This window comes from Alcanivorax sp. IL2, from assembly GCF_047495475.1.
Classification (GTDB): domain Bacteria; phylum Pseudomonadota; class Gammaproteobacteria; order Pseudomonadales; family Alcanivoracaceae; genus Alcanivorax.
Genome location: NZ_CP179932.1, coordinates 3,470,001 through 3,525,992, shown reverse-complemented (window position 1 = coordinate 3,525,992; position 55,992 = coordinate 3,470,001). Strand labels below are relative to the sequence as shown.

Genomic DNA, 55,992 nt, shown 5'->3' with positions numbered 1-55,992 from the left:
CTTGTCGATAAAGCGGGCCTGGCGGGCCGCGCTGGCTCGATGAAAGGCCTGGCCCCGTACCAGTCGGTGGCGGTTGTCCAGCCATAGCAAGCCGGCTTTCAGGCTGCGTTGCAGGGCCGGATGGCCGGCCAGGTGCGCATCCATCCTGCCGAGCAGGGCATCGGTATCCGCTGCCGGTAGTGTTTCCCCGGAGGGAAAAAGTGCGCGGCACAGGGCGATGGCGGTGCGGTGTTGGCGAAGTGTGAGTTGTCCCATGGCTTCAGTGTAGTCAGCACGAGAATGCCTGCTTGTCTTCACTGACAGCGACTGATTGTGGCTGCGGGCAAAAACCTTGATGTCGATCAAGGCGGGGAAGGGGGTAAGGAGAGAGGATAGCAGCGGGATATGATCCCGCTGCGTATGCTTCCGGTTGTCTCCGGAAACGTTTTGGCCCCGGTCTCCGGGGCCTTTCTTTATGCCTCTTCAGATTGATGGCTGCCCCGTCGGCAAGCAACGGGGCAGCGACTTGCCGATTATTGCTCGGTCTCCTCTGCAGGTGGATCTTCTTCCGGTTCACAGTCGGTACCCACGACCACCGCATGGGCGGCCACATAAAGCGGGTCGGCTTCCACCGGGATGGTGAAGTTCAGCATGCTGGTGGGTTCCAGTGGCTCCTGGGTGTTGCCGAACAGCCCCGGTGCATTGGTGGGCAGTTCTTCTGCCCCTGCATAGACATGGGCCTCCAGCAGGCCGAAGCCTTCGAAGGTTTCATAGGTCAGATGCAGGAAGCTGCCGTCGTAGGTGTAACTGACGGTGCCCACATGGGTGCCCTTGCTGAGGTCATGCTGGCCTGCGCCGGCGTACAGATCCACGCTGCTGTCGTCACCGGGCAGCACGGTGATCTGCCAACCCCAGTTGCCGAAGCCCAGTTCCTCGAAGGTCTTGTCGCCAACGCCATAGGCGGTTTCAGCACCCGGGCATACCGGCGGGGGCGGATCGTCATCCTCGCAGTCGATCAGGTACTCACTCCAGGTGGCCCAGTTGCCGCGTTCGATAATGCGATCGCCATCTGCCCAGGCGGTTTCCTCCTGCGTGGTGTCGCCGTCGGTCTTGCTGACAGCGGCATGGGCCGCCAGTGCAACCAGATCACCGCATTCGGCTGTCAGGTCATCCAGGGGGATCTTGAACTGGAAACTGTCGGTGTCCAGGTCCTCGGCGGTGTAGGGGAACTGCCCGGGAATCGGGTTGCCGTTATTGGTCTGCGGCATGTCATCCAGGGATTCTCCGACAAACAGGTGGACCTCGTTGAGGAGCCAGCCGCCAGTGGTTTCATAGGTGATGTAGAGAAAGTGGGCGTCGGTTTCCAGGCAGACGGTGCCCACATCGATCGTTTGCCCGGCGAACAGGGTGCGACAGGGTTCGCTGGGGTCAATCTTGCTGGCTGCCGATCGTGCTTCGGCGGAGAGGCCGCTGCTGGAGCTGCCGCCACCGCCACAACTTGCCAGTAGTGCTGAGAAGAGAAATAGCCAAAGGGCTGTAAACAGGGATTTAGGGTAGGTAACCATGACCAGACTCCTTGCTGGGTCGCGGTTACTGGCTCAACTGCGTGACTGGGTCAGTAAACCGTTGGGATAGACATAGGGGATAAACAACCTTTTTGTGAGATGCATCACAAAATGTAGCACCGTGAAAGAAGCGTGAGAGTCCGGCGGGTGGGTGAATTTTTCCCTCAGTTTTTTCAGTGAGTGGGATGGCTATTTTGTATGGCTTTTTCATTAGGGAAAAAAGCGTACATTTTGGCAGTGAACAAGTGGGTATAGCGCGGCTGTGCAGTGCACAGAGAAAAGCGGTCACCGACAGATGCCGGTGACCGGAAGGGGGCTTACCAGTGGATGCCTTTGAAGAGACGCGAAAAGGCTGCCTGTTCGCGGCGGATCTTCTTCGGTGAGCTTTCCTTGTCGCCCAGGGCCGCGGAGGAATCCGAGAATAACTTGTAGCCGGTATTCATGATGGTCTCGGTGACCTTGGGAGTCAGGAAGTGCATCACCTGACCCATCACGCCAAGGTTGGTGGCGATGCGCTTGGGCTGGCGCACGATGGCATCGCAGATCATGTCTGCTGCCTGGGCCGGGCTGATGGTGGGCACATGATTATAGATCTTGGTGGGCGCGATCATCGGGGTGCGCACCAGCGGCATGTTGATGGTGGTAAAGCGAATGCCCTCATGGGCCAGTTCGCTGGAGGCGCAGCGGGTGAACGCATCCAGGGCGGCTTTCGACGCCACATAGGCGGAGAAGCGCGGCGCATTGGTGAGTACGCCGATGCTGGAAATGTTGATCACGTGGCCGCCACCACGCTCAATCATGCCTGGCATCAGCTGCATGATCAGTCTCAGTGCACCGAAGTAATTGAGTTGCATGGTGCGTTCGTAATCGTGGAAGCGTTCAAAGGAATGCACTACGGAGCGACGGATGGAGCGGCCGGCATTATTGACCAGCACATCCACATGACCGTGGTCGGCGATCACCTGCTGAATCAGATCATCCACGCTGCTCAGGTCTGACACGTCGCAGCTGTAGGCCTGGGCGGTGCCGCCCAGCTGGTCGATTTCGTGCAAGGTCTCTTCCAGTTTTTCTGCTGTGCGGGCAATCACCAGCACGGTAGCGCCGGCGCGGGCCAGTTTCAGTGCGGTGGCCTTGCCGATGCCGGAGGTGGCGCCGGTAACCATCACTACCTTGCCGTCCACGCGCTCGGGCAGAGTGGGCAGAGGCTGCAATTCATCCTTGCGATCGCCGCGATCCGGGTCCAGATGATTCTCCCAGAAATCCCACAGTTGCTGGATATAGCCTTCCAGGTCCGGTACCTGGATGTTGCTGTCGGCCAGAGCCTCCCGGGCTCGGCGATTGTCGTATTCGGTGGGGAAGGTAAGAAACTGCAGTGCCGACGGGGGAATATCCAGATTTTCCAGCACCGTGTTGACCACCAGCTTCGGGGTCATGGCACTGACGCCTTTCTTGACGAAGCCGGGGACCACATTGAACAGGCTGTTATCCAGTTTCACCGGCCAGCGCGGGGCTTGAGCGGCACCGGCAATAATGTCCATCAGCTCGCCCAGGTTGTAGCTACGATCGGCGGTGAGATGGAAACACTGGCCATCGTGGTCCGGCTGGTGGGCAATGTGGTCCAGGGAGTCAGCGACAAAGTCTACCGGCACCACGTTGAAGTGGCCGCCTTCCACACCGATCAACGGCATCCAGTTGGGAAGCACATCCTTGAGCTTCTGGATCAGTTTGAACATGTAGTAGGGGCCGTCGACCTTGTCCATTTCGCCGGTCTCGGAATGGCCGACCACCATGGAGGGCCGGTAGATGCGCCACGGCAATTTGCTCTCCTGACGCACCAGTGCCTCGGACTCGTGCTTGGTGAGCAGGTAAGGGTCGTTAAGGCCCGTTGCTTCTTCGAACATGTCCTCGGTAAAGGTGCCGTTATAAAGCCCTGCGGCGGCAATGGAGGAGACATGGTGGAAACAGCCGGCCTGCAGTTTTTCCGCCAACTTCAGGGTTTGCCGGGTTCCTTCGATGTTGGTGTAGCGCTGGGTGTTTTCGTCAGCGGTCAGGTCATAGATGGCGGCCAGATGAAAGAAGTGATCCACCTGACCGGTCAGGTCATCCTGATCCCGCTTGCTGACACCCAGCAGTTTTTCGTTGATATCGCCCTGGATGGCCACCAGACGATCGGCATCCACACCCAGGCGACGGCGCAGAGCGTCCAGCTTGTATTCCGAGCCGGAGCGAACCAGGGCAAATACCCGGCTGTCCTCGCGCTTGAGCAGGCGACCAACCAGAAAACGACCAATAAAGCCGGTGGCACCGGTGACGAAGTAGTTCATTGCTTTCCCCTTTTGCTTCCCTGCTGCCCGCTGTAAGCGGGCAGTCTGTGTTGTAGCGCTAGTTGATGATGCGCCGTGAGATCGGTAAGAGCCAAATTTCTTGCCTTACAACTGTAAGGCGAATTCTCTTTCAGCTAACACTTGTTTGTCAAAGATTATTATGTAATCAGTATGTAGTTGCGCGATGAGCGGTATTCATGGGAATATTTAACTAACACTCGTTAGTGACAATGTTATGGCTGAAACCACACGACAGCGCCAGAAACGACAAACCCGGGAGCGCATTCTGGAAGCGGCCCGTACCCTGATGGCCGGCGGCCGGGGTCTGGATAGTCTGGGCCTGCGGGAAGTGGCCCGGGAGTCCGGCCTGGCCGCTACCTCGCTCTACAATCATTTTCCGGACATGGATGCTCTGGGGTTGGCACTGATCGACTCCTGCTGTTTCCGGCTGCGCTCGGCCATGGAATACGAACGGCGCAGCATGATCGAAATCGGCCCGGCCCGGGCGGTGAAAGAGCTGGTAGGGCGCTTTGTGCGCTACCTGAACGACTATGAAAACGACTTCCGTCTGTTGGTGCAGCAGCGGCTGGGCAGCCATGACCGTTACCGGATGCGTATCCAGCGTGAACTGCAGCTACTGGTGGACGAGCTGGCCGAAGACGTGCGCCAGGCGGTGGCGTCCCAGGGGCGAGAACCGGTGCCGGCGGAGCAGGAAGCGGAAGCCGCCATTGCGATCATGTTCGGCGCTGGCATTTCCATGCTCGATAACACGGTAACCGCGCGCAGGGTGCTGGCGGACCATGCCTGCCTGCAGCTGGAAATGATGGCCCTGGGGGGGAGAATGATGGCTCAGGGCACGCGTCTTTAACTGCCTTCACCGGCCCTTTGAGGCGTGTAAAAAACAGGCAAATGTGACGTGATTCGTGGGTTTTTGACAAAAAATGCATAAAACTACTGACTCACATTCGCTTGATTGCCACAGGAGGTGGCGATGTCATTTGATCCCAGGGATCCCTACGACGCGGCAGCCCTGTATGACATGTGGCTCAATTGCAGCCGCTGTCCTGCCACCTTTGATTTCGAGCCCGGTGGTGACATCAATCTGGATTACTACCACCGCATCGGGCAGCAGGCGCGCCGGGACAAATGGGCGGTACTGCCTGCGCGTAGCAAAGGGGATGAGCTGGTGTTCAATGTGCTCTGCCCGGCCTGTGCGCGGCGTCTTGGCGTGGCTGGCTGCGATGGCCGCATGGAGCTTGCGGCCCCGGTGATTGACCAGATCTGTCAGGCCATGCGTGAGGCTTCCGGCGAAGCGGCCTGAGCGTTTCTGTCATCGTCGCCCTTTTCGTGTCTGGTTAGACTGGCGGGTAATTCAGAGGAGTTACCCATGAACGCCGATTCCCTATCCCTTTATCACGCTATGACTGAGCGCCGTTCCGTGCGCGGTTTTCTCGACAAGCCAGTCTCGCAATCAGAGCTTGAAGCGATTTTTTCGCTGGCCCAGCACGCCCCTTCCAACTGCAATATCCAGCCCTGGCAGGTATGGGTGGCCAGTGGCGAAACCCGTAACGCTTTGCGCGAGCGTTTGGTGGACAAGGTCAGCCGGGGCGTCCCCTTTGCGCCGGACTATGAAAGCCTGCCTCGCTTCCAGGGGATCTACCGGGATCGCCAAGTGGACTGTGCCATGGCGCTCTACGGCAACATGGGTATCGCCCGGGAAGACCGGGAGGGCCGCCGTCGCGCGGAGCTGCGCAACTTCGAACTGTTTGATGCCCCCCATGTGGCGTTTATCGGCATGGAGCGGGATTTCGGCGTTACCGTGGCACTGGACGTGGGCATGTACGTGCAATCCCTGCTGCTGGCCATGACCGCTCATGGGGTGGGTGCCTGTGCCCAGGGCAGCATGCGCTACTATCCGGATGATGTGCGTGAGCTGCTGGGCATTCCGGACAGCACCGCCATCGTGCTGGGCATCAGTTTCGGCTACGAAAACGCCGAGGTGGCGGCCAACCGCACCCGGGTGGGGCGAGTGCCGCTGGGCGACTCGGTACGCTTCTGCGGCGGGGCCTGAGCGGACAGCAGGAGCGGGGTTGTGGTACAATGATCGTTTTCCCAGCGCAATGGACCCCCATGATCATCGTCAAAGGCTCTTTCCCCGTGAAACAAGACCAGCAACCAGAGGCGCTGGAGCTGGTGCAGGCGTTGGCGAAATCCTCCCGGGGCGAACACGGCTGTCTGGCTTACGAGGTATACCTGCAGGCGGATGAGCCGCGGGTGATCGTGGTCTGGCAGCAGTGGAGCGATCTGGATGCGCTGGAAATCCATTTTGGTTCCGAGCATGTGGATGCCTTTCTGGATGCGATCCCGGACATGATCGATGGCGATGTAACGTCCGCGCGCTTTGATGTAAGCAGCCTGGACGGTGAGCCTATTGTTGAAGAGGTGGCCGAGATCGCTCCGTTGGTGCTGGCGGACAATATTACCCTGCACTGAGCGTCGCGCCCCAGGTAACCTGCCGCATGCTTCATGCGTGCAGATGTCATTCCCGCCCCGCGCTTCCTGCGCTACCCTCTGGGTTCTGTTGCAGGAGCCTCCATGAAAACCCGTATTGATTCCGTCGAAGAGATTACTCGCAGTTTTGCCGGGCAGGGCTATATCTGTAGTGAACAGATTGCCCTGGCGATCTATCTTGCTGCGCAGTTGCACAAGCCGGTGCTGGTGGAGGGCCCGCCCGGGGTAGGCAAAACTGAACTGGCCAAAGCGGCGGCGGCGTTTCTTGAGGCGCCACTGATCCGCTTGCAGTGCTACGAAGGGCTGGATGAAAGCCGGGCCTTGTACGAGTGGAAGTATGGCAAGCAGCTGCTCTATACCCAATTGTTGCGTGACAAACTGGGGGGCATGCTTGCTGATACGGACAGTCTGGAAGCCAGCATGGAGCGGCTGGGGGATCTGGGCGAAGCCTTCTACAGCGATACCTTTCTGGAGCCGCGCCCCCTGTTGCATGCCCTGCGTAGTGACGAGCCGGCGGTGCTGCTCATTGATGAAATCGACAAGGCTGACCAGGAGTTCGAAGCCTTCCTGCTGGAGCTACTGTCCGACTTCCAGATTTCCATCCCCGAACTGGGGACCGTGAAAGCCAAGCACCAGCCGCTGGTGCTGCTCACCAGTAACGACCAGCGGGAGCTGTCCGATGCGCTCAAGCGTCGTTGCCTGCATCTCTATATCCCCTACCCGGCGGCGGAGCTGGAAGCGCAGATCGTCGCCACCCGGGTGCCGGATCTGGATGCGCGCCTGCGGGAACAGCTGGTGGCGTTTATCCAGCATCTGCGCGAACAGGACATGAAAAAACTGCCGGCCATTTCTGAAACCCTGGACTGGGCCCGGGCGCTGGTGCTGTTGCACGCGGACAGTCTGGAGCATGCCCAGGTGGCCGATACCCTCAATCTGGTGCTGAAGACCGAGCAGGATGTGACGTTGGCCCGGGAATTGTTGCCCGCCTGGCTGCGCAAGCTCGGTAAGCGCTAGGATTCAGGAACCGCTGATGCCAACTCGTCGCTTATCCGAATTTGTCCAGGCCCTGCGTGGGGCCGGGTTGCGGATTTCTCCGGATGAAGCCAGCCAGGCCATGGATGCGGCGGCCCTGGTGGGCTATGCCCGGCGGCAACGCTTTCATGATGCGCTGGCCGTTACCCTGGTCAAACAGCAACAGGACAGGCCCGCCTTTGAAGAAACCTTTGCCCGTTTCTTCGCGGCCGAGGATTCCGGTGTCGATCCGTCCGGGGACATGGAGCCGGCGATGCCGGCTCCCGCCGCCGATCCGGCTTCTGCGCAGACCCCTGAGGAACAGCAGGCAGAAGCCCTGCTCGCCAGTACGCCGGAGCAGCTGCAGCAACGTATGGCGCAAGCCGCTGCCGAGATGGACTTCACGCAGATGGAAGTGATTACCCAGCAAGGGCTCTATTCTCGCCGTTTGCTGATGAACATGGGAATGGGGGCAGTGGATGACCGGGTGTTGCAGCTGGATCAGGGCAACCCGAGTCAGCAGGCACGGGCGGAGCAGTTGCGGCAGTGGCGAGCCCGGGTCCGTGAGCAGGCGGCTGGTCAGGTGCGGCGCCAGTTTCTGTTGCACGGTGTCGGCAAGGGCCGAGCCCTGCGTGAGCAGACCCTGCGGGCGGTGCCATTTCGTGATCTGCGCGAGTTTCGTGACGTGCAGGCGCTGGTGCGCAAGATGGCTCGGCGACTGGCTAGCCTGCATCAGCGACGCATGAAAACCAGCCGGCGGGGAATGCTGGATGCCCGTCGTACCATGGTGGCGAGTATCCGCCATGACGGCGTGCCAGCCAAACTGTTCTGGCGCCGTCGACCGCCCCGCAAGACGCGGGTGATGGTGATCTGTGATGTGTCCAGTTCGGTCAGCGATGCCGCCCGCTTTCTGCTGCAGTTTCTCTACGCCATGAACGACGTGTTGCCACGGGTGCGCAGCTTTGCCTTTGCGTCAAGCTTTGACGAAATTACCGATGATTTTTCCCGTTATTCCCCCGAGGTGGCGGTGGGGCAGGTGCTGGATCGTCTGTCGGGTAGTGGCACTGATTATGCGGAGATGTTCCGGGCCTTTCAGGCGCGTTGCGAAAGGGAGCTGGATGCTCACACCACGGTGATCATTCTCGGTGATGCGCGTAACAATTACCTGCCCGATGGTGCCGAAACGCTGCAGGCCATCCGCCGCCGGGTCAAACAGGTCTGGTGGCTGAACCCGGAATCCCGGGGGCGCTGGAACAGCGGTGATGCGGTGATGGATCGCTACTTGCCTCACTGCCGCCTGGCCCGCCAGTGTGCCACCCTCAATGACCTGGAGCGGGTGGTGGATAGTTTGCTGGGGGCGTTGGATTAAGACGCCGCGGACCAGTCCGCGCAAATCGCTTGTCCCGCACTTAACGCAGAGGACGCCAGGCGTTATCGCGAACCCTTGCCCGGGTCGCGCAGTACCTGCTTCAGCGTCGCTAACAGGCGTGCCTTGTTGATGGGCTTGGCCAGGTGAGCCACCATGCCGGCATCGTGGCAGGCGTGGATCTTGTCCGGCACGGCGTGGGCGGTCAGGGCCACAATCGGAATCCAGGGCAGACGGCCTTCCTGTTGCAGCTTGATAATCGAGCGTGAGGTTTCGAAACCATCCATGTCCGGCATTTCGCAGTCCATCAGAATCAGGTCAAACGACTGCTGGGTGGACATCAGCACGGCAATGGCCTCCATGCCACTTTCCGCTACTTCCGTTTCATAGCCCAGTTTCTGGCATAGCCCTTCGGCGACCATCAGGTTGATATGGTTGTCATCCACGATCAGCAGTCGGCCGCCGGAGAGGCTGGGCAAGTCGCTGTCCTCGCTTTGTGGCAGGTAGCCAGTATCGTTATGGGTGCCGGGTAGCGGCAGGCGGAACCAGAACCGTGAGCCTTCATTCTGCCGGCTGAAGACCCCGATTTCGCCGCCCATGATTTCCACCAGTTGTCGGCAAATGGCCAGCCCCAGCCCGGTGCCACCGTAGCGTCGGCTGGTGGAGCTGTCGCCTTGATGGAAATGATCAAACAGATGCTTGAGTTGCTCCGGGGCAATGCCGATACCGGAATCGGAGACTTCAAAGTAGACATAGTCCGGGTTGTTTTCATCCCGTTCAGCCATGACCGTGATAACACCGTTACTGGTGAATTTCACCGCATTGCCGATCAGGTTGACCAGAATCTGTCGCAGCCGCACCGGATCGCCCAGGCAGCGCTCACCCAGGTTGCGGTCAAGCTCGGTTTGCAGGGTATTGGAATGCACATGGGCCTTATGCTGAAACAGGGCCAGTGATTCGCTGACAAGATCTTCCAGGCTGAAGCTGGTCTGCTCAATGGGCATCTTGCCCGCTTCGATGCGCGAGTAATCGAGGATGTCGTTGATCAGGTTGAGCAGGCTGTTACCGGATTGCTCGATCACATTCAGATTGTGCTGCTGGTCGTCGTCCAGCGGCGTGCCCTTGAGCATATCCACGGTGCCGATGATGCCGTTCAGCGGGGTGCGAATCTCATGGCTCATTACCGCCAGGAATTCGCTGCGCGCACTCAATGCGCTGTTCAGTTCCCGGGTGCGTTCATCCACGCGTTGTTCCAGCACCTCATTGGCTTCGCGCTGAATGCGGGCATTCTCGCTCTTCAATACCGTCATCCTGTGAGCCAGCGCGAAGGACAGCAGCACCGCTTCGGTGAAGGTGCCCAGCTGCATGGCATTTTCCAGTAGCCAGCCCCCTTCCATCAGCTGAAAGGTTTTCAGTACGTAAAGCACCGTGGCGGTGGCGACGGCGGTAAAGGCGAGCAGGAAATAACGTGCCGGGCTATAGCCCTTGAAGATCAGCCACAGGGACAGGGCGATGGCCACAAAAGGCCAGGGCATGACCACGGCGGTGGTGGCTTGAATGGAAAAATGAAAGTTCAGGAACGTCAGCGGCGTGGCGACCAGTAGAGCCATGGCGCTGAACAGCAACAGGCGGTGAATGCGCGGCGCCCGTTTCTTCAGCTCCAGAAACTGGCTGGCGAACAGCATGGAAAACGCCAGTGTCATCAGATTCAGCACCGGCAGGGAGTAATGGTTCCACAGGGTGGCGTCGGGCCATAGCCATTGGTAGCTCAGCCCTTCCCGGGTAAACAGGTTAAGGCCGAAGGTGCCGAGGTAAAGCACATAAAGCAGATAACTGGGATCGCGGATGGACAGGAAGATCAGCAGATTGAACAGGCACATGGCGACGATGGCGCCAAAATAGAGGCCGTAGAAAAGCGAAAACCGGTTGTCATGGGCGTTGAAGGCTGCCGGTGTCATCAGCGTGGCGGGCAGCTCGATCACGTTATTGCCCTGGGCGCGAAACAGCAGGTAATGCTCACTGTTCGTGGCCAGTGTCAGCGGTGTCACCAGGTGGTAGTGGGACAGTTCTCGGCTATGGAAGGGCACCCGGTCACCCATGCGGGTGTGCTTGATTTGGTTGCCGTCCTTGTCAAAGACGTAGATGTCCAGGTAATCCAGATGGGGGCGCCCCACACGCAAAAACCAGTAGGGCAACGCGCTGTTGTTTTCCACGGAGATGAGGAACCACTGAAACCCGTCGCGAAACCCCAGGGAAGGATATGGCGTGTCCAGTTGCTGCCCCTGGCCTGCGAGCAGGGCCTGTAATGCCAGGGTCGGGCTGAGGGCGTGATTTTGATCTGTCAGCCACTGCATGCCGGCCGCAGCGTCGTAGCTATCGCGGTCATCCGACAGAGTAAGAGCGTGGCTGTGCAAAGATAGAAAAAATGCGCAAATAAACGCGGCCAGTCGCCCTGCGAAGACGGTTCCCTTTGTCATTCCCGATCCTGTTATCGCTGTTATCTGGATGCGGCATGCTTTCGACACATTTTACAGAGTTTACCGGATTACCCGGAACTGTGCGTCGGACAGCGTCTCGAAACTTGTGATTAAACGGAAAAGGAGAGTTGTATGAAAGTGATGATGCGTAATGTTCTGGTGGCGTCCTGCTCCCTGATCGCTGCCTCGGGTGCTTTTGCGGCTGGCCCATACGTTGGTGGTAACTACAGCCAGATTCAGTATGACAACGAGGAAATAGACAGCGATACCCTGAAAATTGATGCGGCCACGATTCGTGCCGGTTTCGAGTTTACCGATTTCCTGGCACTCGAGGCGCGGGGTGGCATGGGTTTCGACAAGGATTCGCGAGGCATTGTCGATTTCGAGATGGATCACCTTTACGGCGGCTACGTGAAACTGGGTGCGCCGGTGGGTGAAACCCTGCGCCCCTATGTGATCGGTGGCTACAGCAAGGTCAAGGGTGAAGTCTCCGCCAGCGGTTCGGTGGCGGGGGTCAATTATGCCTTCAGTGACACAGAGACTTTCGAGGATGAATCCTGGGGTGCCGGGCTTGATTTCAACCTGACCGATACCCTGGGTGCCAATCTGGAATACATGCGTTATGTGGATACCGATGAGGAAGAAATTTCCGGGGTCAGCGTCGGGTTGCGTTCCGCATTCTGATCCAGATTGAAACGCCGTACTAAACAGACGTCAAATGACGACTAATGTACTTGTGGGAAGCGATGCTTGCATCGCGAAACAGGCTTCTCAGTCTCTTCGCCAGGCATCGCTTACCTAACAATGAAGAAGGCTCTCGACACGAAAAGCTGTGGTTGCGCTGATAGACGTCCGACATCAGACGTCAGGCGTTATCTCCAGTGCCCTTTCCAGGTTAGGTCGGAACGCGGTATTGACGCCCAGTTTCATCATCGTCCAGTAGTGGCCGCTGACCACTCGCTCAATCAGCAGGCTGCGTGAGGACGGCTGGAATTTCAGCATCTGATCCAGGGGCGTGCGTTTTACCTGGCGGAGGATGTCGGTGTGCAGTTCCGAGCGGCCAAAATCGTAGGGCTTGTCATCGAAGGCTCGTAGCAGCAAGGCAATCCAGGTGGCATAGAACTGGCCGTTGACCTGGGTATCTTTTTTGCGAGCGCCCAGTTGCAGCAGCAGGGTATCCAGATGTTCCCATTGCTGGTTCAGCGCGCTACGGACGATGTTCCGCAGCAAGTCTGCATCCTGGGGAGGCAACCGTTTTACCGCACCGAAATCGTAAATCACGATGGTGCCATCCGGGCGAAAGGCAAAGTTGCCCGGGTGCGGATCACAGTGGACTGCCCGTAACTGGAAAATCTGCTGGCCCAGGGCGTCGAAAAGGCGCTCGCCAAGCAGGTTGCGGGTAGCCTGATCAAAGCCGTGATCGTCATCTACCTGGTCCAGCGCAATGCCGGTTTCCTGGCTTAGGGTCAGTACCTTTTCGCTGGATAACTCATCGAACACCTGCGGGATGACCAGCCAGGGCTGGTCATGATGGAAATCCCGGAAGTGTTTCAGATTGCCCGCTTCCTGTCGGTAGTCCAGCTCTTCATGGAGCTGGTTGCGGATTTCCCGGAACACCGCATCGAGGGCGGCCTCGTCAACCTTGAGCAGGCTGCCCAGGCGCAGGATGCGACGCAGGTGTTTCATGTCGGAATCAATGGATTCCTTCACTGCCGGGTACTGAACCTTGACGACCACGTTGTCGCCATCATGGGTCGTGGCGCGGTGTACCTGGCCGATGGAGGCGGCGGCAAACGGCGTTTCCTCAAAATCGGCAAACAGCTGATCCAGGGTGCCGCCAAGCTCCCGCTCCAGTTGGCGGCGAATCACATGGAAGGGCATGGGCGCCGAGGCGTTCTGCAATACCTTGAGCTGATCGCTGATTTCCTTGGGCAGAATGTCCTGCATCTGCGAGGCGATCTGCCCCACCTTCATCACCGCGCCTTTCATCTCCCCGAGGGTGGCAGCCACCTCCCGACCGATATGCTGAAGCAGTTTTTCCCGGTCTGCGGCCTTGGCAATGTCGGACTGGAACAGCCCTTTGACCTGATGGCCGGCGACGCGGGTGGCAATGGAGGTGGTCATGCCGGTCAGCCGGAACAGGCGGCCGGTGGCAGTGGTGGGGCGCTTGCGACGACGGTCGTCAGCCATGGAGTCCTCGGGTAACGCTGTGGGATAGTCATTCTCGGCACGTTGTGACCGAGTCAGCAGGTGCTATCAGACTCTAGCGCTTGTCCGGCAGGGTGTACATGGTGGGATGAAGCCATAAAGAGGAGGGTGAGGGGTGGTTTTTCGCTAAATAGCAGGCAAAAGAAAGGGGCCCAAATCAGGCCCCAAAGGAGAGTACAACAGAATCAGGGAAACAGAATCAGCTACGTTTTTCCCCGGCAGAAACCAGTTCGTTGAACAGTTTCTCGCCTTCTTCACGTGCGGAGGCTACGGCGCCCAGGCCGGCCAGCACGAATTCGTTGGTTTCTTCAGCTTTCTCGCCGCGCTCTTTTTTGCCGGCTTCTACCAGTTTCTCGTACAGGGCCTGACGCTTTTCCGGAGCGGTGTCCAGCAGCTGACGGGCAGCCAGCAGGGCGCCACGGCTGGCCAGCAGGGCCTTGGGCTTGCCTTCGGCGTCTTCACCAAAAGCTTCGGTGCCGGCTTCAACATACTTGTTCAGCAGCTCTTCAGAGCCTTCTTCAGCCTTCTCGTAAGCACCCAGGCCGGCCAGATACAGTTTGTTGCCCAGTTCTTTGGCACGGTTTACCAGAGTTTCGCTTTGTTCGCGCAGATCTTTCAGCTCGCCCATGATCAATGATTCCTTTACGTTGTCCGGTGTAAAAAAGAATTTGTTGCAGCGGCTACGTGCGCTGCGTGGGATAAAGAGTAAGGATTCAGGGAGAAGAGAGGGCGGCTAACTGTCCAACAATTGGACATCTACTCAGAGGGAAGGAACCTTCAGGATGTGATATCCATCAAAGTCAGTACGCCAAACTCCGCATGGTCGTGCTTTATTCTCATGCGTACACTGGCTAAAAAGACTGTACCGGCAAGAGAGAACATAATGATAGAAAAATTCATCGCCAAAGTGCCCTCGCGGATCTGGGCCGATGGTCGACCGGCTCGTGCCCGCCAGTGGGAAGCGGAATTCAACGTGGCCTCCTGGGTCCGTATTGCCGGGGCCGCAGGCAAGGTGCAGTTGGTAGTGCGTTACATGGACAGCAAGGCCGACCGGGCGGTGCTGGTGGATACTGCTGACGTTGGGGGCGAGGGTAGTGCCCTGTTGTCCGGGAGTATTCGCCTGAAGCTGACCGCGGATGTGGAGCAGGTGCAGATCTCCCTGCGGCTCAGCGAGCCGGCCATGACCCATGTGGTGGAAGAGCTGTTCATGCAGCGTCGTGGCGCCGCACTGAAATCGTCCGATAAGCTGATTTCCAACTACTGATCAGACAGGAAGATGGATAAGTTGGCTGCTCCGGGCCGATGGCCGTGGCGGCCTTGTGCTGTGTTGGCTGTAGCCAAAAAATAAACGCGTCAGCCCTGCCGGCTGACGCGCTGCGGAAAATCCAGCCTGCCCTCCAGGTCGTCCTGTTCCGTGGACGCCGTGCCGTCACGGTTCACCAGGGACTCCGGCAAGCTCTGAAAATCCAGACCGGTGAGCCGGTTCAGGTTTTCCAGTGCCGTTGTCGGGCGCAGTTTTCGTAATCTCAGAATCTTGCTCATGGCATGTTCTCTCTCGCTTGGAGTTAGCAAAGCGAGAACCGTGCCAGCATTGTGAAAATATTTTTATTGTTTTTGCTCAAAGGGTTACGGAGGAAATGTGAAAAAAGTCACGGTGAAATGGGCGGAACCCGGCAGCAAGTGACAATTTTGGTAACCCTCCTTTCCTGTCAATCCAGAAAGAAATCCGGCAATAGCTTGTCATCGTCCAGATCCGGGTCCACCCGATAGCCGCTGAGATCGCTGATGCCGGCATCGCGTAGTACCTCCTCATCAATAAAGAAGTGCCCGCTAGCGTCGGCTACCGGTCTGGTGAGGATGGCCCAGGCCGCATCGGCCATGATCGATGGCTGGCGAGCAGCCTTGACGGTGGGCGCGCCGCCCAGCTGGTTCTGTACTGCAGCGGTATTGATGACGGTTTTCGGCCACAGGGCATTTACCGCTACCTTGCCGGCGTATTCGTCGGCCATCCCCAGTACACACAGGCTCATGCCGTACTTGGCCATGGTGTAGGCCACGTGGCGGCCAAACCAGTGGGGTGCCATGTTCAGTGGCGGGGCCAGGTTGAGGATGTGCGGGTTGGCGGCTTTCTTCAGATGGGGCAGGCACAGCTTGCTGGCCATGAAGGTGCCGCGACTGTTGATCTGATGCATCAGGTCGTAGGACTTCATGGTGGTGGCTTCGGTGCCGGTCAGGGAGATGGCACTGGCATTGTTGACCAGAATGTCGATGCCGCCAAAGGTGTCTACGGCCTGGTCCACGGCGGCCTGCAGCTGTTCCTCGTAGCGAATATCCCCCACGCAGGGCAAGGCTGTGCCACCCGCCTCGCGGATTTCCTCGGCCGCGGTATAGATGGTGCCCGGTAGTTTGGGGTGGGGCTCTGTGGTTTTCGCAAACAGGACGACGTTGGCGCCGTCACGGGCCGCGCGCAAGGCAATCGCCTTGCCGATGCCACGGCTGGCGCCGGTGATAAACAGGGTTTTGCCTTTGAGGTTGGCGGTGGACATGGTGCTCTCCCGGGGTTGGCGCCATCAAGTGAACGAGAGTTACTTGTCAGCGGCAGGGCGTAACGTTATGGTTGCTTCTTTCGGTCATTTGGGGCCATAGACGGCATCAGCAGGAAACAGCCATGACAATACTAAAAATGGACCCTGCGGAGTACTCGGTCTCCGCCGAATACCTGGCCCTTTTTCTGGATGTGATGTCCAGACGGGGCATTGCCAATGAGGTATTGCTGTCCGACACCGCCATTGAGCCCGGTTGCTGGCGCGATCCAAAGGCGCGGGTAACCGCCCAGGATTTTGAAAGGGTCGTGATGCGCGGTATCCAGCTTAGCGGTGAACCCTGGCTGGGCTGGGAGTTAGGCGCCGCCATGACGATCTCCTCCCACGGGTTTCTTGGTTATGCCGCCATGAGCAGTGCCACCCTCGGCGAGGCCATGGAGCTGGCGGTGAAATACTTCCGTACCCGCAGCACCCTGGTACAGCTGGATATTTTCACCGATGGCGACATGGCGGTGATGCAGATCGATGAGTTGCTGGCGCTGGGTGGGTTGGCGCCGGTAATGATGGAAAGCCTGTTCGCCAGTTTTCACTTCATGGGCCAGAAGTTGTTGCCGGACATGGAGATTATTGGCGAGCTGCGTTTTACTTACCCGGAACCGGAGTACTTTGCGCGCATGCGCCCGGTGATGCCGGTGCCGGTATATTTCGATTGTGCCTACAATCAAATGCGCTTTCCGGTGGAACGTCTGGACTATGAGCTGCAGTTTGCCGACCCGCGCCTGGCGCGCATGGCTGCGGACCAGTGTGAGCAGGAGATGGCCTCCATCAAGGCGCCGCCAGCCCTGCTTGGCCAGGTACGGCGGATCATTCTGGGCGGTGGTGGGCGTTTTCCCGGGGTGGAAGAGGTGGCCAGTGAGCTACATATGTCTTCACGGACCCTAAAGCGCAAGCTGCAGCAATTGGGTACCAGTTATCAGGAGGTGCTGGATGGTTTGCGCAAGGGCTTGGCGGTGGAGTACCTGACCCAGACAGATAAGACCGTGGACGAGATCGCCATGAGTCTGGGCTATTCTGATGCCTCCAATTTTGCCCGGGCGTTTCGGCGCTGGACCCTGCGCAGCCCTTCAGATTATCGATAAGAGACGCTGCATGTTTCACGCAGGGAGTTGCGTGAAGCGTGTTGCGCGTTGTTGTCCATCAAGGAGACATCATGGCCACACTGCATCCCCGTCTTGCTGCTGATACCCGTGACCTGGGGGAAACCGACTTGTGCTGGCTGCGCTGGATGAATGACCGGCGCTTTGCCTGGCTGATCGTGGTGCCCAAGCGTGATGGTCTGCGCGAATGGCATCATTTGCCCAGTACGGAGCAGCAGTTGCTACTGCAACAGGTCAATGGCCTGGCGGCGGAGCTGGAGCGGGTGACCGGGGCGGACAAGATCAATATCGGCGCCCTGGGCAATATGGTGCCGCAACTGCATATTCATATCATCGCCCGCTTTGAGGGAGATCCCTGCTGGCCCGGTCCGGTCTGGGGACAGGGCCAGCCTGAACCCTGGGCAGAAGGGGAGGCGCCGCAGTGGCTGCAGGGGCTGATCATCGCGGAGGTGGGCTAGCTTATGGCGGGACTGGTACCGGTGACCGTGCAATGCCCCCATTGCTGGGAGCCCATCGAGGTGCTGATTGATACGTCGGTGGCGGAGCAGGAATACGTGGAAGACTGTCAGGTGTGCTGCCAGCCGTTGCTGTTTACGGTGGCGGTACCGTTCGACAGTGAAGAGCCGCAAGTAGATGTGCGGCCGGAGAATGAATAGCCCGCCCCTGTGAGGTTGACCCGGCGTTGCCGTAGGAGCGTCGCTGGCGGCGCGATAGCCAGGAGCATGTTGCCCTGAGCTGTTTCGAAGCCGCTGTAGGAGCTCCTCTCGAGGGGCGAGCCACGCGTCAGCGTGGAAATTCCCCGCGGGCGATCAGGAGTATCAGGGCTTTACAGGTTCCATTGCTGGCCTGCCTCGCTATGCTCAGTTCGCCCCTCGAGAGGAGCTCCTACAGCAGCGTTGTAGAAAGTGTTTTGCGGCGCTGGTTATCGCGTTGTCCGCGACGCTCAGTGGAGTAGTGGGTATCAGGCGTCCTTGCGATCAATATGCCCCAGCTCCCGCTCCGGGCAGACCACATCCCGCACCCGTCGCTTCAACTCGGTAATGTCCGGAAAACCGCCATCTGCCTCGCGTTCCCAGATCGGCTGGCCATTAGCTTCGATGCGGAATGCTCCGCCTGTGCCCGGTTGCAGGGCCACTTCATCCAGTTCGTCGCTGAAGGTGGTCAGCAATTCCTGCGCGTACCAGGCGCTGCGCAGCAGCCAGTTGCACTGGCTGCAGTAGTGAATGGCGACGCGGTTGCCTGGCATCAGGGCGTGTCGTTACCCGCCAGGAAGGCCAGCATTTCCGGATCCTTGAGCAGGCGGTTGATGGCGCCGCTGAGGATGTCGTTGACCATCTGTTGGTTGCGGTTGGCCGAGGGGGGCAGAGGCAGGTCATGAACTACGCTGCTTTTGTAGGTGCCGGTGTGAAGCACGTCGCCGCGGCTGGCTTCGGCCAGCAGGGTGAGAGTCAGGGTCACTTCATTGACCACTGAGCCTTCTTCGGGCACATAGTCCAGCTGTTCCAGGCGAACCTCCAGGCGAGTGGCATCTTCGCCGGGGTTGAAGGCATTGAAGCCCTGGGTTTGCAGCCCTTTGCGAATGGCATCTTCGATAGCGCTTTTTACATCATTGGCGGGGCGCACCAGGGCGGTGTTTTTATACACGCCTCCGCGGGTGCCGAAAGCTTCCTGGTCACGGGAATCCACCGCCAGAACCTGCACGGGCTGATTCTGGCCAACATTGGTGGCCTCCACATCGGCAACCGGTTTGACGTCAATCATCTGCGGGCTGAGGGCGCAGCCGGCAAAGGTGGCACTCAGGGCAAGAACTAGCACAGCGCGTAACATAGGGGCTCCTTGGTGACAGGTTGAGCCAACACGCGGCGCATCAATATTTCGTGCAGCGTGTTGCCTGTTGCGGTTTTCAATAGGTCCGCTTGAGAGATTCTTCCGCCAGGGTGAACAGGGTCTCCTTGTAAGGGGAGGCCGGCACCGCGGCGATGGCGTCCAGGGCCAGGCGCGTATGCTCGGCGGCCTTGTCCACCGTATATTGCAGACCACCGCTGGCCTGAACGGTTTCAATAATATGCTGCAGATGGTCCAGGCCGCCGTTGCGAATGGCATCCTTGATCAGTTTGGCCTGCTCCGCACTGCCGTTGGCGATGGTGTAGATCAGCGGCAGGGTGGGTTTGCCTTCGGCCAAGTCGTCGCCCACATTCTTGCCCAGCTCGCTGGCTTCGCCCTGGTAGTCCAGCACATCGTCGATCAGCTGAAAGGCAATGCCCAGATGGCGGCCGTAGGCGGCGAAGGCATCCACGAAGTCAGTGTTTTCGTCGGCCCCCAGAACGGCGCCGGTTTCCGCCGCCGATTCAAACATCTTGGCGGTCTTGTGGTGGATCACCCGCATGTAGTTGTCTTCGCTGGTGTTGGGGTCGCGCACATTGATCAGCTGTAGCACCTCACCCTCGGAGATGGTGTTGGTGCTCTGGGAGAAAATATCCAACAACCGCGAGTGCCTGAGGCCCACCATTAGCTGCAGGGCGCGGGAAATCAGGAAATCGCCCACCAGGACGCTGGCGGCATTGCCCCATACCGCATTGACCGTGGGCCGTCCGCGGCGCAGGTTGGACTCATCCACCACATCATCGTGGAGCAGAGTCGCGGTATGCAGGAACTCGATAATGGCGGCCACATCCACATGGCGCTCGCCATGATAGCCCGAGGCGCGGGCACACAGGATGGACACCAGCGGACGCAGGCGTTTGCCACCGGACTGGACGATATAATCCCCCACCTCGCGGATCAGCGGGACATTGGAATCCAGGTGGTGGTTGATAAACTGGTTCACCGCCGCGAAGTCATCTTCGACGACAGCATAAATGGCCTTGAAATCCATGCACTTGTGTCCAGACAGAAGGTGGGCGCAACAGCGGGCAATGCTAGCAGTGGCTGGCGGCTAGTCAAGGAAAGCCCATTCCCTGTGAAGGCCGCGGCAGCGGGCAGAATCAGGGCTTGTTCAGGGGCGGTGTTTCACGTACACTTCGCGACCCAATTTCATCCTCTGCCTGGCCTGCAAGTGACGATGCTTCTGAACTGGAGTCGTCCGCCTGAGTGGAGTCGTGCTGGAGCACATGCATGTACGCAGTAATCAAAACCGGTGGCAAGCAGTATCGCGTTGAAGAAGGCGATGTTGTGCGCATCGAGAAAATTGAAGTGGCCACCGGCGAATCCGTGGATTTCGACCAGGTGCTGCTGGTTGCCAACGGCGATGACGTGAAAGTCGGCCAGCCGATGCTGGATGGCGCCAAGGTAACCGCTGAAGTGCTGGAGCAGGGCCGTCACAAGAAGATCAAGATTGTGAAGTTCCGTCGCCGCAAGCACTCCCGCAAGACTCAAGGTCATCGCCAGTGGTACACGGCGGTGAAAATCACCGGGATCCAGGGCTGATCCTTAGACATTTGAAGAGAGGATTGAGACATGGCACATAAGAAAGCCGGTGGTAGTACTAAGAACGGACGCGATTCGGAAAGTAAACGCCTTGGCGTGAAACGCTATGGCGGTCAAGTGGTTAGCGCTGGTGAAATCATCGTTCGCCAGCGTGGCACCAAATTCCACGCTGGTGGTAACACCGGCATGGGCAAAGACCACACCATCTTTGCCAAGGAAGCTGGTCGCGTTAAGTTCGAAACCAAGGGTCCGCTGAGCCGCAAGTTTGTGGTGATCGAGCCCGTGGCCTGATCCGAAAGGGTCAGAAAAAGCCCCGCGAGGCTCCTGCCCGCGGGGCTTTTTTGTGTCAGGCTGCCTGCAGGCGGCGTGGGCAAAAGCGCGCGAACAGATCCAGGACATTGTGGTGAGTGGCCCGTGTGCTGCCCTACAATGGCATCCATCCAGTAATAGAGTGTCCCCCAATGCAATTTGTCGATGAAGCCACCATTGAAGTTCACGCCGGTAAGGGCGGTGATGGCTGTCTGAGTTTCCGGCGCGAAAAATACGTGGAATTCGGCGGCCCGGATGGTGGCGACGGCGGTGCCGGCGGCAGTGTGCTGGTGAAGGCGGACACCAATCTGAATACCTTGGTGGATTACCGTTACGACCGCAATTTCAAAGCCCGTAACGGCGAGGGCGGCAAGGGCCGGCAGATGACCGGCAAATCCGCCGACGACGTCGTGTTGCTGGTGCCGGTGGGTACCACCATCGTCGATGTGGATACCGATGAGGTGCTGGCGGATCTGACCGATCCGGAAAAACCGGTGATGATTGCTCTGGGTGGTCGCGGCGGTCTGGGTAACATCCATTTCAAGAGCAGTACCAATCAGGCGCCGCGCAAGATCACCAAGGGCAAGCCGGGTGAATCCCGTCGCCTGCGCCTGGAATTGAAAGTGCTGGCGGATGTGGGGCTGCTCGGCATGCCCAATGCCGGCAAGAGCACCCTGATCCGGGCCATTTCTGCCGCCAAACCCAAGGTGGCGGATTATCCGTTTACCACCCTGGTGCCCAATCTTGGCGTGGTGAAGGCGGATCGCCATCGCAGTTTTGTGGTCGCTGATATTCCCGGCCTGATCGAAGGGGCCGCAGAAGGGGCGGGTTTGGGGATTCGTTTCCTCAAGCATCTGGCGCGCACCCGCTTGCTGCTGCACGTGGTGGATCTGGCGCCCATGGATGGCAGTAGCCCGGCAGATCACATTGATGCCATTGCCGACGAGCTGGACCGTTTTTCTCCTGCTCTGGCCGAACAGGAGCGCTGGCTGGTATTCAATAAAATTGATCTGCTGGCGGATGATGAAGCGCAGGCGCAGGCAGATGCCATCGTTGAGGAGCTGGGCTGGCAGGGGCCGGTGTTCCGCATTTCTGCAGCTGCGGGGGTAGGCTGCGAAGACCTGGTCTACGCCCTGATGAACGCCATTGAGGATCGTCGCCGGCTGGAGCAGGAAGACCCGGATTATGCCGCTGCTCAGCAGGATCTGCGCGCCCGCCTGGAAGAAGAGGCCCGGGAGAAGGTGCAGGAGCTCAAGGCGGATGCGCGTCGAGCTCGCCAGAATGATAGCGACGATGACGATGACGATGATGATGACCACGATGTGGAAGTGGTTTACGAACCCTGATCAGGTGTGATTAAGGAGCGGGTGTGGCGGATCGCCAGCGTTGGGTAATCAAGATAGGCAGTGCCCTGCTGACCAATGACGGCAAGGGGCTGGATTGTGCGTTGATGCAGTCCTGGGTGGACCGCATGGTGGCGCTGCGTGAGCAGGGCATCGAAGTGGTGATTGTATCCTCCGGTGCCGTTGCAGAAGGGATGACCCGGCTGGGCTGGGCCTCCCGTCCGGATTCCGTGCACGAGCTGCAGGCCGCGGCTGCGGTGGGCCAGATGGGGTTGGTGCAAGCCTGGGAGTCGCGCTTCCAGAAACACAATCTGCACACCGCCCAGGTGCTGCTTACCCATGATGACTTGTCTGACCGCAAGCGCTATCTCAATGCCCGCTCCACGTTGCTGACCCTGTTGGGCTTTTCGGTGGTGCCGGTGGTGAACGAGAACGACACCGTGGTCACCGATGAAATTCGCTTTGGCGACAACGATACTCTGGCGGCGCTGGTGGCGAATCTGATCGAGGCGGACCGGCTGGTGATCCTTACCGATCAGGATGGTCTCTTCGATGCCGACCCTCGCAGCAACCCCGGTGCCAAATTGATCCGCGAAGCGCGGGCGTCGGACCCGGATATTGCCCGCGTCGCTGGCGGTGGCGGATTATTGGGGCGTGGCGGCATGGCCACTAAGGTGCGTGCCGCCAAGCTGGCTGCCCGCTCCGGGGCGTCGACAACCATTGCCTCCGGCCGCAGCCCGCAGGTATTGGCAGAGCTGGCCCAGGGGCAAGGGCCCGGCACCACCTTGCTGCCGGATACCTCGCCCATGAATGCCCGCAAGCAGTGGCTGGCCGGGCATCTGCAGATGCGCGGTCGTGTGGTGCTGGATGCCGGGGCGGTGCGCCGTATCCGGGATGGCGGCTCCAGCCTGCTGCCGGTGGGTGTGGTGGATGTGTTCGGCCAGTTCTCCCGAGGAGAAATGGTGGCCTGTGAAAGCGAGCAGGGCGAGCGTATCGGCTGTGGTCTGGCCAATTATGATGCTGCCGACGCCCGTCGAATTTGTGGCAAGAAAAGCGCAGAGATTGCCGATGTGCTGGGCTTCATGAATGAAGAGGAGCTGATCCACCGGGATAATATGGTGGTGTTTGACGTTGGCTGATGTGGGAAGCGAGTCTCGAGTTTCGAGAAGCGAAAGGCAAAACCGGTTTGGCCCTTCGAAACTCGCTTCTCGCAACTCGTCACTGATTTTCAGGCATAAAAAAACCGGCCAATGGCCGGTTTTTTTAACGCGAACGCGTCAGACTTAGGCAGCCATCGCCTTGATCTTGGCGTTCAGGCGGCTCTTGTGGCGAGCGGCCTTGTTCGGGTGAAACTTACCCTTGCGGGTGGCTTTATCCAGCACAGACACCGCCTGGGTATAAGCTTCCTGAGCGCTGCCTTGGTCGCCGGACGCAATAGCCGCGTTCACCTTTTTCAGGTATGTGCGCACCATGGAGCGCATCGCTGCGTTGTGCTGACGGCGGTTTTCCGCCTGACGCGCACGCTTGCGTGCTTGCGGTGAGTTAGCCAAGGTCCTGCTCCTATACTTTAAATTCGAAGGTCAAATTCGGGTTGTGACACTGGCCGCTGGGGCCGACCCTACCTGTTGTGATCAAAAAACACGCGGGTCATGGTCTAAAGACGCGCAACTATGCCGATCCGGCGGCCCGATGTCAATGGTATGTGGGGGCGGAAATCATCATTCTGGCGGTTTGGGCGGCCTTTGTTTACTCTTGCCCGGTTTGCTGGAGACATCATGACCGAACCCACAGAAAAGACCCCGAAAAAAGCCGGTTTAATGGCCTCCACCGCCCTGGTGGCGACCATGACCATGCTGTCGCGGGTGCTCGGGCTGGTTCGGGATGTGGTGATCGCCCGTATGCTGGGGGCTTCCGCCGGGGCCGATGCCTTCTTCGTTGCCCTGAAAATCCCTAATTTCTTCCGTCGTCTTTTTGCCGAAGGGGCCTTTAACCAGGCGTTTGTGCCGGTGCTCAGCGAGTATCGCAGCAGAGGCAGCATGGCGGCCACCAAGCTGTTGGTGGACCGGGTAGCCGGGACCCTGGGAACCGTGGTGGCGTTGATCACGCTGGTGGGGATGCTGGCGGCGGCAGGGGTGGTCTGGCTGTTCGCTCCGGGTTTTGGCGATGACCCGGTGAAACGGGCGCTGACCGTGGAAATGCTGCGGCTGACCTTTCCTTATCTATTCTTTATTTCCCTGACCGCCTTTGCCGGCGGCATTCTCAATTCCTGGAACCGCTTTGCAGTGCCGGCCTTTACGCCGGTGTTGTTGAACTTGAGCCTGATCGGTTGCGCCCTGTTCCTGGCGCCGCAGTTTGCCGAGGATCGTATGGCGGTGGCGCTGGCCTGGGGGGTGTTGATCGCCGGGGTGGCGCAGCTGTTGTTCCAGCTACCGTTCCTGGCGCGGTTGAACCTGATGCCAGTGCCGCGTATGGGCTGGTCGGACCCGGGGGTGCGCAAGATCATGACATTGATGATCCCGGCCCTGTTCGGGGCGTCGGTCTATCAGCTCAACTCCCTGGTCAATACAGTGCTGGCATCGCTGCTGGAAACCGGGTCGGTGACCTGGCTCTATTATACCGACCGGCTGATCGAGCTGCCGCTGGGCATTTTCGCGGTGGCCATCGGCACGGTGATCCTGCCCAGCCTGTCCAGCAAACATGTGGATGCTTCCGGTGAGGCGTTTTCCCGCACCCTGGACTGGGCGATCCGCATGGTGCTGTTGATTGGTCTGCCGGCGGCATTGGCGTTGGCGGTACTGGCTGAGCCGTTGTTGTCCACGCTGTTCCAGTACGGCGAATTCACCGCCTTTGATGTGGCGAAAACCGCGGAGTCTCTGCGTGCGTATAGTACCGGCCTGTTGGCGGCCATGCTCATCAAGGTGCTGGCCCCGGGGTTCTATGCCCGCCAGGATACCCGCACCCCGGTGAAGATCGGTGTGATTGCCATGCTGGCGAATATGGCGTTTGGCGCCATGTTGGTGTGGGAGTGGCGCCATGTGGGGCTGGCCACGGCCATGGCATTGTCGGCCTGGCTCAACGCCGGGTTGTTATACCTGGGGCTGCGCCGGGCCGGCGTTTATCAGCCGCTCAAGGGCTGGCTGTTGCTCTGGTCTCGGATAATTTTTGCCGGTACGGCCATGGCGGCGGTCACGTACTGGCTGTCGTTGCAGACCCAGGCCTGGACCGAGGCCGGGGTGTGGAACCGGGTCGGCTGGCTCAGCTTGATCGTGGCTTCAGGGCTGGCGATTTACGGGATTAGCCTGCTGCTCCTGGGGCTGCGCCCACGTCATTTGCGCCGCTGATTTGCGTCAGCAAGCGTAGAGGGGGTTGTCTTTGCTCGCTGTGAGCACCATCCCCTTGGTGGTTAACCGTTTTTCCCGCCGGTCGCCGTCACGGGCGCATACAAAACCATGGGCGAGCCTGTATAATCGGGCGTCTTTTGAGACGAGGATGAGATGCGACTGATTCGCGGCATTCACAATCTGCGCGACAGGCATCGCGGCTGCGTGGCCACCATTGGCAATTTCGATGGGGTGCATCAGGGGCATCAGCGGATTCTGGATCAGGTGATCTCAGAAGCCCGCCGCCGTGGCCTGAAGGCCACGGTGATGCTGTTCGAGCCGCAACCTCAGGAATTTTTTGCGCCGCAGCAGGCGCCGGCCCGGCTCATGTCCCTGCGCGACAAGCTGATTGCCCTGCGTGACGCGGGGGTGGATCAGGTGCTGTGTGTGCGGTTCAACGAGCGGTTTCGCTCCCTGACCGCCGAGGCCTTTGTGAAATCCCTGCTGGTGGACGGACTGGGAGTGGAATATCTGGTGGTGGGGGATGATTTTCGTTTCGGCTGTGGTCGCGACGGGGATTTCGCCTACCTGCAGCAGGCCGGCGAGCAGTTCGGTTTCGCTGTGACCGACACCGCCACCTGCGAAATCCACGGCGAGCGGGTGTCCAGCACCCGGGTTCGCGCGGCGCTCAGCGCCGGTGATTTTGCCCTGGCGGAAACCTTACTGGGTCGCCCCTTTGCCATCAGTGGTCGGGTGCGTCATGGCGACAAGATCGGTCGCACCCTGGATCTGCCCACGGTGAATCTGGCGCTCAAGCGTCTGCACTCGCCGCTGGCGGGGGTATTTGCGGTGACGGTCAGTGGCGCCGGGCTAACGAGTCAGGCCGGCGCCGCCAACATGGGCGATCGCCCCACGGTGAACGGCACGGAAAATCGCCTGGAAGTGCATCTGCTCGACTACAGCGATGCGAGTGTTGGCAAGGACAGCCTGTACGGCAAGCATTTGACGGTTGCCTTTCGCCATTTCGTGCGGGCGGAAGAGAAATTCGCGGATCTGGATCAGCTCAAGACTGCCATCTGGCAGGACGTGCAAGCGGTCCGGGACTACTTTGAAAAGACGGGATTATCTAAGACGGGACTATGACGGACTACAAGGCAACGCTTAATCTTCCCCAAACCGACTTCCCCATGAAGGCCGGCTTGTCCCAGCGCGAACCGGCGCGGCTGAAAGAGTGGCAGCAAAAGCAGCTCTACCAGAAGATCCGTGAGGCCTTTGCCGGCCGTCCCAAGTTCATTCTTCACGATGGCCCTCCGTACGCCAACGGCGATATTCATATCGGCCACGCGGTGAACAAGATCCTCAAGGACATGATCGTCAAGTCCCGCACCCTGGCCGGCTTTGATGCCCCCTATGTGCCAGGCTGGGATTGTCATGGTCTGCCCATCGAGCTGATGGTGGAAAAGAAGGTGGGCAAGGCCGGCCACAAGGTGGATGCCGGTACCTTCCGCAAGAAGTGTCGCGAATACGCGAGCAAGCAGGTGAATGGCCAGAAGGCGGACTTCATGCGCCTGGGGGTGTTCGGCGACTGGGACAATCCCTACCTGACCATGGATTACGCCTTCGAGGCGAACATCATCCGTTCCCTGGGCAAGATCGTCGACAACGGCCACCTGCAGCAGGGCTTCAAGCCGGTGCACTGGTGTCTGGATTGCGCTTCTGCCCTGGCGGAAGCGGAAGTGGAGTACTACGACAAGGTATCCCCGGCCATTGATGTGGCCTTCAGCGTGGTGGACGTGGCGGACTTTGCCGCCCGCTCTGGCATCGAGGCCACCGCGCCGGCGCTGGTGATCTGGACCACCACGCCCTGGACCATACCCGCGAACCGGGCGGTGGCGGTGCATCCGCAGCTGGACTATGTGCTGCTCAGCGGCGAGCTGGATGGCCAGCATCGTGAGCTGCTGGTGGCCGAGGCGCTGGCGGACGATCTGGTGGAGCGCTGGGGCATGGAAAGCGTGTCCCGCTCTGCCGCCGTGCAAGGCGACAAGCTGGAAATGCTGGCTTTGCAGCATCCGTTCCTGGGCGCCCAGGTGCCGGTGATTCTCGGTGAGCACGTGACCACCGATGCCGGTACCGGCCTGGTGCACACGGCGCCCGGTCACGGTGCTGACGACTTTGTGGTGGGCCAGCAATACGATCTGGACCCGATCAGCCCGGTGCTGGACAGCGGCCTGTTCCGTGACGACCTGCCGGTGGTCGGTGGCGTGCATGTGAGCAAGGCCAACGAGCCGGTGATCGAGGCATTGCAGGCAAGCGGTGCCCTGGTGAAGCTGGCAAAAATCGAGCACAGCTACCCGCATTGCTGGCGCCACAAGACGCCACTGATCTTCCGCGCCACCGCCCAGTGGTTCGTTTCCATGGACAAGGCCGGGCTATTGCCTCGCGCCCGTCAGGAAATCGACAAGGTGCAGTGGCTGCCGGAGTGGGGCAAGGCGCGCATCGAAGGCATGCTCACCGATCGCCCGGATTGGTGTATCTCCCGCCAGCGCACCTGGGGCGTGCCCATTGCGCTGTTCGTGAACAAGGAAACCGGTGAACTGCACCCGGATACCCCGGCACTGATCGAACAGGTGGCTCAGCGGGTGGAACAGGAAGGCATTGATGCCTGGTTCGATCTGGCGCCCGCCGAGCTGCTCGGCGAGCAGGCGGACCAGTACAGCAAGGTCACCGATACCCTGGATGTGTGGTTTGATTCCGGCGTCACCCATTACTGCGTGCTGGATCAGCGCCCACAGCTGGAAACACCGGCGGACCTGTATCTGGAAGGCTCCGACCAGCACCGTGGCTGGTTCCAGTCGTCCTTGCTGACCAGCCTGGCGGTTCGCGATGCGGCACCTTACAAAACCGTGCTGACCCATGGCTTCACCGTGGACGAGCAGGGCCGCAAGATGTCCAAATCCGTCGGCAATGTGATCGCGCCCCAGGAAGTGTGGAATGACCTGGGCGCCGATATCCTGCGCCTGTGGGTGGCGGCCACCGATTATCGTGGTGAGATGTCCGTGTCCAAGGACATCCTCAAGCAGATGGGCGACAGCTATCGCCGTATCCGTAACACCAGCCGTTTCCTGCTCTCCAACCTGAGCGGTTTCGACCCGGCTGCCGATGCGCTTGAGCCGGAGCAGATGCTGGCGCTGGATCGCTATATCGTCGATCGCGCCCTGCAACTGCAGGAAGAGATTCAGGGGTTGTACGACGGCTACCATTTCCATCAGGTCTACCAGAAGCTGCACAACTTCTGCGCCCTGGATCTGGGTGGCTTCTACCTGGATATCATCAAGGATCGCCAGTACACCACCCAGGCGGATTCCGTGGCGCGTCGCTCCTGCCAGACGGCCCTTTATCATATCGCCCAGGCGCTGGTGCGCTGGATGGCGCCGGTGCTCAGCTTCACCGCCGAGGAAATCTACGAAAACCTGCCCGGCGCGCGTCTCGATTCCGTGTTCCTGGCGGAGTGGTATACGGGGCTTTTCGCCCTTACCGATACGGACATGGACCGTGCCTTCTGGCAGCAGGTGCAGGATGTGAAACAGGCGGTGAACAAGGCCATCGAGAATGCCCGCCGCGACAAGCTGATCAAGGGCGGGCTCGGTGCCGAGGTAGTGCTCTATGTGGATGATGGGCAGCGGACCCTGCTGAATCGTCTCGGTGATGAACTGCGCTTCGTCACCATCACCTCTGCGGCCACCCTCAAGTCTCTGGGCGAGGCGCCTGCCGAGCTGGAAGACACGGCGGTGAGCGGCTTGAAGGTGCAGGTGCTGGCCAGTGAGTATGGCAAGTGCGCGCGTTGCTGGCACCACCAGCCGGATGTGGGCTCCCATGCGGAGCATCCGGAGTTGTGTGGCCGTTGCGTGACGAACGTGGATGGCGAGGGTGAGGTGCGACGTTATGCCTAAGGCGGCAGATACCTCATCTTCTGAAAGCAGCAAGCGGCTGCTGCCGGGACAGCTGATCTGGTTGTGGCTCACCGGTGTGGTGATTGCCCTGGACCAGATCACCAAGCATATGGTGGTCGCCCGGTTTGATCTCTACGAGCGGCTGGAAGTGATGCCGTTCTTTAATCTGACTCTGGCCTATAACCCCGGTGCGGCATTCAGCTTTCTGGCGGATGCGGGGGGCTGGCAGCGCTGGTTCTTTACGGCCATTGCGTTGGGTGCCTCGGTACTGATCCTGGTCTGGCTGACCCGCCTCACTGCTGCCGAGAAACTGCAGGGCGTAGCGCTGGCGCTTATTCTGGGCGGGGCCCTGGGTAATTTCTACGACCGGCTGGTGCTGGGGCATGTGGTGGATTTTCTGGATTTCTACTGGGGTAACAGTCACTTCCCGGCCTTCAATATCGCCGATACCGCCATTACCATCGGCGCCGGCCTGATACTGCTGGATATGCTCCTGGGAGCGAAAAAGCATGACTGAGATTCTCCGCGCGGGCCCGGAAACCCGTATCACTCTGCACTTTGCGGTGCGTCTGATGGATGGCACCGAGCTGGATTCCACCTTCGGCGGTGAGCCGGCGGCCTTTGTCTGGGGTGACGAATCCCTGCTGCCAGGCTTTGAGAATGCCTTGCGCGGCCTCAAGGTCGGTGATCGCCGAAGCGTTTTCCTGGAGGCGAACAAGGCTTTCGGCGATTACAACGACGACAATGTGCAGCATTTCACCCGGGATACCTTTGCCCAGTACGACACCCTCGAGCCGGGCATGGTGCTCAGCTTTGCCGATGCCGCCGGTGGAGAGTTGCCGGGGGTGATCAGCAAGGAGGAGGATGGCTGGGTCTATGTGGACTTCAACCACCCTCTGGCCGGGCGGGATCTAACCTTTGAGGTGGAGATCATCGCTGTGGAACGCTATGCGCCGGAGCAACCCGTTACTCTGAATTGATGCCGGACGGGGAGGGGCTGGTCTGCTGGATGGCATTGGCCATGGTCGCAGATCGAGGTCTTTCCCGGTTACAATGGTCGCATCAGTTACGCAGGACTCCCTATGCAAATCCGACTCGCCAACCCCCGTGGCTTCTGTGCCGGGGTGGATCGCGCCATCGATATCGTCAACCGGGCGCTGGAAGTGTTCGGACCGCCGATCTATGTGCGCCACGAGGTGGTCCACAACCGTTATGTGGTGGACGATCTGCGTCAGCGCGGGGCGGTGTTTGTGGAAGAGCTCCACGAAGTGCCGGATGACGCCATCGTCATCTTCAGCGCCCATGGCGTATCCCAGGCCGTGCAGCAGGAAGCAGAGCGCCGCCAGTTGAAGGTGTTCGACGCTACATGCCCGTTGGTCACCAAGGTCCATATGGAAGTGATCCGCTACGCCCGCGAAGGCCGCGAGAGCATTCTCATTGGCCATGCCGGCCACCCGGAAGTGGAAGGCACCATGGGTCAGTACGACAAGGCCAATGGCGGCGATATCTATCTGGTGGAAGACGAGGCGGATGTGGCGACGCTTCAGGTCCGTGACCCGGACACCCTGGCCTTCGTGACCCAGACCACCCTCAGCGTGGATGATACCGCCCGGGTCATCGATGCCCTGCGCCAGCGGTTTCCCAATATCCTTGGTCCCAAGCGTGAGGATATCTGCTACGCCACCACCAACCGTCAGGACGCCGTGCGCCAGCTGGCCCTGGAATGCGGCCTGGTGCTGGTAGTGGGCTCGGTGAACAGCTCCAACTCCAACCGTCTGCGGGAGCTGGCCGAGCGCTGCGGCGCCGAAGCCCACCTGCTCGACGACCCCTCCCAGATCGACCCTGCCTGGCTCAAGGGCAAAACCGCCGTCGGCGTCACCGCTGGCGCCAGCGCTCCTGAAGAGCTGGTCCAGCAGGTCATCACCACCCTCAAATCCCTGGGCGGCTCCGACGCCGAGGAAATCCCCGGCCGCGAAGAGAACATTCGTTTCTCCATGCCCAAGGCGCTGCGCTCTTAGGTACGACCGCTCGCGCTATTCGCTCTGCCTGAAGCCTTGAGCATCAGTGTCTCCGACTCTGCACCGTGAGTGACCTCAGGAGTCGGTGCTTCCTTGCTGTCCTTCCGCGCTTCCTTTGGTTTTGCAGGTGTGTCCTCGCAATGTCCGTTGGCCGTTTGTGTGGTGTGCCGGTACGCCGGTCCCGGTTTTCCTGCCGTTCGATGCCGTTTATGCGCATGACCTTTTTTTCTTGGTCTTAATCCCTTTCTGGCTAGTATTAAAGTGTGAGAGATATCACACCAGAAAGTACCAAAAACTATTATTTTTCAGCGGCTTATACCGTTCATTACCGACGAAGCTCCGTTAGTCCCCAGTGCACTTGTTTGCGTGAGTGGGGGGGCTAAAGTGAACCGGTAAATGGAATGGGAGCAAACTGCTGTGCCGGCTTTCAGAGATAGGCAACGAGGATTCACATTGATTGAACTCATGATCACGATTGCCGTGGTTGCCGTTGTGGTGGGGTTTGCGATGCCGCAACTCGGGAGCATGATCCGCAATGGCCAGATGGTGAGTCAGGGCAACAGTCTGCTGGGGGGGGTGCAATACGCCCGCGGTGAGGCCTTAGCCAGGGGGCAGATCGTGAGAATGTGCGGTAGCAGTGACGGTGTCAGCTGTGATGGTGAATGGGGTCGAGGCTGGATCGTTTTCGCGGATGAAGATGCAGATGGTTCTCTGGATGCCGGTGAGGTTTTGCGTACAGACACTTCTGATACGGCAATAGATTCGTCTACGGCAGGACATTTCGTGTTCACGCATCAGGGGCGGCGAGGTGGCGGATTGGAAACGCTCACCATAAAGCGCAGCGATTGTGGTAGCGAGGGCTCGCGAACCTTGAGCGTTACCGCAGGTGGCCGAACCTCAATGAATTCAGGGGGCTGCTGATGATGACGCGCAATAGCGGTTTCAGTTTGATTGAAGTGTTGGTGGCGTTGCTCATCCTGTCTGTTGGGCTATTAGGCATTGCGGGTATGCAGACGTTGAGCGTGCAGATGAATGTCAGTGCCAGACAGTCCTCTCAGGCCACCTACCTGGCCTATGAAATTATTGATCGCATGAGGGCAAATCGGCAGGCGGCGCTGGCGGGCGACTACAACCATGACAGTGATGGCTGCCAGGACATTCCCGGAGGTAATAGCGTGGCTGATACCGATCTGGCGGCCTGGCTGAATGTTCTTTGCGGCATGACGGATGATGGCAATACAGCTCCTGCAATGCTGCCACAGGATGCGGCAGCTGGAACAGGGGCGTCGGTTGATGTTGATGATGGCATCGCTACGGTCACTGTCAGCTGGTACGACGAGCGCTGGGAAGATGATGAAAATAGTGACCCGGTGCGGACTGTGACCGTGCAGGTTGAATTATAGGAGCAGCTCCAGATGTTGATGCAGCCAAACAGACAGAAAGGGATTGGCCTGGTCGAAATTATGGTGGCCCTGGTGGTCAGCTCCCTGCTGGTGGCCGGTGTAGTGCAGATCTTTATCAGTAACCGTCAGGCCTATCAGCTGCAAAGTGAGCTGGCCGAATTGCAGGAAAATGGTCGCTTTTCTTTTCAGTTCCTCACCCAAGACCTTCGTATGGCAGGTTATATGGGGTGTAGCCGTAACCTGGAAGTAAGAAACAATCTCAATAACCCGGACCAATATGCCTATAACCTGGGAGGGGAGGCGATTACCGGTTTATACGTTGATGGAGCTGGAACTTTGTCCGGCGTTATTCCTCTAGGACTTGATCTGGGTGATCTGACGCCTAATACGGATGTAGTCATGCTTCGCAGGGCCGGTGACGGCTCTGTAGATTTGCGTCCGCCATTTCGAGACCAGGCAAACCCTGCGAACACCCTGGTTTTGAAAGACCATGATCTGAAGAAAGAAGACATTGTGGTGGTGTCCGATTGCACAAACGCCACTATTGTCCAGCTCTCCAGCTCGCCCGGAGGAAATAACACTTCCATTACTCACAATACGGGCGGAAGTGTTTCGCCGGGCAACAGCACTAAAGATCTGGGTAGCAATTATGGCCAGGGCGCAACAGTTTCGCGAATGATGAACATTATCTACTACGTTGCAGAAGGTGTGGATGGTGCGCCTGCTTTATTCCGCAAACTGGGCACGGACCCGGGTGAGGAATTGCTGGGTGGGGTGGAGCAATTCCGCCTTACCTATGGCGCAGATATTGATGGCGATGGTGATCTGGATGGCGCCTACCAAACTGCCCAGCAGATTGATGCCAACGCAGCGATTGGTTGGGAAAATGTGATTGCTGTGCGAGTGGATATGCTGATGCGTGGCGATAGTGATGCCTTGGTGGATTCAGATGCTGGACAAAACCTGGTTTTCAATGGAACGGTTGAAAACTTCACCGATGGTTTTCTGCGCCAGGGAATGAGTAGCACTGTGACCGTTCGCAATCGGGTGCCGTAAGGAAAAGTTATGACTTATTTTTCGTTTTCTCATTTTTCCAGACAGCGCCAGCAAGGTGCAGCTTTGCTGATGGGGCTGGTGTTATTGCTGATCATGACGTTGTTGGGTATCAGTTCTATGCGAAGCACTACCCTGCAGGAACGAATGGCGGGGGCCATGCATGACCAGAATCTGGCATTGCAGACTGCCGAGAGTGCTTTGCGGGCAGGTGAGCAGGATCTGGTTGGTACCGTGACCCTGGATTTCACCCAGACCGGTTGGTACGACAGCAACGAAAGCGAGGATCGGCCTGACTGGAAGAACAATGCAACTGATACTAGTCATGTTGGAAAGAAAGGCGTGGTAACCCATGAACCGAATGATGTGAACTGGACAAATCCTCCACAGTTTTTCGTAGAACGAATTCCTGTTGTGGCGGCTGATAGCAGCCAGGGTGGCTCCATGGCCTTGGGAGACGGCACCGTAAATACAGAGTACGACATGTATCGAATTGTGGCGCGAGGTTTTGGCAACAATACTCGCTCAGTTGTTGTTGTGGAAAGCACCTATCGACGCTAAAGCCTGGCCAGAAAGAAGTGGTTGGACCGTGTCTATAGTTTGGTTTTGGATGTTAACAGTAGCGGAATTTTAGGCGTTTCATGCCTTCGTGATTCATTGAAGGTAATGAGACCAAAAGACTCAAAACTCCTTGTAGGGGGTGGAGGTTGTGATGATGGGAAAAAGGGTGATCAAGCGCATGCAATACCCTGTAAAGTTAGTGTTTCTTGCGCTTTGCTGTTTGCTGTCAAGCGGTAGAGTGATGGCTGTCAGTCTGGCGGACTCTCCGCTCTTTATCGGTGCGGGCGCAGAGCCAAATATCATGTTTGTCTTTGATGATTCCGGGTCCATGCGCTGGGGGTTTATGCCGGACTCTCTGGATAATCATTTCAACGTGGGCAATTGTAGTAATAGCAATCAAGGCTGGTATGCCGGAGAATATCTGTGCTTTTACTTCAGTAATAATAATCGCCAATTTTTGGCTTCAAATTATCTGAACAAGCAGTATTATGATCCTTCCCAGCAGTATCTGCCGCCTCCTAAAGGTGATGGAAGTGACTATCCTTCGGTGAGTTTTATTGATGCGCCGGTAAATGGTTACGACAACAATTCCCCCAAGTTAAATCTCTCCAATAATTATCGGGCAATCATCGACGATTATTTCTATACAAGTCAGGGTGGCTTTACGCTCAGTCATAACGCCCAGGCGGAGCCTGCATTCTATTTTGAATTTATTGATACGGTTTCAGGCTGTGTGGCTGACCCTTACTCTGGCGGCTGTTATTCAAAAGTGAATGTTGCCAATCAAAGTGCAGAGCAAAAGCAGAATTTTGCAAACTGGTTTTCCTATTACCGAACGCGGACCATGTCTGCCAAGGCTGGCATTGGTAAAGCATTTGACTCCGTCAAATCAGATGTGCGTGTCGGTTACGGAAGATTGAACAAAGACGGGACGCTGGTAAAAGGGGTGTCCCCCTTCCAGGTGGATAGCAACCGCAATAGTTTCTTTTCCTGGCTCTACGGTGTCGATCCCAGTGGTAGTACGCCATTGAGAAAGTCGCTGGATGATGTCGGTAAATATTATTCTCTCACTGATGACAAAGGCCCCTATAGCTCTACGCCTGGAGAGGATGGAGGGAGCAATTACGAGTGCCGTTCCAGCTACTCGGTTCTTATGACAGATGGATACTGGGGAGGGGATAGCCCCGGCGTGGGTAACCAGGATGGGGAGTCTGGAAAAGAATACACCGATGAAGATGGTCAGGTGTTCGGTTATACGAAAGAAAATCCATTTAGTGATGATCATTCCAATACGCTGGCCGATGTGGCGATGAAGTATTGGAAAAATGATCTTCAGCCGGATTTGGCAAATAAAGTTGCCGCTTCGGAACGAAATCCGGCTTTCTGGCAACATATGGTGACTTATGGTGTTGGTCTCGGGGTGACTGGTTCGATCGATCCGGATACCGCATTTAAAGCCATTGTGGATCCCTCTATTCCCATAGCTTGGGGTGACCCGGCAAATAATAGCGAAGCCAAAATTGACGACCTGCTTCATGCAGGGGTTAACAGTCGTGGTGGTTTTTTCAGTGCCGCTGAGCCGGCGGCATTCGCCAAAGAGCTCTCCAATACTTTGAAGGATATCGTAGATCGCGGGGCATCCTCGTCTGCGTCTATCGTTGCAAACTCCACTCGCCTTGATACAGACAGCCTTGTCTATCAGGCGCGTTTCAATCCGGAAAGATGGAGTGGTGATTTGCTGGCATTCGCCCTTGAAAAAAACGGCGATGTCAAAACCAGACCGAAATGGAGTGCCGCCGACAAGCTGGATGCCATGGCGCTTGTAGACCGGAATTTGCTGGTAGGAACGGCAGCCGGCCTGGAAAAGTTTGATGCGAGCTTCGTGGGAGGCAATTCCGAACTGGCTGCCTGGTTGAGAGGTGATAGACGTCAGGAGCAGGCCAATGGCGGAAAGTTCCGGGACAGAGATACGCGTCTTGGCGACATCGTCAATTCTAACCCGGCTTATAGTGGTCGTCAGGGGTATGGGTATCAACACCTGGGCGATACCGTCCAGGCTCCTAAATACAACGTTTTCAAATCTACTCAGAACAGCCGTAGAGAAGTGGTTCTCGTGGCTGCGAACGACGGCATGCTGCATGGCTTTGACGCAGACACGGGCGACGAGCTATTCGCTTATATTCCCGGTTTTGTTCTGGATGAGCTGCCTCAGCTGGCCGATGTGAACTATAACCACAAGTACTTTCTCGATGGCTCTGTGATTGTTACCGATGCATGGGTCGGTGATGCAGATACTGGCGGATGGCGGACTCTGGCGGTAGGAACCTCTGGTGCCGGCGGTCGGGATATTTATGTGCTGGACATTACTGATCCGGTAAATCCCGAGTTGTTATGGGAGCGAAGTGATAATGCCGGTGGGCAGTTGGGTGAGGGTATTAATGAGGTTTCGGTGATACCGACTCTGATTCCTGCCAGCGGTAATAATCCTGCAGAAATTAACTGGGTTCTGGCCATGGGTAATGGCTACAACTCCAGTGATGAGACAGCCCGGCTCCTGTTGTTCGATTTGGACGATGGCTCCCTCGAGGCGACGGTGCCGGTTGGCGTGCCAGGGGGTAATGGATTGTCCGGTATTACTGCGATCAATGCTTCCGGTAAAAAACCGGTTGCCGACACGATTTATGGCGGCGACCTGAATGGGGACTTGTGGAAGTTTGACCAGGATAAAAATGGTGACTGGAAAGTGGCTATTCAGTCGGGGAAAAATGCTGTGCCCCTGTTTGATGGTGAGCCCAGCCAACCGATTACCAGTCGGCCGGACCTTGCCAAGGTGGAGTTTGAGGAAGATGAAGACCGGGTCACCATGGTGTATTTCGGTACAGGTAAGTATCTGGAGCTTAATGATGTTACCGACGCCAGTATTCAGGTGCTTTACGGCATAAAAGATACTTCCACCACCGTTGCTAAGGATGACTTGCTGGAGCAAACCATTGAGTTCCAGACAGAACTCAATGTTGATGGGCGCTCGGTGCCGATACGGGTTGTGTCAGACAATATTCCCTCAGATAAGGACAACAGCGATGACGCTGGTTGGTCCATGGAACTGATTTACAACAATAATGCTGAAGGTGAACGCTCGGTGGTTCGTCCTGTTATTCACGAAACTGCGGTGCTTTTCACGACACTCATCCCCAGTAGCGATCCTTGCTCCGGTGGTGGCAATAGTTGGGTCATGGCCCTGGATAAGGGTACTGGTGGACGTATTGCAGAGGGGGTCTTTGACCTGAATGATGACGGCGTTGTTGATGAGGATGACTTTGTCGGCGTTAATCAGGACAAGATTCCACCCAGCGGCTTTGGTTCCGACAAGCTTCTCACCCGCCCCAATATTCTTGGTGGCCCTGGCGGAGTCGATGTGGTGCACTCCAGTGATTCCAGTGGCGATGTGACCCGTTTCAATATCAAGGGTTCCGGCGAGCTGATCGGTAGACACTCCTGGCGCCAGCTGCGCTGATTGAATGAATAGCTCAGCGCGGTGAAAGCCGCGCTGTTGGAGGCAATAGTGGGTAACGGATTTTTCAGACAGCAAGGTGTAACGCTTGTTGAATTAATGATTGTGGTTCTGATTATCGGGATATTGTCAGTTGTTGCGTACCCCAACTATCAGAATCATGTAGAGCGTGGCCGGGTTTCTGAGGCAAGGGTTGCGCTGACCAGCGCGGCCAACCTGATGGAGCGTTGTTATTCGACTCGTGGCACCTATGCAGATTGTCCGGCATTGGACTCGCCGATCATGTCAGACACAGGTTTCTATTCTGTTGATGACTCTTCGGCTGATGCTAATAGCTTCACGCTGCAAGCGACACGAGCTAAAGCAACGAGTGGCAACCAATGCGGAAATTTGACGCTGACACAGAGCGGTGCGACCGATGTCACGGGAACGGCTCCCTGGGGGGCAGATCGTTGCTGGGGTAAATAATTCGTCGCCCTTTTGAATAAAAGCTACGTGACGCTAAAGCACAGTTTGCGATGAGCGAGCTGTGCTTTTTTTATGTGGGTTATTTCGCCATTGTTGTCAGCTTTTCGCCTATAGAAAAAAGGTAATTTATAGCGTCGTTTTGACGTTATCGCCTCTGCCTTCTGATTTCCTCTGCCTTCATTCTGGTTTTCCATTCAGGCGTGGGGAGCTCAGATGCATGGGAAATATCAGCATGGAGTGACATTGCTGGAGGCGTTGATTGCACTGGTACTGATGGCGCTTCTTGTGTCAGGGGCTGTAAGCAGTGTTTCTTCCTTGCTGGCAAGGCATCGTTTAATTACCTTTCAGCATGATATCTATCATGCTTTGATATTGGCTCGTCATCATGCTGTTAGTCATGGCAGGTGGGTGGTCATATGTCCGGTATCTGATCAAGGAGGATGCGCTCTTCCCAAGGGTGACTGGAATCGTGGCTGGCGTGTGTTTGAAACTACCGGCAGTTATGACTGCAAGATTGAAAGCACTGGTCTGTGCAGTCATGGAGGGCGCGTATTGCTGGAGCATGGCCCGGTGCATGGTGAGTTTCGTGTTGAAGTGAATAGCCACCTGGCCCGGCGCGCCAGATTCAACGCCATGGGTTTTAGTCATGGCTACAACGGCCGTATAACCGTTTGCTCCCGGCAATCGGGGTCGTCATTGGGGTTGGTTGTTGCGCAAAGCGGTCGGGTGCGCAAGGCTCGAGCTGATGAAGTGCTGCCTTGTAATTCTGGCCATTAATAAGACTGCCAAAATATCGTGTTTATAGCCTCTATGGTATGGTTGTCCGCCCTGATTAAACAGACATGGCGGAAGCATGCGAGGGCGCAATAAAGCGGATATAACCATCGTTGGTGCCGGTATTCTTGGCTTGCTTGGTGCGTTGGAGCTGGTCCAGCGGGGGGGGTCTGTCACCATTGTCGATGATGCTGCGCGACGGCCTGCTTCCTGGGCGGGCGGCGGTATCCTTTCGCCTCTGTATGCCTGGCGTTACTCCGAGGCCATGAATCAGCTTGCCCGAGAGGCGGTTCCCCGTTATCAAACTATTGTGGCGCTTTTATCCGCGGCAGGTTTGCCGGTGGATGGCTTGTTGTACCAAAGCGGTATGTGGGTGGCTACCCGCCCTGTAGAGCAAGAGATGGCGTTGCAGTGGGCCGCATCACAGAGCTGGGAAGCCCGGCCATGCCTGGCGGAGCGGGTCATGTCGGGTAGCCCCGCTGGGGACGGAGTCTTTTTCCCACATCTGGGTAGTATCCGCAATCCCCGATTGTTGCGCCAGCTGAGGGCTTATCTGCGCCGCTCCGGGGTGACCTTCGTGAATGCCAGGGTGACGGCACTGCATCCTGAAGATAGAGGGGGGCGTTTGATCCTTCAGGATGGTCAGGTGTTGGTGGCGGAGACGGTTTTGCTCTGTGCCGGAGCCTGGAATGATCGGCTGCTGGCTGAATTGGGGCCGTCACCTGCACTTTTTCCGGCTAAGGGAGAGATGCTGTTGTACCAGCTGCCAGCGGGGAGGGTGCCTTCGATCATGCTGACCGAGGAGGGTTACCTCATCCCGCGCAGTGATGGCGCTGTGCTGGTTGGTTCAACATTACGTCGGGGTGATGCCAGTGATTACCCGTCGGTAAATGGTCGCTATCGGCTGGAATCGCTTGCCAGCCATTTGCTGCCTGAACTTGCTTTGCACAAACCGGCGTTTCACTGGTCCGGTGTGCGCCCGGGTTGTGATCGCGACCACCCCTGGCTGGGTGCTATTCCCGGCCGGAAAGGCTGGTTCGCAGCAGCAGGTTGTTATCGAAATGGCTTGGTGGCAGCTCCCGCCTGTGCCGCCCTGTTGGCACAGCTGATTTGCGAAGAGCCGACTGAGCTGGATTCTCAGTTATACGCCTTTTGAATGTGCGATATAGCTTTTACGTAAAGAAGCAAAGGGGGAAGGTTTACTCTTCTTCCCGGTCCAGCTCCAGCTTCTTGAGCCGGTAACGCAGAGACCGGAATGTCATGCCCAGCTTTTTCGCGGCAGCAGTCCGGTTCCAGTGCGTTGCATCCAGAGCCTTGAGAATTTCCTGTTTTTCTATGTCTTGAAGAAAGTCTTCCAGCGGTTGATGCAGGGGGCGATCGGGGGTGGTGTGGGTTTCCGGTGCGTGGGCGGTGGTGGACGCAGGTAGCGTATCTGCTTGCAGGCGAAGATGCTCTTCATGGATTTCCGCGCCGTCACACAGAGTCAGGGCTCGCTCCAGAGTGTTTTCCAGCTCCCGCACATTGCCCGGGTAAGCGTACTGCTCCAGGGTTTTCATTGCCGTTGTGCTGACTATCGGGGGCGAGATTTCCCAGGCTTCGCTGAGGCGCTTGAGAATATGGCCGACCAGAGCAGGGATATCTTCCTGACGTTCACGCAACGGGGGAACATGGGCTTCAATGACATTCAGCCGATAGAAAAGATCCTGCCGGAAGCGCCCTTCCGCCATTTCATGAGCCAGGTCCTTGTGGGTAGCGCAAAGGATACGAAGGTTGACCTGAAATTCCCGGGTCTCACCCACCGGGCGAACGGATTTTTCCTGAATGGCTCGTAGCAGTTTGACCTGCATGTGCAAGGGCAGGTCAGCCACTTCATCCAGAAACAGGGTGCCGCCATCGGCTTCGCGGAACAGGCCCTTGCGGTCTTCCACGGCCCCGGTGAACGCCCCTTTGCGATGGCCAAAAAACTCGCTTTCCATCAACTCCGACGGAATGGCGCCGCAGTTGACGGCGACAAAGGGTTTTTCCCGCCGAGAGCCCAGATTGTGTATCAGGCGGGCAATACGCTCCTTGCCGCTGCCGGATTCGCCGCTGATGTAGATTGGCGCCTGGCTGCGTGCCAGTTTGCGGACCTGAGCTTTCAGGGCGCGCATGCTCGGCGCTTCGCCGATCAGGTTGTCCTCTTCCTCGTGGTGGTCTTCCACTTCGTTGATGTCCAGCCCGTCTTCAATCAGCTGGCGCAGTCGATCCAATGCCACAGGCTTGGCAATAAAGTCATAGGCCCCGTACTTCATGGCATCGGTGGCGGTTTCCATGCTGCCATAAGCCGTAATGACGGCGGTGGGCATTTCCGGGCAATGCCGGGCAATAAACTGCAGCAGCTCGAGCCCGGTGCCATCGCCCAGATTCATATCCGTCAGACAAAGGTCGAATCTGCTATCGGCAAGGGCTGCTTTGGCTGCGCCGAGCGATTCGGCGGCTGTGGCCTTGAGCTTCATGCGCCCAAGGGTGATGACAAGCAGTTCGCGCAGATCGGCTTCGTCGTCTACAACCAGTACGTGTGGGGTGTCAGCACTCATAATAAGATCGTGTTATTGAAATTGTCGGTGCGGGTGAGCAAAGGTTATCACAAAGCTGGCCCCGTTCGCGGTGTCTTCCAGATCCAGGGCTGCCTGGTTGGCCTGGCAAAGCTCCCGGCAAAGATAGAGCCCCAGTCCATTGCCGTCATTGGCTGTTGTGTAGAAGGGCTCAAAAAGGTGCCGGGCGGTCTCGGCGGGGATGCCATTGCCGTTATCCCGGATTCTGAGCCAGGGGAGCCCTGTTTGTTCATGACAGCCACATTCCAGCTCAACCTTGCACTCTTCGCCGCCATGCTGAAAGGCATTGCGGATCAGGTTGTCGACGACCTGGGTCAACTGGTTGCGATCAAAGCGCACTTCTACATCGGACTGGCAGGCTTGGTTCAGCCTGTGGCCCGCGTAGCCCCGCAGCGCCCATTGCTCACATAATTCGTTGAGATAGGGTGCCAGGCTAAAGCGCTCAGCCTGCCCCTTGCCCCGTCGAGAGAGATCGAGCACATCGTGAATGATGCCATTCACCCGGCCTACATGGTTGCGGATGATGCCGAGCAAATGCTGGTCTTCTTCGCTGGCAGTGCCGTCCAGAAGCAGCTCGGTGGCATGGTTGATCGCGCTTAACGGATTGCGTATCTCATGGGCAAGGGTGGCGGACAGTCGCCCCAGTGATGCCAGGTTCATCTGTTGCGCTTCCTGAGCGACGCGGGCGCTGTCTTCCAGAAATAATAGAGTGAGCAGCTCATGGTCCGTCTCCAGGGGAGCAAACCGGGGGCTGAGTAGCGGTGATTGTTCTGAGGTTCTCAGCGTAGCCAGGGGCAATAGTGGGTTGTCCTGCCATCGCTGGTAGCGGCTGACCAATTGCTTTGGCAACTGGTTGCCTAGCATGGGGGTGCCAAAGAGACTATTGGCTGCCTGGTTGGCCATCAGAATCCGGAAGGATTGGTCAAATACCACCACGCCGGTGCGCATGCGCTGCACAATTTGCTGGTTAAGCGCTTCCAGGCGTTCGATGGCCACGCGTTGGCGTTGAGCAATCCGCTCGCTTTGCTGCAGCCGCTGGGTTATCTGCTGGATAATCAGCGACACCATGAAGAAGGCGATACCCAGCAGGCCGGATTCGGTCAGCAGGAAAGGGGAATCGGACATGGCCTGCATGGAAAAGTAGAACTGCTCGAACATCATGGCCAGCGTGGCCAGGGCTGCGATCAAAAAACCAAGACGTCCGCGCAACAGAATGTTGCCGGCGGCCACCGTTACCAGAAGCAGTACCGCCAGGCCGCCCTCAAGACCACCATTGGCGTGGACAACCAGGGAGAGCATGGTCAAATCGGTAATGAGTGAGGCAGGTTGCGCCCAGGCCGGGTAAGCGCGTTTCTCGGCTCGAAAATCCAGAGTGGCGGATGCCAGTGTCAGTCCCAGGTAGACGAAAAGCGTGGTTTCAAACAGCAGCGGTAAGTGATTGCCAATCAGGGCTTTGTCGGGCCCAAAATGCAGCAGCATCAGGCTGCAAGCAATGGCAATCCGATAGACATTGTAGATGCGGGCAGGCGTCCACCCCTGACTAGTGGTCATGGTGCTCCAGATACAGGCGTTGGTGCTCCTGGGAGCAAAAGTGCCGGCCGTTGTGAGTGAAGGCTTCCGGGGCAGGAACATGCACGCCACACTGGGCACATTTGAGCATGGCCTGGGCATCCTGACCGCTACCGGGGGCGGAATTGTCGCGACGGTTCGCCTGCGAGAGCAGGTTTTTCACCACCCGCCAGGCCAGGTAGATCAGGGCGGCAATAACGAGCAGGCGAATCAGGCCCATCTTGTTCTCCTTGTTTGTCATGATGCGTTCATCGATTGCCGGCTAAAGAGTACAATCAGCGCTCACTTGAGGAAAGGCCGGTTAATCATGCGGATTATTATGGCCCAGCAGAATGCGCTGGTGGGCGACATTGAGGGCAATGCCCAGCGGGTGATCGATGCGGCAGACGAGGCTCTACGTCTGCTGGGTGCGGATCTGGTGCTGTTTCCGGAATTGATGCTGACGGGCTATCCGCCGGAGGATCTGCTGTTGCGCCCCAGTCTCAACAGTCGTGTGGATGCTGCGCTGGAGGCCATTGGTGAGCAGATCACGGTGCCGGTTGTGATTGGTTACCCTGCCGTGCGCAATGGCCAGCGTCGCAACACGGCCGGGGTAGTATTTCCTGGCGAGAGTCGACCCCGCCATGAATATTTCAAGCAGCACCTGCCCAATTACCGTGTGTTTGACGAAAAACGCTATTTTCAACCGGGTTCCGAGGCCTGCACCTTTGAGCTGGATGGCTGGACCCTGGGCCTGACGATCTGCGAGGACATCTGGCATAGCGGGCCCGCAGCCCAGCTACAACAGCAAGATGTGGATCTGGTTCTGAACCTGAATGCATCTCCATTCCGGGCCAACAAGTTTCAGGAGCGTCTGGAGCAGGTAGAGGCCCGCAGCCGCGAAACCGGCCTGCCAATCCTTTATTGCAACCTGGTGGGCGGCCAGGACGAGCTGATTTTTGATGGTGCGTCTTTTGTATGTGACAGCCAGGGGCGCCGTTGCGTGCAGGCTGCCAGCTTTACCGAAGCGCTGGTTCCGGTGGACCTGCAGTGCAGTGATGGACACTGCGAGCCAGTGGGCGAGCAGCTTCCGCTTCCCGGGCTGGAAGAAAGCCTTTATCAGGCGCTGGTGCTGGCAACCCGGGATTACGTGAACAAGAACGGTTTCAAGGGGGCTCTGCTGGGCCTGTCCGGGGGGATCGATTCGGCATTGACCCTGGCGGTGGCAGTGGATGCCCTCGGCCCGGATAGGGTAGAGGCGGTGATGATGCCATTCCGCTACACCTCCGCCATGAGCCTGGAGGACGCAGAGAAGCAGGCTCGGACCCTGCGTGTGCATTATCGGGTGCTGCCCATCGAGTCTGCGTTTAATGGGTTCATGGATATTCTCAGTGAAGCATTTGCCGGGCAGGAGAAAGATACCACCGAGGAGAACCTGCAGGCGCGCTGCCGTGGGGTCCTGCTTATGGCGCTATCCAACAAGAACGGGTCCGTGGTGCTGACAACCGGCAACAAGAGCGAGATGGCAGTGGGCTATGCCACGCTCTACGGGGATATGGCGGGTGGTTTCTCGGTGCTCAAAGATGTGTTCAAGACCATGGTTTACCGCCTCGCTACCTGGCGCAACCAGCAGGCTGGCGTGGAAATTATCCCGGAGCGGGTGATCACGCGCCCGCCATCAGCAGAGCTGGCACCCGACCAGGTAGACAGTGATTCCTTGCCGGGTTACGACGAACTGGATGCGATTCTCGAGCGCTATGTGGAGCAGGACATGAGCGCTGAAGCGGTGATACGTGACGGCTTTGATCGAGAGAATGTCTACCGGGTCGTCAAGCTCACCGACCGCAACGAATACAAACGCCGGCAGGCTGCGGTGGGTCCCCGCGTCAGCCGCCGGGCTTTCGGCAAGGATCGCCGTTACCCGATCACCAATGGCTGGCGACCGGGGGACTGAGAGCAGTTACAAGCTACAAGCAGCAAGCTACAAGGAAGAGCAAAGTGAAAAAAAGGGTGGCTCCGAATATTAGTCGGGGCCACCCTTTTTTAGCTAGAAGCTAGAAGCTAGAAGCTAGAAGCTAGAAGCTAGAAGCTAGAAGCTTACAGAAGGTCAAACGTCAACAGACTCAGCAGCCCGTCATCCTCGTCTGGCCACCATGCCAGATCGACCTGCTTGTCATTGTCGAGAAATTTACTGTCCGGCCAGTTCAGAGCCAGTACATCACGACTTTTCTCTGCCAGTTCTGGTTGCTTCAGGCGCTGGTAGCCTTTCGCCATGATGGCCAGGGCTTCGGGTACAGCGGGGGTCTGTTGGTAGTGCTTGACCACATACTGGGCCCGGTTGATGGATGCGATGATGGCGCCGCGACGAGCATAGTAGCGGGCCACATGCAGTTCCTGGCGGGCCAGCTGGTTACGAATGTGGACCATGCGTGAGCGGGCATCCGGCGCGTATTCACTGTCCGGGAATCGATTCACCAGGCGCTCGAAATCCCGGAATGCGTCCTTGGCGGCGCCCATGTCCTTGCTGGACTTGTCGGAGCTCACCATATTGTCGAACAGGCCTTTCTCCATATTGAAATTGGCCAGCCCGCGCATGTACAGCGCGTAGTCCATGCGCGGATGGGCCGGGTAATTGCGCATGAAACGCTGGGCCGCGACTACAGTGGCCGGGTAATCCACCGCCCGATACTGGGCGTAGATCAGATCCAGGGCTGCCTGCTCGGCAAAATCACCGTAGGGAAAGCGGGCTTCCAGCTCCTTGAGCTGATCGATAGCGGTCAGATAATTCCTGGATTCCAGCGACTCGCTGGCTTCCCGGTACTGGTCCACCTCGGTAAGCTCCGGGCGCTCCTTGTTGCTGGCACAGCCGGCGAGTAGCAGCAGGCCAAGCAATGGCCATAAAAGACGTGGCATTCTTCCCTCGTTAAACGGTTACAATGACGGGCTAGGTATTTTAGATACGGCATTTAAACACAGGTTGCACTATGGGACATCTTGGCGGCGAGAAAATTCAGCGTAGCGAGCAGGTGCGCGCAGATCAGGTGGGGCAGCGGGTCGATCAGGCCGCCGCCGAGCTGTTCGAGGGGTTTTCCCGTTCACGGCTGCAGGGCTGGATCAAGGACGGAGTGCTGACGGTCAATGGTGCCAAAGCCAGGCCCAAGGACAAGCTGATCGGTAATGAGTGCCTGGCCCTGGAGGTAGAGATCGCGCCGGAACTGGACGACCAGCCCCAGTCCATTGAGCTGGATGTGGTCTACCAGGATGACGACCTGATCGTGATCAACAAACCCACCGGCCTGGTGGTACACCCGGCAGCGGGGCATGCGGATGGCACCTTGCTGAATGGTCTGCTGCATCTCGATGAGCGCCTTAACAGTCTGCCTCGAGCGGGTATCGTCCACCGGCTGGATCGGGATACCACCGGCCTGATGGTGGTGGCTCGCTCACTGGAAGCCCACCAGAGCCTGGTGGCCCAGCTGCAGGATAAGAGTCTGTTCCGTCAGTACGAAGCCATTGCCGTAGGTGTGATGACCGGCGGTGGCAAGGTGGATGCGCCAATGGGACGCCACGCGGTGGATCGCAAGAAGCAGGCGGTGGTGAAAACCGGGGGCAAGAACGCGGTTACCCATTACCGCGTACTGGACCGTTACCGGGCCCACACCCGCATCAAGGTGCAGTTGGAAACCGGCCGGACCCATCAGATTCGGGTGCATATGGCCCATCGTAATTACCCCCTGGTGGGCGATCCGCTCTATGGCGGTCGCCTCAAACAGCCGGCTGGCGCCAGCGAAGCTCTGCGTGAGGCCCTGCGGCGTTTCCCCCGTCAGGCTCTGCATGCCCGCAAGCTTGGCTTGATTCACCCGGCCACGGGCGAATACTGTGAATTCGAAGCGCCGCTGCCGGAAGATATGCAGGAGCTGATTCGGGTGCTGGAACAGGATGCTCGACCCGACGAGCAGTAATACTTCAAGGACGAAGTCGAATGATGAAAACCGTTAATTCAGGGGCGGCTTTGCTGTCCCTTTTATTGTCGGGCTGTATCAGTACCTACCATGCCTGGGATGGCACAAAAGGGTATCAGGAGGAGCAGCTTGATGAGCGTCAGTTCAAGGTAAGCTATGCTGCGGATCAGTCCACCCGTTGGAGCTGGCTGGATGGTTACCTTGAACGGCGTTGCCAGGAGCTGGCAGGTCCGCAAGTGTCGCAAGTGACAGACATTAAACACGATACTCAAACGGTTACTGCAATGTCTTCGGTCCAAGTAGGGGCGCCAATGCTCCCTGTGGACCGAGATCATGGCGCTGTGGTGATGCCTGCAACGTTGGCACCACATGAAGTCGTCTTTAATCTGAAAAAAGCCGAAGGACATTGCTCTTTCTGAGTGACGAGGAGTGCCGGATGACCCTACCCGCCCGATCCCAATGGCTGTGGCCCAGCTGGCAGCCGCACCCTGACGTGCGTGTGGCTGTGACCACCCGGGCCGGCAGTCATTCCCCGGCCCCGTGGGGTGGCTTCAATCTGGGTATGAACTGCGGCGATCAGCCTGCGCGTGTGGAGCAGGCCAGGCATCACGTGGAAAAACTGCTTCAGGCAGATCATCCGGTGGCCTGGCTGAGGCAGGTCCATGGCAAGCGGGTTATCCGGGCAGATGACGCTGATGACGAAGCCGATGGTGTTTGGACCGACCAGCAGCGCTGGCCCTGTGTGGTGCTCACTGCAGACTGTCTGCCGGTACTGCTGGCGCGAACCGACGGCAGCGCTGTGGCAGCAGTCCATGCGGGCTGGCGAGGCCTGCAGGCTGGTATTGTCGCTGAAGGAGTGAAGAGTATAGCTCCGGATGGTGAGCCAGTCAGTGCCTGGTTGGGGCCGGCCATCTGCGGGAAATGCTACCAGGTGGGTGATGAGGTCTACCGGGCTTTTGTTGATGCCCACGCCGATTTCAAAGCCGCCTTTCATGCGGATGCCACGCCTCATCACTGGCGCTTTTCCGTCGCTCAGGCGGCCATGATAGAACTGGCCCGTCTGGGCGTAGAGGATGTTCAGGGGGGCGAGCTCTGTACCGCCTGTGATCTCAAGCGCTTTTACTCCTTCCGCAAGGAAGGCGACACGGGCCGGTTTGCGTCTCTGATCTGGCTCGACGAATAAAAGAGCAGTGAATAGTTAATAGTGAACAGTGAATAGTTCGCGTCCGGGGTGAATCGATTCTGAAACGCAAGAGGCCGCGCTCATGGTTTGGGCGCGGCCTCTTGCGTTTCAGAAACAGACAAGCGGCCTCGCGTCGCTGTTAACTGTTCACTATTAACTCTTCACTGCTCTTGAATCTGGCCCAATCGGACCCATTTATAGGCCAGATGATTAATAACCGGTGATCGTGGCTGGCTTGCCGACAGGGGGCCGGAATGCGGATCACAACCGGATAGGAGAGCCCAAATGCGAATGGATAAACTCACTGCCCGCCTGCAGCAAGCGCTGTCTGACGCGCAATCCCTGGCCGTGGGGCAGGGCAATAGCACGATTGAACCGGTCCACCTGATGCTGGCGCTGATGCAGCAGCAGGGTGGGGCGGCCCGCCCTTTACTGGAAAAAACCGGTGCCAACAGTGGTGATGTGATCACCGCCTTGAATATGGCCGTGGACAAGCTGCCCACGGTGGGTGATTTCAATGGTGATGTGCAGATGGGGCAGGCCACTGGCCGCCTTCTTAACATGGCAGACCGCGAGGCTCAGCAGCGTGGTGACCAGTATCTGTCCACAGAAGTGGTATTGCTGGCGGCCTGTGACGATAACGGCGAACTGGGCAAGCTGATGAAGAACGCCGGTGTCACCAAAAAGGTGCTGGCGGCGAAGATCGCCGAGGTGCGAGGCGGAGAGGCTGTGGACGACCCCAATGCGGAGGACAAGCGCGAGGCGCTGGACAAGTACACGGTGAATCTGACCGAACGGGCCGAGTCCGGCAAGCTGGACCCGGTGATCGGCCGTGACGACGAAATTCGCCGCACTATCCAGGTATTGCAGCGCCGCACCAAGAACAACCCGGTACTGATTGGCGAACCCGGGGTGGGCAAGACCGCCATTGTCGAAGGTTTGGCCCAGCGGATCGTCAATGGTGAAGTACCGGAAGGTCTGAAGGACAAGCAGGTGCTGTCCCTGGATATGGCGGCACTGATTGCCGGCGCCAAATACCGGGGCGAATTCGAGGAGCGACTCAAGGCCGTTCTCAATGAACTTTCCAAGCAGGAAGGGCGCATCATCCTGTTTATTGATGAGCTGCATACCATGGTCGGCGCTGGCAAGGGCGAGGGCTCCATGGATGCCGGCAATATGTTGAAGCCTGCCCTGGCTCGCGGTGAGCTGCACTGCGTGGGTGCGACGACGCTGGATGAATACCGTAAGTACATCGAGAAGGATGCGGCCCTGGAGCGCCGCTTCCAGAAGGTGCAAGTGGATGAGCCCACCGTGGAAGACACCATTGCCATCCTGCGTGGTCTGAAAGAGCGCTACGAGGTTCACCATGGTGTAGACATCAGCGACGGCGCCATTATCGCGGCAGCGAAGCTCAGCCATCGCTATATCACCGACCGGCAATTGCCGGATAAGGCCATCGATCTGATTGATGAGGCGGGTAGCCGTATCCGCATGGAAATCGATTCCATGCCGGAGGAAATGGATCGACTGGACCGCCGCCTTATCCAGCTCAAGATGGAGCGCGAGGCGCTGCGCAAGGAGGAGGATGAGGCCAGCAAGAAACGGCTGGAAAAGCTGGAAGACGATATTGACGAACTGGAAAAGCAGTACGCGGATCTGGAGGAAATCTGGCAGGCCGAAAAAGCCGCCTTGCAGGGTGCTCAAGAGTACAAGGCCGAGCTGGAGCAGGCCCGCGTCGAACTGGAACAGGCCCGTCGTGCCGGGGATCTGAGTCGCATGTCCGAGCTGCAGTATGGGGTGATTCCTGAACTGGAGAAGAAGGTCCTGGCCGCCCAGGATCAGGAAGAGCAGCACTCTCAGACCGAAAATCAGTTGCTGCGCAACAAGGTGACCGACGAGGAAATCGCCGAGGTGGTATCCAAGTGGACCGGAATTCCGGTCGCCAAGATGCTGGAAGGCGAGAAGGACAAGCTACTGCGCATGGAAGATGCCCTGCACCAGCGGGTAGTGGGCCAGGCAGAAGCGGTGGAAGCGGTGGCCAATGCGGTTCGCCGTTCCCGGGCTGGGCTGTCCGATCCGAACCGCCCCAATGGCAGCTTCCTGTTCCTCGGCCCTACCGGGGTGGGCAAGACCGAGTTGTGCAAGGCGCTGGCGAACTTCCTGTTCGATACCGAAGAGGCCATGGTGCGTATCGACATGTCCGAGTTCATGGAGAAACACTCCGTGGCGCGGCTGGTGGGTGCGCCTCCGGGCTATGTGGGTTACGAAGAGGGGGGCTACCTGACCGAAGCTGTGCGCCGCAAGCCGTACTCGGTGGTGTTGCTGGATGAGGTGGAAAAGGCGCACCCGGATGTGTTCAACATCTTGTTGCAGGTGCTGGACGATGGTCGCTTGACCGATGGTCAGGGTCGTACCGTGGATTTTCGCAACACCGTGGTGGTGATGACCTCGAATCTGGGCTCCGACCTGATCCAGAAACTGGCCGGAGACAACGATTATGAGGCCATGAAAGGGGCGGTCATGGAGGTAGTGGGCAATCACTTTCGTCCGGAATTCATCAACCGGGTGGACGAGACCGTGGTGTTCCATCCGTTGGCCAAGGACCAGCTCAAGGGGATTGCTGCCATTCAGCTGGATTATCTGCGCAAGCGGTTGGCTGAACGGGAAATTCGCCTCGAGCTAAGCGATGCGGCCCTGGATAAACTGGTGGAAGCCGGCTTCGACCCGGTTTACGGTGCCCGGCCGCTGAAGCGGGCCATTCAGCAGCAGCTGGAAAACCCGTTGGCTCAGTCCCTGCTCAGAGGGGAGTTCGGTCAGGGAGATACCATCTCGATAGATGTGGACGAGGGCCGGTTCAAATTTGATCATTGATCCGGGTTTCGCCAACACAAAAAAGCCGCAGGGTAATCTGCGGCTTTTTTTGTGCGTCCCTGGCAGGCAGTGCTATGACGCTTCGCACTGCTCAAGCGCTTTGCGGGTTTTTTCCAGGATGGCTTCCCGCTTGTCCTGGTCAATCACTTCCATTTCACCGGTTTCCGGGTTTTCCTGGCGAACCGTCGGTTTGTTGATGAGGATGTCGAGATTCTTGCGATACTGCTCGCAACGCTCCTGCTGGACCGCATCGGGTTCGGTTTTTTCCCGTCGTGCCTCTTCCGCTGCTTTTTCGGCTTTTTCTCGCTCTTTTTCGGCCTTGTCACGTTTTTCCTGCAGCGATTCCAGGGCCCGATCCTGATCCGAGCTGGCATTGGCGCGGGTGTTCACTTCTGAGGATGTCGTGCCCTGCGGCGGGTTGGCCCCGTAGTGAGTCACCCCCTGATCGTCGACCCACTTATAAAATTTGGCCGCCGAGCTGGCGCTGGCGAGGATGAGCAGGGCGCTACCAAGCAACAGGCTGAATTTGGTCATAATGTCGGTCTTCTTATTGGGTTGTCTTCAACTCTCGTACTTTAGCATGACGGGTGAAGGGGATTTTCTGCAACCCAAACCCGACCAAGGGCTTTGATTCATCGCACATTTCTGACAAAATTAGACCTTTCCGGAGATCGGGACCCGCATTCGCTTACCGGCGTGTGTGAGGCCGGGACCCGGGGCACCGTTACCGCGATGTCCTGCCAGCAGTATCACTGCACTCTCGTCCCGCTGTGGGAGCCTCCGGAGGTTTCTCATTCCTTTAAAGCGGGAGTAATCCCTCTTCAGGTCTGCATTGCCTCCGCGTTGCCCTCCCGGCCTGTGTTCGTGTCGGCCACCTCCGACAGGACTCCAGAGCACCCACGTACGGTGCTTTATCCACAGGCAGCAAGTTGTAAACCCCGTCCCGCTGCGAGGCAGTGGGTTGTATGCATTCTGATTTGAGGTAGCAACCGTGGAAATGTTATCCGGCGCGGAGATGGTGGTCCGTGCGCTGCAAGACGAGGGAGTGGAGTACATCTTCGGGTATCCCGGAGGGTCTGTACTGCACATTTATGATGCATTGTTCCAGCAGGACTCTGTCAGCCACATTCTGGTTCGCCACGAGCAGGCTGCCACCCATGCGGCGGACGGTTATGCCCGTGCCACCGGCAAGCCCGGTGTGGTCATGGTGACCTCCGGCCCTGGCGCCACCAATGCCATTACCGGTCTTGCCACCGCCTTCATGGATTCCATTCCCATGATCGTGCTGTCTGGTCAGGTGCGCTCCGACTGGATTGGCGATGACGCCTTCCAGGAAACCGACATGATCGGCGTGTCCCGTCCGGTGGTGAAGCACAGCTTCATGGTCCGCGATGCCAAAGACATTCCCGAGATCATGAAAAAGGCGTTCTACATTGCCACCACCGGCCGTCCCGGCCCGGTACTGATCGATATTCCCAAGGATCAGACCGCGCCGAATGTGAAGAACCCCTACGAATACCCGAAAAAGGTCAAGATGCGCTCCTACGCGCCGGTCAGCCGTGGTCATTCCGGCCAGATCCGCAAGGCCGTGGAAGAGCTGATGAAAGCCAAGCGCCCGGTGATCTATGCCGGCGGCGGCGTGATTCAGGGAGAGGGTAGTGAGCTGCTCACCAAGCTGGCCCATCGCCTGAATTTCCCGGTGACCAATACCCTGATGGGGTTGGGTTGTTTCCCGGGGACTGACCCGCAGAATGTGGGCATGCTGGGCATGCATGGCACCTATGAAGCCAATATGACCATGCATAGTTCCGACGTGATTCTTGCCGTGGGGGCTCGCCTGGACGACCGGGTGACCAACAACGTGAAGAAATTCTGCCCGGGTGCCAAGATCATCCACATCGATATCGACCCGGCGACTATCTCCAAGAACATCATGGCGCATATTCCCATTGTGGGCCCGGTGCATCAGGTGCTGGAGGAGATGCTGTCAGCTCTTGACGAGCACGGTGGCGAGCCGGACCAGAAGGCGCTGGAGCGCTGGTGGGAAGAGATTGAAGGTTGGCGCAAGGTTCACGGCATGCGCTATGAGACCAATGAGAACGGTCCCATGAAGCCTCAGCAGGTTGTGCAGGCGTTGTACAAGGCCACCAAGGGCGATGCTTATGTAACCTCGGACGTAGGCCAGCACCAGATGTTTGCCGCCCAGTACTACCAGTACGACAAGCCCCGTCGCTGGATCAACTCCGGGGGGCTGGGGACCATGGGTTTCGGTTTGCCTGCTGCCATGGGCGTGCAGTTTGCATTCCCTGAGGCCACTGTGGCCTGTGTGACTGGTGAAGGCTCCATCCAGATGAATATCCAGGAGCTGTCCACCTGCCTGCAGTATGGTCTGCCGGTGAAGATCATCAATATCAACAACCAGGCCCTGGGCATGGTGCGTCAGTGGCAGGACATGCAATACGGTGGCCGCCACAGCCAGTCCTACATGGAATCCCTGCCGGATTTCGTGGCCCTGGCCGAGGCCTATGGTCATGTGGGCATGAAGATTACCAAGATCGAGGATCTGGAAGGGGCCATGAACGAAGCCTTCGCCCTGAAAGATCGCCTGGTATTCATGGATATCTATGTGGACCCCACCGAGCACGTGTACCCGATGCAGATTGCAGACGGCTCCATGCGTGATATGTGGCTGAGCAAGACGGAGCGGACCTGATGCGTCGAATTATCTCTATTCTGATGGAAAACGAGCCGGGCGCACTGAGCCGGGTAATCGGTCTGTTCTCCCAGCGGGGCTACAATATCGAAAGCCTGTCGGTGGCTCCCACCGAGGACAGCACCCTGTCCCGCCTCACCCTGACCACCTTCGGTAATGATCTGAAGATCGAGCAGATCACCAAGCATCTCAACAAGCTGATCGAAGTGGTCAAGCTGGTGGATCTCACCGAGGGTGCCCACATTGAGCGCGAGCTGATGCTGATCAAGGTGAAAGCCACCGGTGCCCAGCGTGCCGAGGTAAAGCGTAGTGTGGACATCTTCCGCGGCCAGATCGTGGATGTGACCAGCACCGTCTATACCGTTCAGCTCACCGGCGCTTCCGACAAGCTGGACGCCTTTATCGGTGCCATCGGGGAAACCCAGGTACTGGAAGTGGTGCGTTCCGGCGTGTCCGGTATCTCCCGGGGCGAGAAGGTGCTCAGCCTGTAAGAACGCTCGACGCCTGACGCCAGATAAAAAAGCCGCTCTTCGGAGCGGTTTTTTTATGTCCTGTATTCTGGTGCAGGAGTGCCGTTGGCGGCGCGCTCTACCGCGCCGCTAGAGAAAGAACTATTCCGGTAGCTGCGACCAGAAGGCTTGAATCAACGGCTCTTCCCGCCGCCTCTCCTGCGTAAACAGGCCCACCTCGTAGGGCGCAAGCGCAGGCTGCACATCCAGGGGCCGGGTGCGACCGGCCAGGGGGCTGTTGTCCAGCACGATCTTCGGCACGATACCCACCCCGAACCCCAGGCTAACCATGCTGACGATGGCTTCGTTGCCGCCGACCTGAGCGTAGATGTGCGGCTTCACACCCAATTGTCGAAACCAGCGATCCACCCGCTCCCGGGCCAGGCCCTCTTCGGAAAGGATCATCGGTACATCCTCCCAGGCCGCTTTGCTGGCGGTGCCATTGAGTCGCTCCGCCAGTTGGGTCTGCCCTGCCTGGGCAATGAACAGTAGCGGGGAGCGGGCGATGGGTCGGAAGGCGATACCGGCGGGCAGGTGATCCGGGCGGGCGCCGATGGCGATATCTTCCTCGCCATGCTGGATCCGTTGTACTGCCTGTGCCGGGTCACCGGTGTGCAGCTTCAGCTCAATGCGTGGGTACTGGTGGCGAAAGCTGCTGAGGATGTCGTAGAGAAAACTGTAGCTGGCGGTCACTGAGCAGTACAGGCTCAGCTCCCCCTGTAGTACACGCCGGTCTTCCTGCAGGGCGTGGCGCAGATTGTCCCAGCGCATCAGGGTGTCGCGGGCGTATTCCTGGAAACGTTGGCCTTCCCGGGTCAGGGTGACGCTGCGATTGTCCCGGTAGAACAGCGGCACGCCCAGCTCGTCCTCCAGTTGCTGGATGGTTCGGCTGAGTGTGGACGGACTCACATGGCACATGGTGCTGGTGCGGCCGAAGTGCAGGGTGTCCGCCAGGGTCAGGAACAGGCGCAGGGGTTTGGTATCCATGACTCTCTCGTTGTTGCAGTAATCGCAATGCAATGTTTCAAATATATCATTTTACGCAATGAGGCGGATAGCCTAGAGTGGCGGGCCTGTCCGGGTGGGCTCCTTGAGAGCCTGCCTGTCACCGATTTCCGTTATCTGAAAGAGCCAGAGCTATGAGCATGCAAGTGTATTACGACAAGGATTGCGATCTTTCCATCATCCAGGGCAAGAAAGTGGCCATCATTGGCTATGGTTCCCAGGGGCACGCCCACGCCTGCAACCTGAATGATTCCGGTGTAGACGTGACTGTCGGTCTGCGCTCCGGTTCTTCTTCCATCGCCAAGGCCGAAGCCCATGGTCTGAAGGTTA

At 58.2% G+C, this 55,992-nt stretch carries 55 protein-coding genes (2 of these 55 running past the window's edge); 37 read left to right on the top strand and 18 right to left on the bottom strand.

All coding sequences use genetic code 11. From position 1 onward, the window contains the following. From ACMG4N_RS16215 to ACMG4N_RS16205, 3 genes are all read right to left on the bottom strand, one after another. Positions 1-255 carry the start of a GMC family oxidoreductase gene (locus ACMG4N_RS16215; RefSeq protein ID WP_297766804.1) on the bottom strand. Its footprint begins 1,704 nt before the window's first position, so only the first 255 of its 1,959 coding nucleotides appear in the window; the start codon lies at positions 253-255; its stop codon lies off the left edge, out of view. A 257-nt stretch (positions 256-512) separates the two neighbouring features. Beyond that, entirely contained in the window at positions 513-1,544 is a 1,032-nt protein-coding gene (locus tag ACMG4N_RS16210; protein ID WP_297766802.1) for a hypothetical protein, read from the bottom strand. A 317-nt stretch (positions 1,545-1,861) separates the two neighbouring features. Further along, a complete protein-coding gene (locus ACMG4N_RS16205) occupies positions 1,862-3,868 on the bottom strand; it encodes an SDR family oxidoreductase (RefSeq protein ID WP_297766800.1) in 2,007 nt (668 codons plus the stop codon). Between the two features lie 235 nt (positions 3,869-4,103). On the opposite strand from ACMG4N_RS16205, the gene ACMG4N_RS16200 reads away from it, so the two are divergent. The 6 genes from ACMG4N_RS16200 (at position 4,104) to ACMG4N_RS16175 (ending at position 8,759) form a co-directional block, all read left to right on the top strand. Continuing rightward, positions 4,104-4,736, top strand: a complete 633-nt coding sequence (locus ACMG4N_RS16200; RefSeq protein ID WP_272962254.1) for a TetR family transcriptional regulator — start codon at positions 4,104-4,106, stop codon at positions 4,734-4,736. Between the two features lie 123 nt (positions 4,737-4,859). Then, on the top strand, positions 4,860-5,189 hold the full coding sequence (locus tag ACMG4N_RS16195; protein WP_272962253.1) for a hypothetical protein: 330 nt from the start codon (positions 4,860-4,862) through the stop codon (positions 5,187-5,189). A gap of 66 nt (positions 5,190-5,255) precedes the next feature. Further along, entirely contained in the window at positions 5,256-5,939 is a 684-nt protein-coding gene (locus ACMG4N_RS16190; protein WP_414432436.1) for a nitroreductase, read from the top strand. A 29-nt stretch (positions 5,940-5,968) separates the two neighbouring features. After that, positions 5,969-6,361, top strand: a complete 393-nt coding sequence (locus tag ACMG4N_RS16185) for a putative quinol monooxygenase (RefSeq protein ID WP_272962251.1) — start codon at positions 5,969-5,971, stop codon at positions 6,359-6,361. A 102-nt stretch (positions 6,362-6,463) separates the two neighbouring features. Further along, positions 6,464-7,393 carry an AAA family ATPase gene (locus tag ACMG4N_RS16180; RefSeq protein ID WP_035249998.1) on the top strand — a complete coding sequence of 310 codons (930 nt, stop codon included), beginning with the start codon at positions 6,464-6,466 and terminating at the stop codon, positions 7,391-7,393. Between the two features lie 16 nt (positions 7,394-7,409). Further along, positions 7,410-8,759 (top strand): vWA domain-containing protein, encoded by a 1,350-nt coding sequence (locus ACMG4N_RS16175; protein ID WP_414432435.1) that lies wholly within the window; start codon positions 7,410-7,412, stop codon positions 8,757-8,759. 62 nt (positions 8,760-8,821) lie between these two features. Here ACMG4N_RS16175 and ACMG4N_RS16170 read toward each other — a convergent pair whose 3' ends face one another. Further along, positions 8,822-11,233: a 7TM diverse intracellular signaling domain-containing protein gene (locus ACMG4N_RS16170; RefSeq protein WP_414432433.1), complete on the bottom strand. Its 2,412-nt coding sequence runs from the start codon at positions 11,231-11,233 to the stop codon at positions 8,822-8,824. A gap of 132 nt (positions 11,234-11,365) precedes the next feature. Between ACMG4N_RS16170 and ACMG4N_RS16165 the strand changes: the two genes are divergently transcribed. Next, complete coding sequence (locus tag ACMG4N_RS16165) at positions 11,366-11,917, top strand: porin family protein (RefSeq protein ID WP_273010081.1); 552 nt, start codon at positions 11,366-11,368, stop codon at positions 11,915-11,917. Positions 11,918-12,091: 174 nt separating this feature from the next. On the opposite strand, the gene ACMG4N_RS16160 is transcribed toward ACMG4N_RS16165, so the two are convergent. Beyond that, positions 12,092-13,423 carry an ABC1 kinase family protein gene (locus ACMG4N_RS16160; RefSeq protein ID WP_414432432.1) on the bottom strand — a complete coding sequence of 444 codons (1,332 nt, stop codon included), beginning with the start codon at positions 13,421-13,423 and terminating at the stop codon, positions 12,092-12,094. A 217-nt stretch (positions 13,424-13,640) separates the two neighbouring features. After that, positions 13,641-14,069 (bottom strand): hypothetical protein, encoded by a 429-nt coding sequence (locus ACMG4N_RS16155; RefSeq protein ID WP_272961451.1) that lies wholly within the window; start codon positions 14,067-14,069, stop codon positions 13,641-13,643. Between the two features lie 255 nt (positions 14,070-14,324). Here ACMG4N_RS16155 and ACMG4N_RS16150 point away from each other — a divergent pair, with 255 nt between their 5' ends. Further along, positions 14,325-14,705: a hypothetical protein gene (locus ACMG4N_RS16150; protein ID WP_035250009.1), complete on the top strand. Its 381-nt coding sequence runs from the start codon at positions 14,325-14,327 to the stop codon at positions 14,703-14,705. Positions 14,706-14,794: 89 nt separating this feature from the next. On the opposite strand, the gene ACMG4N_RS16145 is transcribed toward ACMG4N_RS16150, so the two are convergent. Next, entirely contained in the window at positions 14,795-14,983 is a 189-nt protein-coding gene (locus ACMG4N_RS16145; protein WP_035250012.1) for a hypothetical protein, read from the bottom strand. 167 nt (positions 14,984-15,150) lie between these two features. Continuing rightward, entirely contained in the window at positions 15,151-15,987 is an 837-nt protein-coding gene (locus ACMG4N_RS16140; RefSeq protein ID WP_272961453.1) for an SDR family oxidoreductase, read from the bottom strand. 122 nt (positions 15,988-16,109) lie between these two features. Between ACMG4N_RS16140 and ACMG4N_RS16135 the strand changes: the two genes are divergently transcribed. The 3 genes from ACMG4N_RS16135 to ACMG4N_RS16125 all read left to right on the top strand — a co-directional run bounded on the left by ACMG4N_RS16135 (position 16,110) and on the right by ACMG4N_RS16125 (position 17,797). Beyond that, positions 16,110-17,123, top strand: a complete 1,014-nt coding sequence (locus ACMG4N_RS16135; protein ID WP_035250015.1) for an AraC family transcriptional regulator — start codon at positions 16,110-16,112, stop codon at positions 17,121-17,123. Positions 17,124-17,194: 71 nt separating this feature from the next. Then, a complete protein-coding gene (locus tag ACMG4N_RS16130) occupies positions 17,195-17,599 on the top strand; it encodes an HIT domain-containing protein (protein WP_272962032.1) in 405 nt (134 codons plus the stop codon). Between the two features lie 3 nt (positions 17,600-17,602). Then, a complete protein-coding gene (locus ACMG4N_RS16125) occupies positions 17,603-17,797 on the top strand; it encodes a CPXCG motif-containing cysteine-rich protein (protein ID WP_035250019.1) in 195 nt (64 codons plus the stop codon). 305 nt (positions 17,798-18,102) lie between these two features. On the opposite strand, the gene ACMG4N_RS16120 is transcribed toward ACMG4N_RS16125, so the two are convergent. The 3 genes from ACMG4N_RS16120 to ACMG4N_RS16110 all read right to left on the bottom strand — a co-directional run bounded on the left by ACMG4N_RS16120 (position 18,103) and on the right by ACMG4N_RS16110 (position 20,016). Next, positions 18,103-18,387 carry a SelT/SelW/SelH family protein gene (locus ACMG4N_RS16120; RefSeq protein ID WP_272962031.1) on the bottom strand — a complete coding sequence of 95 codons (285 nt, stop codon included), beginning with the start codon at positions 18,385-18,387 and terminating at the stop codon, positions 18,103-18,105. After that, positions 18,387-18,968: a YajG family lipoprotein gene (locus ACMG4N_RS16115; RefSeq protein ID WP_414432430.1), complete on the bottom strand. Its 582-nt coding sequence runs from the start codon at positions 18,966-18,968 to the stop codon at positions 18,387-18,389. Before ACMG4N_RS16115 ends, ACMG4N_RS16120 begins: the two co-directional genes overlap by 1 nt. 76 nt (positions 18,969-19,044) lie before the next feature. Next, a complete protein-coding gene (locus ACMG4N_RS16110) occupies positions 19,045-20,016 on the bottom strand; it encodes a polyprenyl synthetase family protein (RefSeq protein ID WP_414432428.1) in 972 nt (323 codons plus the stop codon). A gap of 239 nt (positions 20,017-20,255) precedes the next feature. Between ACMG4N_RS16110 and rplU the strand changes: the two genes are divergently transcribed. From rplU to proB, 4 genes are all read left to right on the top strand, one after another. After that, positions 20,256-20,567: a 50S ribosomal protein L21 gene (rplU, locus tag ACMG4N_RS16105; RefSeq protein ID WP_297766779.1), complete on the top strand. Its 312-nt coding sequence runs from the start codon at positions 20,256-20,258 to the stop codon at positions 20,565-20,567. A gap of 30 nt (positions 20,568-20,597) precedes the next feature. Next, on the top strand, positions 20,598-20,858 hold the full coding sequence (rpmA, locus tag ACMG4N_RS16100) for a 50S ribosomal protein L27 (RefSeq protein WP_297766777.1): 261 nt from the start codon (positions 20,598-20,600) through the stop codon (positions 20,856-20,858). Positions 20,859-21,028: 170 nt separating this feature from the next. Beyond that, the gene (cgtA, locus tag ACMG4N_RS16095; protein ID WP_414432427.1) at positions 21,029-22,222 is read left to right on the top strand and encodes an Obg family GTPase CgtA; all 1,194 of its coding nucleotides are present in this window, start codon (positions 21,029-21,031) and stop codon (positions 22,220-22,222) included. A gap of 23 nt (positions 22,223-22,245) precedes the next feature. Next, the gene (gene proB, locus ACMG4N_RS16090) at positions 22,246-23,358 is read left to right on the top strand and encodes a glutamate 5-kinase (protein ID WP_414432426.1); all 1,113 of its coding nucleotides are present in this window, start codon (positions 22,246-22,248) and stop codon (positions 23,356-23,358) included. Between the two features lie 144 nt (positions 23,359-23,502). Here proB and rpsT read toward each other — a convergent pair whose 3' ends face one another. After that, complete coding sequence (gene rpsT / locus ACMG4N_RS16085; RefSeq protein ID WP_035250031.1) at positions 23,503-23,769, bottom strand: 30S ribosomal protein S20; 267 nt, start codon at positions 23,767-23,769, stop codon at positions 23,503-23,505. A gap of 225 nt (positions 23,770-23,994) precedes the next feature. Between rpsT and murJ the strand changes: the two genes are divergently transcribed. The 14 genes from murJ (at position 23,995) to ACMG4N_RS16015 (ending at position 40,433) form a co-directional block, all read left to right on the top strand. Next, positions 23,995-25,560, top strand: coding sequence for a murein biosynthesis integral membrane protein MurJ (murJ, locus tag ACMG4N_RS16080; RefSeq protein ID WP_414432424.1), 1,566 nt, complete (start codon positions 23,995-23,997; stop codon positions 25,558-25,560). A 153-nt stretch (positions 25,561-25,713) separates the two neighbouring features. After that, a complete protein-coding gene (ribF, locus tag ACMG4N_RS16075) occupies positions 25,714-26,682 on the top strand; it encodes a bifunctional riboflavin kinase/FAD synthetase (RefSeq protein WP_414432422.1) in 969 nt (322 codons plus the stop codon). Then, entirely contained in the window at positions 26,679-29,489 is a 2,811-nt protein-coding gene (ileS, locus tag ACMG4N_RS16070; RefSeq protein ID WP_414432420.1) for an isoleucine--tRNA ligase, read from the top strand. The genes ribF and ileS overlap by 4 nt, the downstream gene beginning before the upstream one ends. Further along, positions 29,482-30,006 (top strand): signal peptidase II, encoded by a 525-nt coding sequence (gene lspA / locus ACMG4N_RS16065; RefSeq protein WP_297766764.1) that lies wholly within the window; start codon positions 29,482-29,484, stop codon positions 30,004-30,006. The genes ileS and lspA overlap by 8 nt, the downstream gene beginning before the upstream one ends. Further along, positions 29,999-30,469, top strand: coding sequence for an FKBP-type peptidyl-prolyl cis-trans isomerase (locus tag ACMG4N_RS16060; RefSeq protein ID WP_297766763.1), 471 nt, complete (start codon positions 29,999-30,001; stop codon positions 30,467-30,469). Before lspA ends, ACMG4N_RS16060 begins: the two co-directional genes overlap by 8 nt. Before the next feature lie 102 nt (positions 30,470-30,571). Continuing rightward, positions 30,572-31,507 (top strand): 4-hydroxy-3-methylbut-2-enyl diphosphate reductase, encoded by a 936-nt coding sequence (ispH, locus tag ACMG4N_RS16055; protein ID WP_297766762.1) that lies wholly within the window; start codon positions 30,572-30,574, stop codon positions 31,505-31,507. Between the two features lie 396 nt (positions 31,508-31,903). After that, positions 31,904-32,428, top strand: a complete 525-nt coding sequence (locus tag ACMG4N_RS16050; RefSeq protein ID WP_297766761.1) for a GspH/FimT family pseudopilin — start codon at positions 31,904-31,906, stop codon at positions 32,426-32,428. Continuing rightward, complete coding sequence (pilV, locus tag ACMG4N_RS16045) at positions 32,428-32,910, top strand: type IV pilus modification protein PilV (protein WP_297766759.1); 483 nt, start codon at positions 32,428-32,430, stop codon at positions 32,908-32,910. The genes ACMG4N_RS16050 and pilV overlap by 1 nt, the downstream gene beginning before the upstream one ends. 12 nt (positions 32,911-32,922) lie before the next feature. Continuing rightward, complete coding sequence (locus tag ACMG4N_RS16040; RefSeq protein WP_297766757.1) at positions 32,923-33,966, top strand: PilW family protein; 1,044 nt, start codon at positions 32,923-32,925, stop codon at positions 33,964-33,966. A 9-nt stretch (positions 33,967-33,975) separates the two neighbouring features. Beyond that, a complete protein-coding gene (locus ACMG4N_RS16035) occupies positions 33,976-34,524 on the top strand; it encodes a PilX N-terminal domain-containing pilus assembly protein (protein WP_297766755.1) in 549 nt (182 codons plus the stop codon). A 151-nt stretch (positions 34,525-34,675) separates the two neighbouring features. Beyond that, complete coding sequence (locus ACMG4N_RS16030) at positions 34,676-38,038, top strand: pilus assembly protein (RefSeq protein ID WP_297766753.1); 3,363 nt, start codon at positions 34,676-34,678, stop codon at positions 38,036-38,038. Positions 38,039-38,086: 48 nt separating this feature from the next. After that, the gene (locus tag ACMG4N_RS16025) at positions 38,087-38,503 is read left to right on the top strand and encodes a type IV pilin protein (RefSeq protein ID WP_297766752.1); all 417 of its coding nucleotides are present in this window, start codon (positions 38,087-38,089) and stop codon (positions 38,501-38,503) included. Between the two features lie 213 nt (positions 38,504-38,716). Then, positions 38,717-39,280 (top strand): GspH/FimT family pseudopilin, encoded by a 564-nt coding sequence (locus tag ACMG4N_RS16020; RefSeq protein ID WP_297766750.1) that lies wholly within the window; start codon positions 38,717-38,719, stop codon positions 39,278-39,280. 76 nt (positions 39,281-39,356) lie between these two features. Beyond that, the gene (locus ACMG4N_RS16015) at positions 39,357-40,433 is read left to right on the top strand and encodes an NAD(P)/FAD-dependent oxidoreductase (protein WP_414432415.1); all 1,077 of its coding nucleotides are present in this window, start codon (positions 39,357-39,359) and stop codon (positions 40,431-40,433) included. 43 nt (positions 40,434-40,476) lie between these two features. Here the strand turns inward: ACMG4N_RS16015 and ACMG4N_RS16010 are convergent, their stop codons facing one another. From ACMG4N_RS16010 to ACMG4N_RS16000, 3 genes are read right to left on the bottom strand one after another with little or no spacing between them, the layout of a single operon-like run. Then, on the bottom strand, positions 40,477-41,853 hold the full coding sequence (locus ACMG4N_RS16010; protein WP_297766747.1) for a sigma-54-dependent transcriptional regulator: 1,377 nt from the start codon (positions 41,851-41,853) through the stop codon (positions 40,477-40,479). 12 nt (positions 41,854-41,865) lie between these two features. After that, complete coding sequence (locus ACMG4N_RS16005; RefSeq protein WP_297766745.1) at positions 41,866-43,422, bottom strand: sensor histidine kinase; 1,557 nt, start codon at positions 43,420-43,422, stop codon at positions 41,866-41,868. After that, positions 43,412-43,681: a PP0621 family protein gene (locus ACMG4N_RS16000; RefSeq protein ID WP_297766744.1), complete on the bottom strand. Its 270-nt coding sequence runs from the start codon at positions 43,679-43,681 to the stop codon at positions 43,412-43,414. Before ACMG4N_RS16000 ends, ACMG4N_RS16005 begins: the two co-directional genes overlap by 11 nt. A 66-nt stretch (positions 43,682-43,747) precedes the next feature. On the opposite strand from ACMG4N_RS16000, the gene ACMG4N_RS15995 reads away from it, so the two are divergent. Further along, positions 43,748-45,373: an NAD+ synthase gene (locus tag ACMG4N_RS15995; RefSeq protein WP_414432413.1), complete on the top strand. Its 1,626-nt coding sequence runs from the start codon at positions 43,748-43,750 to the stop codon at positions 45,371-45,373. Between the two features lie 143 nt (positions 45,374-45,516). Here the strand turns inward: ACMG4N_RS15995 and ACMG4N_RS15990 are convergent, their stop codons facing one another. Further along, positions 45,517-46,332 carry an outer membrane protein assembly factor BamD gene (locus ACMG4N_RS15990; RefSeq protein ID WP_035250059.1) on the bottom strand — a complete coding sequence of 272 codons (816 nt, stop codon included), beginning with the start codon at positions 46,330-46,332 and terminating at the stop codon, positions 45,517-45,519. Between the two features lie 71 nt (positions 46,333-46,403). Here ACMG4N_RS15990 and rluD point away from each other — a divergent pair, with 71 nt between their 5' ends. From rluD to clpB, 4 genes are all read left to right on the top strand, one after another. After that, the gene (gene rluD, locus ACMG4N_RS15985) at positions 46,404-47,381 is read left to right on the top strand and encodes a 23S rRNA pseudouridine(1911/1915/1917) synthase RluD (protein WP_414432412.1); all 978 of its coding nucleotides are present in this window, start codon (positions 46,404-46,406) and stop codon (positions 47,379-47,381) included. A 20-nt stretch (positions 47,382-47,401) separates the two neighbouring features. Further along, entirely contained in the window at positions 47,402-47,800 is a 399-nt protein-coding gene (locus ACMG4N_RS15980; RefSeq protein ID WP_297766738.1) for a hypothetical protein, read from the top strand. A gap of 17 nt (positions 47,801-47,817) precedes the next feature. Continuing rightward, positions 47,818-48,564, top strand: coding sequence for a peptidoglycan editing factor PgeF (gene pgeF, locus ACMG4N_RS15975; RefSeq protein ID WP_414432411.1), 747 nt, complete (start codon positions 47,818-47,820; stop codon positions 48,562-48,564). 285 nt (positions 48,565-48,849) lie between these two features. Further along, positions 48,850-51,435: an ATP-dependent chaperone ClpB gene (gene clpB / locus ACMG4N_RS15970; RefSeq protein ID WP_414432409.1), complete on the top strand. Its 2,586-nt coding sequence runs from the start codon at positions 48,850-48,852 to the stop codon at positions 51,433-51,435. A gap of 72 nt (positions 51,436-51,507) precedes the next feature. On the opposite strand, the gene ACMG4N_RS15965 is transcribed toward clpB, so the two are convergent. Next, complete coding sequence (locus ACMG4N_RS15965) at positions 51,508-51,969, bottom strand: DUF4124 domain-containing protein (RefSeq protein WP_297766732.1); 462 nt, start codon at positions 51,967-51,969, stop codon at positions 51,508-51,510. 457 nt (positions 51,970-52,426) lie between these two features. On the opposite strand from ACMG4N_RS15965, the gene ACMG4N_RS15960 reads away from it, so the two are divergent. Both ACMG4N_RS15960 and ilvN read left to right on the top strand, forming a co-directional pair. Continuing rightward, positions 52,427-54,148 carry an acetolactate synthase 3 large subunit gene (locus tag ACMG4N_RS15960; RefSeq protein WP_414432407.1) on the top strand — a complete coding sequence of 574 codons (1,722 nt, stop codon included), beginning with the start codon at positions 52,427-52,429 and terminating at the stop codon, positions 54,146-54,148. Next, complete coding sequence (gene ilvN, locus ACMG4N_RS15955; protein WP_035250069.1) at positions 54,148-54,639, top strand: acetolactate synthase small subunit; 492 nt, start codon at positions 54,148-54,150, stop codon at positions 54,637-54,639. The genes ACMG4N_RS15960 and ilvN overlap by 1 nt, the downstream gene beginning before the upstream one ends. A 120-nt stretch (positions 54,640-54,759) precedes the next feature. Here the strand turns inward: ilvN and ilvY are convergent, their stop codons facing one another. Next, a complete protein-coding gene (gene ilvY / locus ACMG4N_RS15950; RefSeq protein WP_414432405.1) occupies positions 54,760-55,644 on the bottom strand; it encodes an HTH-type transcriptional activator IlvY in 885 nt (294 codons plus the stop codon). 158 nt (positions 55,645-55,802) lie between these two features. Here ilvY and ilvC point away from each other — a divergent pair, with 158 nt between their 5' ends. Further along, positions 55,803-55,992, top strand: the beginning of a protein-coding gene (gene ilvC, locus ACMG4N_RS15945) for a ketol-acid reductoisomerase (RefSeq protein WP_297766844.1). It continues 827 nt past the right edge of the window; only the first 190 of its 1,017 coding nucleotides appear in the window; it begins with the start codon at positions 55,803-55,805; the stop codon falls past the right edge of the window.

Excerpts from the sequence above, each read along its gene's own strand:
- ACMG4N_RS16210 (WP_297766802.1), bottom strand. The coding sequence starts at position 1,544 with ATGGTTACCTACCCTAAATCCCTGTTTACAGCCCTTTGGCTATTTCTC.
- ACMG4N_RS16205 (WP_297766800.1), bottom strand. The coding sequence starts at position 3,868 with ATGAACTACTTCGTCACCGGTGCCACCGGCTTTATTGGTCGTTTTCTG.
- ACMG4N_RS16200 (WP_272962254.1), top strand. The coding sequence starts at position 4,104 with ATGGCTGAAACCACACGACAGCGCCAGAAACGACAAACCCGGGAGCGC.
- ACMG4N_RS16195 (WP_272962253.1), top strand. The coding sequence starts at position 4,860 with ATGTCATTTGATCCCAGGGATCCCTACGACGCGGCAGCCCTGTATGAC.
- ACMG4N_RS16190 (WP_414432436.1), top strand. The coding sequence starts at position 5,256 with ATGAACGCCGATTCCCTATCCCTTTATCACGCTATGACTGAGCGCCGT.
- ACMG4N_RS16185 (WP_272962251.1), top strand. The coding sequence starts at position 5,969 with ATGATCGTTTTCCCAGCGCAATGGACCCCCATGATCATCGTCAAAGGC.
- ACMG4N_RS16180 (WP_035249998.1), top strand. The coding sequence starts at position 6,464 with ATGAAAACCCGTATTGATTCCGTCGAAGAGATTACTCGCAGTTTTGCC.
- ACMG4N_RS16175 (WP_414432435.1), top strand. The coding sequence starts at position 7,410 with ATGCCAACTCGTCGCTTATCCGAATTTGTCCAGGCCCTGCGTGGGGCC.
- ACMG4N_RS16170 (WP_414432433.1), bottom strand. The coding sequence starts at position 11,233 with ATGACAAAGGGAACCGTCTTCGCAGGGCGACTGGCCGCGTTTATTTGC.
- ACMG4N_RS16165 (WP_273010081.1), top strand. The coding sequence starts at position 11,366 with ATGAAAGTGATGATGCGTAATGTTCTGGTGGCGTCCTGCTCCCTGATC.
- ACMG4N_RS16160 (WP_414432432.1), bottom strand. The coding sequence starts at position 13,423 with ATGGCTGACGACCGTCGTCGCAAGCGCCCCACCACTGCCACCGGCCGC.
- ACMG4N_RS16155 (WP_272961451.1), bottom strand. The coding sequence starts at position 14,069 with ATGGGCGAGCTGAAAGATCTGCGCGAACAAAGCGAAACTCTGGTAAAC.
- ACMG4N_RS16150 (WP_035250009.1), top strand. The coding sequence starts at position 14,325 with ATGATAGAAAAATTCATCGCCAAAGTGCCCTCGCGGATCTGGGCCGAT.
- ACMG4N_RS16145 (WP_035250012.1), bottom strand. The coding sequence starts at position 14,983 with ATGAGCAAGATTCTGAGATTACGAAAACTGCGCCCGACAACGGCACTG.
- ACMG4N_RS16140 (WP_272961453.1), bottom strand. The coding sequence starts at position 15,987 with ATGTCCACCGCCAACCTCAAAGGCAAAACCCTGTTTATCACCGGCGCC.
- ACMG4N_RS16135 (WP_035250015.1), top strand. The coding sequence starts at position 16,110 with ATGACAATACTAAAAATGGACCCTGCGGAGTACTCGGTCTCCGCCGAA.
- ACMG4N_RS16130 (WP_272962032.1), top strand. The coding sequence starts at position 17,195 with ATGGCCACACTGCATCCCCGTCTTGCTGCTGATACCCGTGACCTGGGG.
- ACMG4N_RS16125 (WP_035250019.1), top strand. The coding sequence starts at position 17,603 with ATGGCGGGACTGGTACCGGTGACCGTGCAATGCCCCCATTGCTGGGAG.
- ACMG4N_RS16120 (WP_272962031.1), bottom strand. The coding sequence starts at position 18,387 with ATGCCAGGCAACCGCGTCGCCATTCACTACTGCAGCCAGTGCAACTGG.
- ACMG4N_RS16115 (WP_414432430.1), bottom strand. The coding sequence starts at position 18,968 with ATGTTACGCGCTGTGCTAGTTCTTGCCCTGAGTGCCACCTTTGCCGGC.
- ACMG4N_RS16110 (WP_414432428.1), bottom strand. The coding sequence starts at position 20,016 with ATGGATTTCAAGGCCATTTATGCTGTCGTCGAAGATGACTTCGCGGCG.
- rplU (WP_297766779.1), top strand. The coding sequence starts at position 20,256 with ATGTACGCAGTAATCAAAACCGGTGGCAAGCAGTATCGCGTTGAAGAA.
- rpmA (WP_297766777.1), top strand. The coding sequence starts at position 20,598 with ATGGCACATAAGAAAGCCGGTGGTAGTACTAAGAACGGACGCGATTCG.
- cgtA (WP_414432427.1), top strand. The coding sequence starts at position 21,029 with ATGCAATTTGTCGATGAAGCCACCATTGAAGTTCACGCCGGTAAGGGC.
- murJ (WP_414432424.1), top strand. The coding sequence starts at position 23,995 with ATGACCGAACCCACAGAAAAGACCCCGAAAAAAGCCGGTTTAATGGCC.
- ribF (WP_414432422.1), top strand. The coding sequence starts at position 25,714 with ATGCGACTGATTCGCGGCATTCACAATCTGCGCGACAGGCATCGCGGC.
- ileS (WP_414432420.1), top strand. The coding sequence starts at position 26,679 with ATGACGGACTACAAGGCAACGCTTAATCTTCCCCAAACCGACTTCCCC.
- lspA (WP_297766764.1), top strand. The coding sequence starts at position 29,482 with ATGCCTAAGGCGGCAGATACCTCATCTTCTGAAAGCAGCAAGCGGCTG.
- ACMG4N_RS16060 (WP_297766763.1), top strand. The coding sequence starts at position 29,999 with ATGACTGAGATTCTCCGCGCGGGCCCGGAAACCCGTATCACTCTGCAC.
- ispH (WP_297766762.1), top strand. The coding sequence starts at position 30,572 with ATGCAAATCCGACTCGCCAACCCCCGTGGCTTCTGTGCCGGGGTGGAT.
- ACMG4N_RS16050 (WP_297766761.1), top strand. The coding sequence starts at position 31,904 with ATGGAATGGGAGCAAACTGCTGTGCCGGCTTTCAGAGATAGGCAACGA.
- pilV (WP_297766759.1), top strand. The coding sequence starts at position 32,428 with ATGATGACGCGCAATAGCGGTTTCAGTTTGATTGAAGTGTTGGTGGCG.
- ACMG4N_RS16040 (WP_297766757.1), top strand. The coding sequence starts at position 32,923 with ATGTTGATGCAGCCAAACAGACAGAAAGGGATTGGCCTGGTCGAAATT.
- ACMG4N_RS16035 (WP_297766755.1), top strand. The coding sequence starts at position 33,976 with ATGACTTATTTTTCGTTTTCTCATTTTTCCAGACAGCGCCAGCAAGGT.
- ACMG4N_RS16030 (WP_297766753.1), top strand. The coding sequence starts at position 34,676 with ATGATGGGAAAAAGGGTGATCAAGCGCATGCAATACCCTGTAAAGTTA.
- ACMG4N_RS16020 (WP_297766750.1), top strand. The coding sequence starts at position 38,717 with ATGCATGGGAAATATCAGCATGGAGTGACATTGCTGGAGGCGTTGATT.
- ACMG4N_RS16015 (WP_414432415.1), top strand. The coding sequence starts at position 39,357 with ATGCGAGGGCGCAATAAAGCGGATATAACCATCGTTGGTGCCGGTATT.
- ACMG4N_RS16010 (WP_297766747.1), bottom strand. The coding sequence starts at position 41,853 with ATGAGTGCTGACACCCCACACGTACTGGTTGTAGACGACGAAGCCGAT.
- ACMG4N_RS16005 (WP_297766745.1), bottom strand. The coding sequence starts at position 43,422 with ATGACCACTAGTCAGGGGTGGACGCCTGCCCGCATCTACAATGTCTAT.
- ACMG4N_RS16000 (WP_297766744.1), bottom strand. The coding sequence starts at position 43,681 with ATGACAAACAAGGAGAACAAGATGGGCCTGATTCGCCTGCTCGTTATT.
- ACMG4N_RS15995 (WP_414432413.1), top strand. The coding sequence starts at position 43,748 with ATGCGGATTATTATGGCCCAGCAGAATGCGCTGGTGGGCGACATTGAG.
- ACMG4N_RS15990 (WP_035250059.1), bottom strand. The coding sequence starts at position 46,332 with ATGCCACGTCTTTTATGGCCATTGCTTGGCCTGCTGCTACTCGCCGGC.
- rluD (WP_414432412.1), top strand. The coding sequence starts at position 46,404 with ATGGGACATCTTGGCGGCGAGAAAATTCAGCGTAGCGAGCAGGTGCGC.
- ACMG4N_RS15980 (WP_297766738.1), top strand. The coding sequence starts at position 47,402 with ATGATGAAAACCGTTAATTCAGGGGCGGCTTTGCTGTCCCTTTTATTG.
- pgeF (WP_414432411.1), top strand. The coding sequence starts at position 47,818 with ATGACCCTACCCGCCCGATCCCAATGGCTGTGGCCCAGCTGGCAGCCG.
- clpB (WP_414432409.1), top strand. The coding sequence starts at position 48,850 with ATGCGAATGGATAAACTCACTGCCCGCCTGCAGCAAGCGCTGTCTGAC.
- ACMG4N_RS15965 (WP_297766732.1), bottom strand. The coding sequence starts at position 51,969 with ATGACCAAATTCAGCCTGTTGCTTGGTAGCGCCCTGCTCATCCTCGCC.
- ilvN (WP_035250069.1), top strand. The coding sequence starts at position 54,148 with ATGCGTCGAATTATCTCTATTCTGATGGAAAACGAGCCGGGCGCACTG.
- ilvY (WP_414432405.1), bottom strand. The coding sequence starts at position 55,644 with ATGGATACCAAACCCCTGCGCCTGTTCCTGACCCTGGCGGACACCCTG.